The sequence below is a fragment of the Sphingomonas azotifigens NBRC 15497 genome, assembly GCF_002091475.1.
In the GTDB taxonomy this organism is placed as follows: domain Bacteria; phylum Pseudomonadota; class Alphaproteobacteria; order Sphingomonadales; family Sphingomonadaceae; genus Sphingomonas; species Sphingomonas azotifigens.
The window spans coordinates 1-55,933 of record NZ_BCTR01000019.1 but is presented as its reverse complement, the minus strand read 5'-3'; the positions used below and the strand labels follow the sequence as shown (position 1 = coordinate 55,933).

The window sequence follows — 55,933 nt, the reverse complement described above, 5'->3', positions numbered from 1 at the left end:
GATCGAGGCGCGCGTCGATCTCGCCGAAGGCGCGGTCCAGCAGCCGGTGGAGGTGGAGGCGTGAACCTCGCCCAGTTCACCCCCGGCTCGGCGCTGATCACGGTCGTCCTGATCGCGCTCGCCCCGTTCTTCGCGGTGATGGTGACCAGCTTCACCAAGATCGCCGTGGTGCTGAGCCTGGTGCGCAATGCGCTGGGGCTGCAGCAGGTGCCGCCCAACCTCGTGCTCAACGGGCTGGCGCTGATCCTGAGCGTGTTCGTGATGTACCCGACGCTGGAGAAGATGCAGGTCGCCGCCGCCGTCCAGGGCCCGGCCACCCCCACCATGCCCGGTGATCCACCCGCGCAGGCCGAAAACCCGATCGAGAGCACCGGCGACATTTTCGCCACCGCCGATCGCGCCAAGGAGCCGCTGCGCGAATTCCTGGTCAAGCACAGCGACCCGCGCGAGCGCGCCTTCTTCCTGCGCACCCAGCAGCGGATCGGCGATCCGGCGAAGGTGAGCACTCTGCGCGATACCGACTTCGTGATTATCATCCCGGCGTTCGTGGTGAAGGAGCTCAAGCTCGCCTTCCAGATCGGCTTCCTGATCTTCCTGCCCTTCCTCGTCATCGACATGGTGATCGCCAACATCCTGCTGGCGATGGGCATGATGATGCTCTCGCCCGTCACCATCTCGCTGCCGTTCAAGATCCTGCTGTTCGTGCTGGTCGATGGCTGGGTGAAGCTGAGCCACGGGCTGGTGCTTTCCTATGCCTGAGGGGGCGCTTTTCGCTGCGCCAAGGGCGCAGGTCCGGTGCCGGCCCGCTCCCCCACCCGGCCACCCAACGCCAGTATCCTATGGGTGGCCGGGTGGGGGAGCGGGCCGGCGCCGCGCGGAGAAAACGTCATGAGCGACGATCTCGTCGCCGTTACCACGCAGGGGCTGTGGCTGGTGCTGCTGCTCTCGGCGCCGCCGATCATCGCGGCGTCGGTGGTGGGGCTGCTCGTCGCGATCGTACAGGCGGCGACCCAGCTGCAGGAACAGACGCTGCAATACACGCTCAAGTTCTTCGCGATCGTGATCAGCATCTTCGTCACCGCCAGCCTGATGGCGGGTACGCTGTACAGCTATGCCGATTCGATCTTCTCCGGCCTTGCGGCGGTGGGGCGATGATCGAGGCGGTGCCCCCCGGCGTCGGCGTGCCGCTGTTCGCGGCGATGCCCTGGCTCGACCAGCTGCTGGTCGTCGCGGTCGCCTCGGCGCGCTTCGCCTTCGCCTTCGTGTTCGTCCCGGTCTTCTCGCGCGAGGTGATGCCGGGAACGGTGCGGAACAGCATCATCGTCACCTTCGGGCTGGTCGCGCTGCAGATGCAGCCTGACTTCCACCCAAACGACCTCTCCGCGATGGGCTGGCTGAAGATGCTACTCAAGGAAGCCGCCGCCGGCGGGGCGATCGGCTTCTTCTTCGGCACCGTGCTCTGGGCACTGGGCGCCGCCGGCGAGATCATCGACACCAAGGTGGGCGCGACGATCGGCCAGCTCGTCGACCCGTTGAGCGGCAATACCAGCTCGCTCACCGGCATTCTGCTCAGTCGCTTCGCCGAGGTGGTGTTCGTCACCGCCGGTGGCCTCACCCTGCTCGTCGGCACGGTGATGGGCAGCTACCTGATCTGGCCGCTCGGCCCCGGCGGACTGCAGCTCGATGCGCGCGCGCTGATGTTCTTCGAAGGCGAGTTCGGGCGGCTGTTCGCCCTCGCCTTCCTGTTCGCCGCACCCGTGCTGACCGTGCTGTACGTGATCGACCTGGCGATGGGGTTCCTCAACCGCTTCGCCCAGTCGTTCAACGTCTTCTCGATGGCGATGCCGATCAAGGCCGCCGCCGCCACCTTCGTCGTCATCCTCACCATGCCGCTGCTCGCCCAGGCGATCCTCGCCGATCTCGGCACGCGCGAGGAGATTGCGGGCGGCGTCCTCCAGCGAACGGCCAAGCCCCAATGACCAGCGCCACCGTCCTCCGCGCGCCAGCGCCGCCGCCAAGCGATGCCGAGCAGCTCGCCCAGCTGATCGCCGAGCTGCGCGCCGCCGAAGAACGGCGCGGCGCCGCCACCCGCGAGATCCGCATCGGCGAACTCACCGTGCCCGGCTGGCGCGTGCCGCTGCTGCACCTGGCCGGCCTGCAGACGCTCACCCGCAACGAGGCGGCGGTGCTCCGCTTCCTCGGCTGGGGCCGTGCCAATGGCGACATCGGCACCTTGCTCAACATGACCGAGAACACGGTGCGCACGCACATGAACAACGCGATCCGCAAGCTCGATCTCGACGGCGTGCGTGAGCTCAACAGTCTGGCAGGACTGCTCTTCCTGCCGCTCGAATGACCCCGCCCCTCCACGATTCGTTGAGCCCGGCTAAACGAATCGTGGAGCGCGTACGGACCCGATCCGGGGCAGTTTGCCCTCGTACCGGCGGCACGGTGCCGGCGGCTTGGCTCCCCAGGGGAGCGCGATATCTGGATGGAAAGGAACGATCCATGAGTCTCTTGGGTGGTCTTACGCGGTCCCTGGTCAATCCGATCAGCCTGGCGTCGCTCGCAATGGGTCCGGCGGGCTGGGCATCGCTCGCGGTCCGCACGCTGGGTGCGGCGATCGGCCAGCAGGTGCTGCAGCAGCTCGGTGAAAAGCTCGGCCTGCCGCAGGGCATGATCGACATCGCCAAGAGCAGCTTCGGCGCCGCGGTCGGCGGTGCGCCGGGCAGCATCGCCGATGCGGTCAGCACCGTCGGCTACGGCATCCTGTCCCCCTCGGAGCAGGGCGCGATGACCCGCGAGATGAGCCAGCAGGCGGAGAACGTCGCCGAGAACCTCTTCGCCGCGTCGCGCGAGGGCAGCGACCGCGCCAAGACCGAAGGGTCGCGCGAGGGCCGGGCCGGCAGCGGCAACTGGCTGCGCGCCATCGCCGAGGTGATGGCGCAGTCGATGGATGCCAAGATCGACGAGATGCAGTCGCTGGCGCAGACCTACGACTCGCAGTCGAAGAGCAACAAGTCGACCAAGACCATGACCGATCTGCAGGTCGCGACCCAGGAATTCAGCTACCTGATGCAGTCGACGACCAACATGATCAAGACGATCGGCGAAGGCCTCTCGACGATGGCTCGTAAGGGCTAAGAAACGCTGCGGTTCATCGCAAACGGCCGGGCGAAGCATCGACTTCGCCCGGCTCGCTTTTTATTCCGTAGGCGTCGGGAACGATCCACCCGACCTGTACAGGAGGTATCGATGGCGTCGCGCTTGCTCCTCTCCCTCGGCCTGGCATGCGTCGTGGTGCCCGGCATGGCTCAGGCCCAGATGATCAGCCCGATGCTGTACGAAGGACCGCGGATCGCGCTGCAGGACCATGCCGATCGCTTCTCGCACGATACGGCGGCATCGCAGGCGCGCGTCCGCCGCGTGGCAAATCCGGCGATGCTGCACTACACCCCGTCCAAGGCACGGCGCACGGCCAACCTCGCCCGCTTCGTCAGCAAGACCCGGGCGGCCGACCCGCGCGGCGCCGACGACTTGCAGAAGCTCTTCGCCCAGGGTGACTTCATCGAGAAGATCGGTGCGCTCGTCGCGCCGCAAGGGCTCCAGATCGACAATATCGCCGATGCCTATGCGCTGTGGTGGGTCACCGCCTGGCAGGCATCCCGCGGGAACAACGATACCCCCAGCCGCGCCACGCTCGCCGCCGTTCGCCGGCAGGCCGCCGGTGCGATCGCCGCCACTGGGCAGATCGCCGGCGCATCGGACGCCCAGAAGCAGGAACTCGCCGAATCGCTGTGGGTGCAGAGTGCCCTGATCGACGGCGCGGTGGAACAGGCCAAGCAGAAGCCGGAACGCCTCCGCGCGGTCGGCGACGCGGCGCGCAAGGGTGCCGCGCAAATGGGCCTCGATCTCGACCGGTTCGAACTGACGGCGGAAGGATTCGTGCCGGCCCGGGTCGGTCGGAACGAGACGCCGGCAAGGACCCCGGCGTCCGGGCAAGCCGGCAGCTATGGGGCATTGGCGCTGGCCGCGGGCGGTATGGGCGTCGGCGGATTGCTGGTGCTGCGCCAACGCCGCGGCTGAAACGGAGGACAAGGTTGATGAGGCTGCGTCCAACGGCAATCGTTCTTACCCTCGCGGCAGCTGGCGCAGGCACGGCCCAGGCGCAGGTGGTCGACAGCTCCGGATGGGTGATGATCATGTCCACGATCACCCACACCGATCCGCTGAGCATGATGCTCGACGACCGCATGGCGCAGGATGCGGCACGGGCGCGCCGGACCGGAAGGCAGCTCCCCCCGGAAAGTGCATCCCGGCAAGCCGCACCGGCGGACGCCGCGGCGCTGCGCTACATCCCCTCCATAGCGCGCCGCAGCGCCAATCTCGCCACGTTCGTGCAGAAGACCCGCGCGGCGGATCCGGCGGGTTCCGCCGATCTGCAGAAGCTGTTTGCCCAAGGCGATTTCATCGAGCGTATCGGCGCGCTGGTTGCGCCGCACGGGCTCCACATCGACAATGTCGCCGACGCCTATACGCTCTGGTGGCTCACCGCCTGGGCGGCCGTCCACGGCAACAACGACACGCCCGATCCGGCCATCCTGGCGGCGGTCCGCCGGCAGGCGGCGAGCGCCGTTGCTGCCACCGGTGGGATCGCCAGTGCGTCGGACGCGAAGAAGCAGGAACTTGCCGAGGCGCTATGGGTGCAGAGCGCGTTGATCGACGCAACCGTCGAACAGGCCAAGCGCGACCCGGCCCGGCTGCGCGCGGTGGGCAACGCGGTCCGCAAGGGCGCACAGGGCATGGGGCTCGACCTGGACCGGCTCGACCTCACGCCCGGCGGCTTCGTTCTGGCGCGCGGCGGCTAGGGCAACCCGCCGCCTAATCGATCCGATTAGAGACGCTCCCGGCAAGGGCAAGTACACCGGCTTGCGAAGTCCAAGGAGTATGACCGATGACCCAGCTGGCAAGCCTCCTCTCGTCCGGTTCGCGGAACGGCCTCACCCCCGATCCGCTTGCGGGCGCTGGCCTGCCGATCGATGGCGAGCGCGGCACGGGCGCGGTCGGCGGTTCGGCACTCAACCGGCTGCTCTCCTCGCCCGATAGCCTCGCGCATCTCGGGCCAGGCGCGAACGTCCACGAAGTCCGCAAGGGCGAGACGCTGAGCGAGATCGCGGCGGCGAACGGCACCAGCTGGCAGCGCCTCGCCGAGATCAACGGCATCGCCAACCCGGCCTTGATCCAGGTCGGCCAGCAGATCCGCCTGCCGAACGCCGCGCCTGCGACCTACACGGTCAAGCCCGGCGACACGCTGCGCGGGATCGCGGCCGCGCATGGCACGACCGTAGCTGACATCGCCGCGCGCAACGGCATCCTCCATCCCGACCGCATCCACCCCGGGCAGCGGCTGACGCTGGGCGCGGCGCACCCTGCCCAGCGTTCGCAGCGGGGCCAGCTCCAGGCGGCGACGCTTGCAAATCCGAGTAGCACGCAATCCCGCGGCACAGCGCAGCCGGGCGCGGCGTCGATCAAGGCGGCGGACCTGGCCGAGCAGCGCGCCGCCGGCCATGTGTCGATCGGCCGCTGCTATGCCTGGGTGAAGACGGCACTGCAGCAGTCCGGGGCGGTGCGCGACTATCTGCCCGGCGTGGCCGCGAAGGGTGCCGGTCCCGCGCTGGCGCAGCGCGGCTTCGTCAATCTCCTCGACCAGCCGGGCGCGAACATCCGCTCGCCCTATGATGCCCCCAAGGGCGCGGTGCTGGTCTATGGTGCCGCCCCCGGCGCCACCGACCGCAACGCCAAATATGGCCATATCGAAATCCGCACCGATCATGGGTTCGCGAGCGACTATGCCTCGGCCAACGCCCGCACCGGCGGTGCCGCCAATGGCCTGACGGGCCGCGGTCGCACCCTGATCGGCGTGTATGTAAAGCCCGACGCCCAGGCACCGGCGGCCGCACCCGCCGCGCCGCAGGCCGCCGGCGCAGACGCCCCGCAAGGCGCCTATGCACCCGAGGACCTCTCGCTTGGCGCCAATGAACAGTATCGCGGCGCCATTCTCGAAGCTTCGAACCGCACCGGCATGGCGCCGCAGACCGTCGCCGCGATCATCGATGCCGAGGCGGCGAAATCGCAGGGCGTGTGGCAGGCCAATTCCAAGGCCGGAACCTCGTCGGCCACCGGCCTCACCCAGTTCCTCACCGGCACCTGGATCGGCGAGGCCACCCGCCCCGGCAGCCTCCTCAACCAAGAAGCCAAGGCGCTCGGCCTGGTCGGCAGCGACAACCGCGTGGCCGATCGGGCGGGGCTGCTCGCGGCACGCAACGATCCGCGCCTGTCGATCCTCGCCGGCGCCGACTATGCCCGGCACAATGTCGCCGCGCTGCGCGACAGCGGCCATGTCCCCGCCGACGCGTCGCCCGCCGCAATCGCCAAATATGCCTATATCGCCCATCACGAGGGCCTGGGCGGTGCGCGTGGGCTGATCGATGGCGAGATGGGGTATCTGCGCGACGGCACCTTCGAGGCGAACGTGCCGAGCAAGCAGCGCGGCGCCTATCTCGACGCTGCCGGCGGCAATGAGGGCGCGGCCTATCGCGGCTGGATCTCCGACTATATCGACCGCAACATCGATGTGACCCGGTTCATGGGCAACGGGCAGAACGTCGAGGTGCCGGCGGTCCGTTCGCTTTACCGCTGAGGCGCTGCGGGGTAGAGGATCGGCATGCGTTTCTCGAGACACGCCAGCATTCTGGCCCTTGCACTTGCCGCGTGCGGGGGTACCGCGCCGGAAGCGCCCGCGAACGCCTCTCGCGAAGCGGCCGCCACCGTGCCCGCCGCGGGCCAGGAGGACGCCTACGCCGCCTGCCAGGCGCGCGCAAATGGCGACGCATCGGCGCTGACCGCCTGCGCCGACACCGCGATCGCAGCCGCCGGACGGGGCATCGACAGTCCCGAAGCGACTGAAGCCTTCCGCACGGCACTTCAGGAACTGGGCGATACGGCCGCGGAGTCCGGTGGCGCCGCGGCGCGGGTGACTTTCGCCCAGGCGGCCGTGCACGCGGCGCGAGAACGCGCGGCCCTGCTGACCGGCGCAGCGGAATCGCCTACGCCGTCGCCAGCGTCGGCACCGGCAAGCGATGCCTGGGTAAGGAGCCGCACGATCAGCTGCCGCGAGCATCCGGTGCCGCGCTGTTCGGCGCGCTACGACGCGCTGCTCCCGAGCCTGATGCCCGCACCCGCAAAGGACGCCGCAATGGCAACCGCCCCCGCAAAAGGCCTGCCGCTTCCCACTTGTGACGCGATCAAAGCGGACGGAAAGGTCGGCGGCGCCCTCGCCGACGCCTTCTATGCCCGCTATCCCAAGGCACTGGCCGGGGAGGCCAGCGTCGAACAGGTGGCGCTCGACGCCCCGGCACTCGACAATGTCGTCCGCTACCTCGTCTGCGTGGCCGGCGCGACCGACTATGACCCGGTGGTGGCGGAGAACGGTCTCGCGCTGTTTGTCAGCAAGCGCCACGGCGCCGCCGCCCGCCATGCGCTTTCCGCGCTCGCCCAAAGCGCCGACCCCATCGCTGGCGCAGCGCGGCGCTTTGACGCGCAGATCGCGGGGTATCTGCGCGGCCAGCGCTGATCCGGTGCGCGGGCGTTGCCAAGGCTTGGCACGATCTTAGTCGCGCGCCGAGCTTCCTCGGCACGCAGCATCCTCGCGTTCGAAGACGCGTTCGCGGGCGCCTTGGCTGTCGATTGGAAGGCGGTGGAGCCGCTTGCCATCCACCAGGCTGGTTGCGCGGGCGACACGACGGCGCTAAGGGGCGCGCCGCGCAGGCACTTCGCCTGCTGCACCAGGAGTAACTGGATTGCTGGACCGCCTGCCTTGCATGGGCGCGGCCGGTACGATCCGTTCGCTGCCGTAACGCGCCTTCCGAACCGAGGCGATGCTGCGTGGCGATGCGGATCCGCCGCCCCGTAGCCCGAATACCAACGGACAAAGCCGTACCCGCGCGGCTCGCATGGCGAGCTTGCGCGCTGTCGGCGCGAACGGAAGACATCATGAACGAATGGACGATCGTCCGGAGCATGGCGCTCCGGATCGGGGCGGTAGGTGCCGAGCGCTTCGGCCGCGCCCTGCAGAACTGGGCGGAAGAGCATGCTGCGTGGCTAGGCCTTGGCGAAACCCACAGCTGGGATGCCGCACGCGAGGCGCTGGCGCAGCGGGAGGACAGCGCGCCGATGCCGCACGCGCTTGCCGTAACGCAAGTGCTGGCGGAGACGCTGGCGCTCGACGGCTTCGATGCCGCCTTTCTGGCCCTGCTGGTAGCGGTGGACCGGCTGCCGCGGGTCTCGGCGCTCGCCCGGCTGTGGAGCGGACAGGGTCGCGACCTGCCCGCGCTGCTGGGCGAACTGGCCGGTGCCCCGGCGCACGACGCCGATCGGGCCGTGCGGCGCAGCGCCGCGCTGCGGCTGGGGCTCGCCGGCTTCTACGCGACACGCCAGGGCGTGGTCGACGTCGATATCCGCTGGCCGTTCGAGCGACTGCTCGACCGCGCGGCGGCCGAGCGCGAGTCGGTCATCGCCGCGATCATCGGCCGGAACCAGCCGGCGCGGCTGGCACTCGACGATTTCGCGCATGTCGCGGATGCGACCTTCCTCGTAAGGCTGCTGCAGGGGGCCACCCAATCCCGAGCGATCGGAGTCAACATCCTGATCCACGGGCCGCCCGGCACCGGCAAGACCGAGCTGGCACGGACACTCGCCGGCGCCGCCGGCCTCGCGCTGCACGGCGTTGGCGAGGCGGACGACGATGGCTGCGAACCAAACCGACATGATCGGGTGAGCGCCCTTCAGCTCGCCCAGCGGATGATCGGCCGCACCGGCGGCGCGGCACTGCTGTTCGACGAGATGGAGGACCTGATCGGGGACGCCAAGCCGTCCCCCGGCGACTGGTTCCAAGGGCGGCAAGGCAGCAAGGTGTTCGTCAACCGGCTGCTCGAGACCAATGCGGTGCCGGTTTTGTGGACCACCAATGCGATCGGCAACATCGATTCGGCGATCCTGCGGCGCATGAGCTTCGTGCTGAAGCTCGATCTGCCGGGTCCCCGCGCTGCCCGGCGGATCCAGGCGCGGATTGCCGCCGAGGAAGGCGTGGACGCCCATCCGCTGGTCGCGGCGCTGCTCGATCGCGCACCGGAAGCGGCCAGCGTGCTGCGGGTCGCCGCCCGCGCGACACGGCTGGCGGGCGAAGCCGATGGTGGCGCCCGCCCCGCGGCGGCGCTCGTGCGGGCGCTGCGGGGCACCGAACTGCCGCCGGCGATGGGCGACGGGCTCGACCTCGATCTGTTCGAAAGCGATCCGCCGCTGGCGCCGCTGGTCGCGCGGCTGGCGACGGGCCCGGCCGATGTGTCGCTGCTGCTCACCGGCCCGCCGGGCACGGGCAAGACCGCGCTTGCCCATCACCTCGCCCGGGCGATGGACCGGCCGCTGGTGGCGAAGCGCGCGTCCGACCTGCTGTCCCGCTGGGTCGGCGGGACCGAAGCGGCCATCGCCGACGCCTTTGCCGAGGCGCGCGAGCGCGGCCAGGTGCTGCTGTTCGACGAGGCGGATTCGCTGTTGTTCGATCGCGCCACCGCGTCGCAGAACTGGGAGGCCGGCCAAGTGAACGAAATGCTGACCTGGCTCGATCGCCATCCGCTGCCGGTGATCGCCGCGACGAACCACGTCCAACGGCTGGATCCGGCAGCGATGCGGCGCTTCGTGTTCAAGATCGGCCTTGCCCCGCTCGGTCAGGCACGCGCGGCGCTGGCGTTCGAGCGCTTCTTCGGCAAGCCGGCACCGGCAGCCCTGAAGGAACTGCGCACCCTCACCCCGGGTGATTTCGCCACGGTGGCGCGCCAGCTTCGGCAGGCAGGGAACCTCTCGGCGCAGGAGATCGTCGCGCGACTGGCGGCGGAAACGGCGTGGAAGCCCGAGCGGGCCGCCGTCGGCTTCTGATGCCGGCTAGCCCCGGTGCGGGTGCCGCCGCACCGGGTCAGCTGCCATCCACGGACTGCGGTCCCGGGCCTGGCCCCCTCCCCTCGCGCGCGCCCTCTCCTAGCGTCCGCTCTCGGCCGCGATCAGCCGATACCCCACGCCGGGTTCGTTGACGATCAACTGCGGGCGGGCGGGATCCGCCTCCAGCTTCTGCCGGAGGTTGCGCACCACGATGCGGAGATAATCGAGCTGCTGGACATGCGCAGGGCCCCACACGTCGCGCAACAGCTGGCCATGGGCGATCACCCGGTCCGGATGCGCCGCCAGGATCGCCAGCACGCCATATTCCTTGGGCGCAAGATGCACCGGCACGCCGTCGCGACGGACGCGGCGGTGGAGGAGATCGATCTCCACCACACCCGCGACGACCTGCTCACGCTCGGCCGAACCCGCAAGGCGGTGGCGGAGCGCGGTGCGCAGGCGGGCGAGCAGTTCCTCGGTATCGAACGGCTTGATGCAGTAATCGTCGGCGCCGAGATCGAGCGCCGCGACTTTCTCGCTGGTCTCGGTGCGCGCCGAGACGACGATCACCGCCGCCCCGCCCGCCTTGGCCTGCTGGATCAGCTCGATGCCGTCGCGATCGGGGAGGCCGAGGTCGAGCAGCACGGCATCGGGCTTGTCGATGCCGAAGGCGGCGATGGCCTCGCGTGCCGTCGCCGCCTCGATCACCTGGTGCTCTGCGCGGGTGAGGGCCCCGCGCAGCAGCCGCCGGATATGGCTGTCGTCCTCGACGATCAGGACCTTGGTTGCGCTCGCCATGACTTGGCTTAGCGAGCGCCGCCCTGCCGGTCGAGCGCGAGATTGAGCGCGAGCACGTTGACCCGTGGCTCGCCGATCAGCCCGAGCAGCGGCCCCTGCACATTCGCCTCGACCAGCTGCGCGACGCGATCGGCCGCGATGCCCCGCGCCTTGGCGACGCGCGCCACCTGGAAGCGCGCCGCTTCCGGGCTGATCTCGGGGTCGAGGCCCGAACCCGATGCCTGGAGCAGGTCGGCCGGGGCATCGGCACCCAGGCGCTTCTGGTCGGCGGTCACCCGGTCGACCAGCTTCTTCGAGGCCGGCCCCAGGTTGGAGCCGCTCGAGGCCAGCGGGTCATAGCCATTGCCCGCCGCCGAGGGCCGCCCCTGGAAATAGCGAGGCCCGGCAAAGCTCTGGCCCAGCAGCATCGAGCCGCGCAGCTTGCCCGCATCGTCGCGCACCAGCGAGCCATTGGCCTGAGCCGGGAAGAACAGCTGCCCGGCGCCGGTCACCATCAGCGGATAGACGATCCCCAGCAGCGCCGCGAAGATCAGGGTGAACAGGAGCGTGGGACGGAGGCCGGAAACGAGATCGGAACGCATGGCGATATCCTCCTCAGAAACGGGTGGAAACGCCCAGATAGACCTGGGCATCGGGGGTGGCCTGGTTCAGGCCGAAATTGGCGCCGAGATCGAGCTGCAGCGTCGGGCGCAGCAGATAGCTGGCGGCGACATCGGCAGAGGTCTGGGTGACATAGGCCGCAGGGTCGAAATTGCGCGCTGCCCAGAATTCGCCGATCAGCGAGAATTTGGACGTCACCGCCTTCACCACGTTCACCGTGCCGACCAGCTGCGCATGATGGCCATGGCCGTCGCTGTCGGCGAGCACGTCGCCCTCGGGGCCGAAGGTGAGCGTGAAGCCCTTGGGCAGTGCGACGTTGATCGGCACGGCGACGCCGCCCTCGGTCTCGCCATTGCCGATGCCCGTCTTCGCCGTGGGGATCTTCACGAAGGGCAGCAGCGCGATCTGCACATGGCCCGACGGGTCGGTGAGCCGCTGCTTCAGCCGCAGCGTAAGGTCGCCGACGCCGTGGAGCGTCTGCGTGCCTTGCGCGGTGCGGGTGCGGACGGTTTCATAGGGCGCGATGTTCGCCTCGATGTCGGTCGAGCCGGTCAGGCCATATTTGAGCGTCGGATTGGTGTAGAGGATCGTGTCGACGCGGGTGTCGCCGGCATCGGTGCGGGTCCAGTTGCCGAGATCGGTCTCGAGCTGCACCATGCCTTGCGGCACGGTGCAGGCGAAGTTCGACTTGGTCGGGCGGTCGGTGCACAGCGCGGGCGCTGCCGGTGCGGCGGCCGCCGGGGCGGCAGGCACGCTGTCCTGCGCGAAGGCCGGAACGGCAACGACGGTGAGCGACGCGAACGAAAGAAACGTACGGAACATGTTGGTTCAAATCCTCAGGCGAGGTGAAGGCCGGCAACGGCCAGATCGATGAGCTTGATGCCGATGAACGGCGCGACCAGGCCGCCCAGGCCGTAGATGGCAAGGTTGCGGGCGAGCAGCTGGCCGGCGCCCATCGGCTTGTAGGTCACGCCCTTGAGCGCCAGCGGCACCAGGAACGGGATGATGATCGCGTTGAAGATCACCGCCGACAGGATCGCGCTGGTCGGGCTCGACAGGCCCATGACGTTGAGCACGCCGAGGCCGGGATAGAGCGCGACGAACATCGCCGGGATGATCGCGAAATACTTCGCGACGTCGTTGGCGATCGAGAAGGTGGTCAGCGCGCCGCGCGTCATCAGCAGCTGCTTGCCGAGGCCCACGATCTCGATGAGCTTGGTCGGATCGCTGTCGAGATCGACCATGTTGCCCGCCTCGCGCGCCGCCTGGGTGCCGGTGTTCATCGCCACGCCGACGTCCGCTTGGGCCAGCGCCGGCGCGTCGTTGGTACCGTCGCCGCACATCGCGACGAGCTTGCCGCCCTGCTGTTCCTGGCGGATCAGCGCGAGCTTGTCCTCCGGCGTGGCCTCCGCAAGGAAGTCGTCAACGCCCGCCTCGGCCGCAATGGCGGCGGCGGTGAGCGGGTTGTCGCCGGTGATCATCACCGTGCGGATGCCCATCCGGCGCAGCTCGGCGAAGCGTTCGCGCACCCCTGCCTTGACCACGTCCTTCAGCGCCACCGCGCCGAGCAGGCGGCCGTTGCGAACCACCGCCAGCGGGGTCATGCCGCCACGCGCGATGCCGTCGGTAATGCGCTTGAGCTCGGCAGCGCCGGCGGCGTCCGGATCCATCTTGAGGATCGAGTCGACCGCGCCCTTCAGGATCACCGTGTCGCCCTGGCGCACGCCCGAGCTGCGGGTCTGCGCGGTGAAGGGGATCACTTCGGCATCGGCATCGAGCTTGGCGTCGAAGGCGAACTTCTCGCGGCCCAGCGTCACGATCGAGCGGCCCTCGGGCGTCTCGTCGGCGAGGCTGGCGGTGAGCGCCGCTTCGGCCAGCGTGCGTTCTTCGACGCCGGTCAGCGGGTGGAAGGCGCTCGCCTGGCGGTCGCCGATGGTGATGGTGCCGGTCTTGTCGAGCAGCAGCACGTCGACGTCGCCTGCAGCTTCCACCGCGCGGCCGGACTTGGCGAGCACGTTGAAGCGCACCAGCCGGTCCATGCCCGCGATGCCGATCGCGGAAAGCAAAGCCGCGATCGTCGTCGGGATCAGCGTGATCAGCAGCGCGGCCAGCACCGCCACCGGGATCGCCCCGCCGGCATAGGTGGCGAAGGCCGGGATCGTGCCCACCGCGATCAGGAAGATGATCGTCAGGCCGACGAGCAGGATGGTCAGCGCGATCTCGTTCGGCGTCTTCTGGCGCTCGGCGCCTTCGACCAGCGCGATCATGCGGTCGAGGAAGCCCTTGCCGGGATCCTGGGTGACGCGAAGGATGATCTTGTCCGAGATGACGCGGGTGCCGGCGGTCACGGCCGAACGGTCACCGCCCGCCTCGCGGATCACCGGCGCGCTTTCGCCGGTGATCGCGGCCTCGTTGACCGAGGCGACGCCCTCGACGACTTCGCCGTCGGCCGGGATCAGGTCACCGGTCTCGACCAGCACGAGGTCGTCGCGCTGGAGGAGGTGCGCCTCGACCTTGCGCCAGGTTTCGCCGACGCCGGTGAGCTTCTTGGCCTCCAGCTCGGACTTGGTGGCACGCAGCGACGCCGCCTGGGCACGGCCCCGGCCCTCGGCCAAGGCTTCGGCGAAGGTGCCGAACAGCACGGTGAGCCACAGCCAGACGATCAGCTGGACCTGGAACCCGACCGGCAGCGGCTCACCGCCGAGTGCCAGCAGGACGGTGAGCAGGAGCGCCGCCACCGCGGTGGTGAACAGGATGGGGTTGCGGATCAGCTCGCGCGGATCGAGCTTGCGGAACGCGTCCCCGATGGCCGGGCCGATCAGCTCGGCCGCAAAGATGGACTTGGGTGCAGACATTGCTTGTCGTCCTCAGAAGAGCTGGCCGCGGAGCAGGGTGACGTGATCGGCGATCGGCCCCAGCGCCAGGCTCGGCAGGAAGGTGAGCCCGCCCAGGATCAGGATGATGCCGACGAGCAGCCCCACCCACAGCGGCCCCGTGGTCGGGAAGGCGCCGACGCCGCCGGCTGCGTGCTTCTTGGCGGCGAGGCTGCCGGCGATCGCCAGTACCGGCACGATCACGAAGAAGCGGCCGAGCCACATCGCGATGCCGAGCATGGCGTTGTAGAAGGGCGTGTTCGCCGAGAGACCCGCAAAGGCCGAGCCGTTGTTGCCGGTCGCGGAGGTGAAGGCGTACAGGATCTCCGAGAAGCCGTGCGGGCCGTTGTTGGCGATGCCCGCCAGCCCGGCCGGCAGCACCGAGGCCAGCGCCGCGCCGCCCAGGATGCAGAGCGGCAGGATGGCGATGGCGAGCACTGCCAGCTTCACTTCGCGCGCCTCGATCTTCTTGCCGACATATTCGGGGGTGCGGCCCACCATCAGCCCGGCGACGAACACCGACAGGATCGCGAACAGCAGGAAGCCGTAGACGCCCGCGCCGACGCCGCCGACGACAATCTCGCCGAGCTGGATGTTGAACAGCGGGATCAACCCACCGAGCGCCGTGAAGCTGTCATGCATCGCATTGACCGCGCCGCACGAGGCTGCCGTGGTGACCACCGCGAACAGCGAACTGCCGACGATGCCGAAGCGGGTTTCCTTGCCCTCCATATTCGCACCGGCGACATGGATCGCGTGGAGCGCCGGGTTGCCGGCGGACTCCGCCGCATAGGTCACCGCGACGCCGCCGAGGAACAGCACCGCCATCGCGGCGAGGATTGCCCAGCCCTGGCGGGTGTCGCCAACGGCTTTGCCGAAGGTCCAGGTGAGGCCGACACCGACGACGAAGATCGACAGCATCTGCACGAAGTTGGAGAGCGCGGTCGGGTTCTCGAAGGGGTGCGCCGAGTTGGCGTTGAAGAAGCCGCCACCATTGGTGCCGAACATCTTGATCGCTTCCTGGCTGGCAACCGGGCCCAGCACGATCGTCTGGCGCGCACCTTCCAGCGTGGTCGCGTCGACGCTGCTGGCCAGCGTCTGCGGCACGCCGCACGCGATCAGGAACAGCGCATAAACGAGGCAGGCCGGGATCAGCAGGTAGAGCGTCACGCGGGTGAAGTCGGCCCAGAAATTGCCGATCCCGCGCGCTTCCTTCCGCGCGAACCCGCGGAACAGCGCGAAGGCAATCGCGATGCCGGTCGCTGCCGAGGTGAAGTTGTGGAGCGTCAGCCCGAGCGCCTGCGACAGGTTGGAAAGCGTCGATTCGCCCGCATAGCCCTGCCAGTTGGTATTGGTCGCAAAGCTGATCGCGGTGTTGAACGCACCGTCCGCGCCCATGCCGGCCAGCCCGCGCGGGTTCCATGGCAGCACCGCCTGGAGGCGGAGCACCGCATAGGTGAGCAGCGCGAGCGCGAGGTTGAACAGGATCAGGTGCAGCGCATAGGCGCGCCAGCCCTGCTCGGCGTTCGGGTCGATGCCGCCGATGCGGTAGATGCCGCGCTCGACAGGGCCGAGCACGCGATGGAGCGGGGTGCGGCGACCTTCGTAGAGCGCGAAGAGCCACAGGCCCATCGGCTTGGCGGCGGCCGCCAGGATGGCGACGAACAGGGCGATGAAGCCCCAGCCTTGGAGTGTCATGCGGCCCTCCTCAGAAACGCTCGGGCCGCAGCAGGACGGCGACGAGGTAGACGAGCAGCGCGAGTGCGGTCGCGCCGGCGAGCATCAGGTGGAGGCCCATGGGATCAGGCCTTCACGCACAGCTGGACGAAGGCCAGCGTCAGCAGGAAAAGCCCGCCGAGCGCGGCGAGCCAGAGAATGTCGGACATGGGTTGTGGCCCTTGGCTATGGCACCGCCGGGTGGCGGCTTGGGCGCGATCTAGGTCCGCCGGCCGTTAAGCTTCGACGGCGAAAGCCGGGCGCGGGCATTAAGATTCCATATAGTCGGGCGGTGGGGCGTGGCGTTCGGCCGCAGGTTCGGCGTATCGAAGGCGCTTCTCGGCTTTGAACAGGGTAATCGCTGATGGATTGCGGGACGGCGCCTGCCACACACCACCGTCATTCCCGCGAAGGTGGGAATCCATTGCCCTGTGCGCTGGGGGCACGAACCGCGGCACCAGCGCCAATGGATCCCCGCCTTCGCGGGGATGACGGCTTGGAGGTCAGTGCCCGCACTCCAAGCTATTCGGAAAACGCAACCCGCGAGAGGCGCGCCCGTTGAACGACCGCCCCAATCCCGATGCGCTGCTGCGCGAAGCCCGGCGCGAGGCGCGCGGGCGGCTGAAGATCTTCCTCGGCGCCGCCCCCGGCGTCGGCAAGACTTTCGAGATGCTGCGCGAGGGCGCCGAGCGGCTCCGCGACGGGAAGGACGTCGTCATCGGCGTGGTCGAGACGCATGGCCGCGCGGAAACCGAGGCGCTGGTCGCGCCGTTCGAGGTGCTGCCCCGCAAGGCGGTGGAGCATCAGAGCCACCGGCTGGAGGAGATGGACCTCGACGCGATCCTCGCCCGCCGCCCGGCGCTGGTGCTGGTCGACGAACTCGCCCACACCAACGCCCCCGGCTGCCGCCATCCCAAGCGCTGGCAGGATGTGGAGGAGCTGCGCGACGCGGGCATCCACGTCTACACCACGCTCAACGTCCAGCATGTCGAGAGCCTCAACGACGTGGTGGCGAGCGTCACCCGGGTACGGGTGCGCGAAACCGTGCCGGACGCGATCTTCGACGATGCCGAGATCGAGCTGGTCGACCTGCCGCCCGACGAGCTGATCGACCGGCTGAAGGAGGGCAAGGTCTATGTGCCCGCCGAGGCGAGCCGCGCGCTTGCCCATTTCTTCTCCAAGGCCAATCTCTCCGCGCTTCGCGAAATGGCGCTGCGCCGCGCCGCGCTCAGCGTCGACCGGGCAATGCTCGACCATCTCGACGCGATGGCCGTGCCCGGCACCTTTGCAGCCGGTGAACGCGTGCTGGTCGCGGTCAGCGAACTGCCCGGCGGCGACGGGCTGGTGCGCGCCGGCAAGCGGCTTGCCGATGCGCTCAAGGCATCGTGGCAGGTGGTGTTCATCGAAACGCCGCGCGCCGCGCGCTTCCGCGCCGAGCAACGCCGCCGCGTGGCCGAGACGCTACAGCTGGCGAGCAGCCTCGGCGCCACGGTCGCCACGGTTCCCGCCGCCACGGTGATCGACGGCCTGCGCACCCACCTGACCGGCATGCGCGCCACCCAGCTGGTGCTCGGCCGCTCGCGCCGCAGCTGGTGGTTCGAGCTGCGCCACGGCTCGGTGGTCGAATCGATGCTGCGCGCCAGTGAGGGGGTGGCGGTGCACGTCCTGCCGGCGGCGCCCACGCAGGCGAGGGAAGCGCGTCGTCCCCCCCTGCCGGCATTTGGTCGCTGGCAGGAGCATCTGGTCGGCGCGCTCGCCGTGGCGCTCACCGTGCTGCTTGGACGCGCCACGCTGCCGCTGATCGGCGCCGGCGGGACCGACCTGCTGTTCCTGCTGCCGGTGATCGTGATCGCCTTCCGCTTCGGCTTCGGCCCCGGCGTGTCGGCAGCGGCAATGGCAGGCCTCGCCTATAATTTCTTTTTCCTGCCGCCGCTCTACACCTTCACCATCGGCGATCCCCAGAGCGTGCTGACCTTCTGCGTGCTGGAAGCGATCGCGCTGTTCACCGCCAACCTCACCGCACGGCTGCGCGCCCGCGCGACGCTGGGCACCCGGAGCGCGCAGGAAAATGCCGCGGTCGCGGCGTTCGGCCAGGCGCTCGCCCGCGCCTCCGACACCGAAAGCACCAGCCGCGTGGTGTGCGAGGAAATCGCTCAACTGCTCGGCGTCTCGGTCATCCTGCTCGTCCGCCGGGAGGGCGGGCTGGAACGGATCGCCAGCTGCCCCGACGACGCGCCGCCGATGGGCGCGGTCGACCATGCCGCCGCCGAATGGGCGTGGAGCAGCGGTGAGGCCGGCGGAGTCGGCACCGGCACGTTGATCGCCGCCGACTGGCAGTTTCACCCCCTGCGGACCAGCCTGGGCGTGCTCGCGGTGCTGGGCCTCGCGGCGCAGGACGGACGCGAGCCGATCACCCCCGATCGCGCGCTGCTGCTCTCCACTCTGCTTGGCCAGGCAGCGCTGGCGCACGAGCGGCTGCGGCTGGAGCAGGACGTGCGCGAGGTTTCCGTGCTGCGCGAGCGGGACCGGCTGCGCGCGGCGCTGCTCTCCTCGATCGGCCATGACCTCCGCACGCCGCTGACCTCGGTGGCGGCGGCGGTGGATACGCTCGCCCGCATTCATCCCGGCGAGCCCGCAACCGCCATCGCCCGCGCCGAAGTCGTGCGGCTGCGACGCTTCCTCGATAATTTGATCGACATGGTGCGCATCGATGCCGGTGCGGTGACGCTGAGCATCGAGCCGATCGACCTTACCGACGCCGCCGCCTCCGCCGTCCACGACCTGCGCGACGTGCTGGCCGATTGCAACGTGGTGCTTGGCGTGCCGCCGGACCTCCCGCTGGTGCGTGCGGATCCGAGGCTGCTCCATCACATCCTGCTGAACCTGCTGACGAACGCGGCTATCCATGGCGGCGCCGGCAAGATCGAAATCCTCGGCAAGCGGACGGCCGATGGGGTGCGCCTGGCGGTCCGCGATCATGGGCCGGGTCTTCCGGGGCACGGCGGCGCGGCGACGTTCGAGACCTTCGCACGCGGTGCAGGTACCGATCGCCGGCTCGGCAGCGGGTTGGGACTGGCGATCGTCAAGGGCTTCGCGGATGCCATGGGCGCGCCGATCCATGCGGACAATGCCGAAGACGGCGGCGCGGTGCTCGCGATCGATCTGCCGGTCCATACGGCGCGCTGACCCCGCGCTGTCCAGCGCGTCCAGCCGTGCCAAAACGGCCTTGCCCGGTTCCCTCTCGCACCAGATGCTACCCGTTCGCCTGCTCCGCGTACGCCTGTCGGCGGCTAAGGGACCGGAGCGGTCCGTTCATAGGGCGGGATGCGCGCTCAAGCGCGCCGCAGCACCCAGCGATACAGGCTCGGCAGCAAAACCAGCGTGAGCAATGTCGAGGTAACGATGCCGCCGACCACCACCGTGGCGAGCGGGCGCTGCACTTCGGCGCCGGCACCGCTCGCGATCGCCATCGGCAGGAAGCCGATCGAGGCGACCAGCGCGGTCGACAGCACCGGCCGCAGCCGGTCGCGCGCGCCCTGGCGCACCGCATCGTCGATCGGCAGCGCCTCGCCTTCGCGGCCATCGCGCAGGCCATTGATATGGTCGATCAGCACCAGCCCGTTGAGCATCGCAATGCCCGACAGCGCGATGAAGCCGATCGCCGCGGTGATCGAGAAGGGCATGCCGCGCAGCCATAGCGCAAGCACCCCGCCGGTGATCGCGAACGGAATACCGGTATAGACGATCGCCGCCTCGCGCAGGCTGCCGAGCGCGGCATAGACCAGCAGGAAGATCATCAGCAGCGCCACCGGCACCACGATCGCCAGCCGCCGCTGGGCGGCTTCGAGCTGGTGGTACTGCCCGCCGAACTCGATTCGGTGGCCGGGGGGCAGCTTGATCTGCTGCGTCAGCGCCGCCCGTGCCTTGTCGACATAGCCGGCGAGATCGCTGGTCGACAGGTTCACCATCAGCGCGGCGCGCCGATTGCCGTCATCGTGGAGGATCGGCTCGACCATCTTCGTCTCGCGCAGCCGTGCGACGCGCGACAGTGGCACGATGCCATAGGCGCCGACCCGCAGGGGCAGCGCGAGGATCGCCTGCGGGTTGGCGCGCAGTCCCTCGGCCATGCGGATCACGATCGCGTGGCGCGCGGCATTGTGCGGGATGAAGCCCACCTCGGCTCCGGCCACTGCGTCGCTGATCGCCTTGTTCACTTCCTGGGTGCCGATCCCCAGCCGCAGCAACGCCGCGTGGTCGAGTTCGACCACGATCGTCTTGGGGCGACCGGAGGTTTCGAACTCGACGCCTGCGGTGCCGGGCTGCTTCGCCAGGATCGCCTTCGCCTGCGCCGCCGCGCGTTCGAGCACGTCATAATCGTCGCCGTAGATCTTTACTGCGACGTCAGCGCGCACGCCCTCCAGCATCTCATTGAAGCGCATCTCGATCGGCTGGGCGAATTCGAGATTCTGCCCGGCATAGACCTGTTGGGCGACATTCTCGATGCCGGCGACCAGTTCCTCCTTGGTGCGCGGCTTGCCCTCGCCCTTCGGCCAGTCCTTCTCCGGCGCGTAGAAGATGTAGAGGTCGTTCTGTTCGGGCGGCATCGGATCGGTCGCGACTTCGCTGGTGCCGATGCGCGAGAAGCTGTGGGTGACCTGGGGGAAGGCCTTGCGGATCGCCACCTCGGTCGCCTGCTCGATGGCGAGGCTGCGCTCCAGCGACATGCCGACCGGGCGGTAGACCATCGCGGTGATCGCACCTTCGTCGAGTTGCGGAGTGAATTGCGAGCCGAGCGTCCGGAAGGTGAGAACGGTCGCGCCCAGCAGCGCCGCCGCGCCGATCACCAAGAGCAATGGATGCGCGAGGGCTGCGGAGAGCACCGGCGTATAGGCGCGGTTGGCGAGGCCGATCAGCCCCTTCTCCTCCTCCGGCTCGGCATGGGTAACCGGTGCGCGGAGCAGCCAGGCGGAGAGCATCGGCACGATCGTGAAGGTCCAGGCGAGCCCGGCGACGATCGCCAGCATGACCGCCTGGGCCATCGGCTGGAACAGCTTCCCCTCCACCCCGCCCAGGCTCAGCACCGGCACATAGACGAGCGCGATGATGGCGATGCCGAAAAAGGTGGGCCGCGCCACGCTGCGTGCCGCCTCGGCGACGATCGCGCGGCGTTCTTCGATGTCGAGGTCGCCGCCCTTTTCCTGCCGCCGCACCGCCAGCAGCCGCAGCGCATTCTCGACCACGACGATCGCGCCGTCGACGATCAGCCCGAAGTCGAGCGCGCCGAGGCTCATCAGATTGCCCGACACGCCGATCGCATGCATGCCGGCGACGGTGACGAGGAAGGCGAGCGGGATGACGAGTGCGACGATCAGCGCCGCGCGCCAATTGCCCATCACCACCAGCAGCACCAGCGCAACCAGCAGCGCGCCTTCGCCGAGGTTGCGCTCTACCGTCGCGATCGTGCGGTCGACCAGATCGGCGCGGCTATATTGCCGGTCGATCGTCATGCCCTTGGGCAGTGCCTCCCGGATCGCGGGCAGCGCGGCCTCGATCCGCAGCGCAACCTGACGGCTGTTTTGCCCGACCAGCATCATCGCGGTGCCGAGCACCGTCTCGCGCCCGTTCTGCGTCGCGGCCCCCTGGCGCGGACCATGGCTGGTGACGACGGTGGCGAGGTCGCGGACCTGCAACGGCACCACGCCGGCGGCAAACTTGACCGGGATCGCGCCGATCTGCTCGGCGGTCATTACCCGCGCATCGGTGCGAACGGCAAAGCGTTCGGCCCCACGCGCGATAATGCCACCACCTGCATTCTCGACATTGCCCGCCACCGCCTGCGCCAGCTCGGCGGCGGTGATTCCGTGCGCGGTCAGCCTGGCCGGATCCGGCTGGACGACATATTGCTCCTCCAGTCCCCCATTCGAGTTGACGTCGGCGACGCCGGCCACCGCGCGCAGCATTGGCCGCACGGTATATTCCTGCGCCTCGTAGAGCTCCATCAACTGGCGCTCGGCCGACATGCCCGGCGGCGGCTGGCGCCATTCGAGCGTGTAGTAATAGATCTCGCCGAGGCCGGTGGTGATCGGCGCCAGCTGCGGGGTGCTGCCCGCCGGCAGCTGGTCGCGCACCGCATTGAGCCGCTCGGTGACGAGCTGGCGCGCCTTCAGCTGGTCCGTCCCGTCCTTGTAGAGCAGCGTGACCTGGCTCAGCCCGGTCTTGGTGAGCGAGCGGGTCTGGTCGAGCCCCGGCTGGCCGCCCATCGCCCGCTCGATCGGCAGCGTCACCAGCCGCTCGATCTCCTCGGGTGCGAGCGCGGCGACGGGCGTGTTGATCTGCACCTGCACGCCGGTGATGTCCGGGATGGCATCGATCTGCAGGCTGAAATAAGACCAGAGCCCGACAGCTGCGACGACCGCGCTGACCGCCGCGACGGCGAGCCGGTGATGGGTTACCCAGTGGAGCCAGCGCTGCATGGTGTCAGCGCGCCAGCGGATTGCCGCCGTTCAAGGCGCGCAGTTGGAGCAGCGCCTCGATCGCATCACGGCGGGTGTCGAGGATCGCGCTGGTCGCTTCCAGATAGGCCTGCTGCATCTGGGTATAGGTGGTCAGCGGAATCGCCCCCAGCCGGTAGTTGCGATCTGCCTCCGCCGCCGCGGCGGCAAAGTGCTGCGCCGACGCGCCCTCCCATTTCGCCAGCGCCTCGCGCTTGGCCTGATATTGCGCGGCCTGATCGAACACCTCGCGGGCGATGCGGCGCTCGGCGGCGATCAACGCAGCGTTCGCCTGTGCCTGCCGCCCCTGCTCGGCGGCGACATCGCCGGCCTGGCGATTCCACAGGGGAATACTGGTGGTGAGGCGGACGCCGACATTGGTCTCGCGAATGTCCGATCGCGCGCGATCATAATAGGGGCCGACGCTCACCACCGGAATGCGTGCCTTCCGCGCCAGATCGACGCGCAGCCCCTGCTGCTCGAACTGCGCCCGCAGTGCCTGCAACTCGAAATTATTGGCGCTGGCCTTGCTGACGAGCGCCCCATCGGGCGGCAGATCGGGCAGGCTCATGTCCGGCCGGACGATGCGAACGCGCGCGGCAAAGGGCGCGCCGCGCAGCTGGTTGAGCTCGTACAGGATCGCATTCGCCTCGGCATCCGCCGCCGCGGCGCTGCGCTCGGCACTGATCGCGCTGGCCTGAAGCGCGGTCGCCTCCAGCTGCGGCGAGGGGCCGGCGGGATCGCGCGCGACGATCACCTGCGCCAGCGTCCGCATCCGGTTGGCAACCGCGCGCGCCGCCCCCGCCTTCTCGTCCGCCGCGAACAGCCGGTAGCCGAGCGAACGCGCCCGCGCCGCGAGCGTCGCCTCGAACTGCTGCAGGCCAATCCGCGCCAGTGCCACCTGGCGGTCGGCGATCGCCCGCCGGAGCGCAACGCGTCCGCCGAATTCGATCGGCTGGGTAACCGATACGGCATAGGTCATCCCCTCGCCGTTCAGCGCCCCGGTATTGACGTCGGTCGCGCGGCGCTGACCGAATTCCACCGTCGCTTCGGGATCCGCCCAGCGCCCGGCGGCTTCGCGCACCACGCCCGCGGCGTCGATCTGCTGCTGGTAGAATTGCCGTTCGGGATTGTTGGCCACCACGTCGCGCGCGAGCGCATCGAGCGACACGGCCGGACCGCTTTGCGCCAGCGCGGGCGTTGCGAGCCCCATCCCCAAGGCAGCCATCAGCATCCGCATCGTTCGTCTCCGATCCATCCGCGCGCCCCCTACCGGCGCCGCTTCAGGGGCGTCGACTAAAACCGCGTTCAGACTCTGAACCGCAATTCAGTTGACGGCGCGCCGCTCGCGGCGAAACACCGCAACCGTGACGCAGATCCTGCTCCTCGAAGACGATCCCGGCACCGCCGACGAGATCCGGCTGGAGCTGGCCGCCGCCGGCCACGGCGTGCACCACCGCGCCACGCTGGCGGCGGCCGCCGAAGCGGTGCGCGCCGGCGGCATCGACCTGCTGATCGTCGATCGCCAATTGCCGGATGGCGAGGGGCTGGACCTGATCGCCGCCCTGCGCGCCGACGGTTTCCGCACCCCGGCGCTGGTGCTGAGCGCGCTTGGCAGCCTCGACGATCGTGTCCGCGGCCTGCGCGCGGGCGGCGACGACTATCTCCCCAAACCGTTCGCGCTGGTCGAGCTGCTCGCCCGGGTGGAGGCGCTGCTCCGCCGCCCCGACGAACGCCGCGACACCCGGCTGATCGTCGGCCCGCTCGATCTCGATCTGCTTGAGGGCAAGGCCAGCCGCGCCGGCCGCCCGCTCGACCTGCTGCCGCGCGAGCTCAAGCTGCTCGACTATCTGGTGCGCCGTCCCGGCCGCATCGTCACCCGATCGATGCTGCTCCAGGATGTGTGGGGCTATAGCTTCGAGCCCAACAGCAACGTCGTCGACGTGCATATCGGCCGCCTGCGCCGCAAGGTGGATGGCGAGGGCGAACTGCAGCTGATCCGCAACGTGCGGGGACAAGGCTATGTTTTCGATGTTCCGGCCTGACCCGCGCACCCGCGCGACCTGGCGCTGGGGCGGCGCGCTTGCGGCGATCCTGATCCTCCAGTCGCTGGTGCTGGCCGCGATCTTCTGGGTCACCGCCAACGGCAATCACCGTCGCGCCATCGAGCACACGCTGCTCGACGATTGCAGCTTCTTCGCGCTGACGCCGCCAGCCGAGCGGGCCGAGGAACTGCGCGAGCGGCTGGCCCGCGACATCCACCGCGAGCGCTTCCTTGCGCTGTTCGATGCGCACGGACGGCGCATCGCCGGCAATGTCGCGACGATGCCGGTGTTGCCGGCCGGCACCGGCGCCTCGATCGTCGCCCCCGTGGCCCCTACCGAGCTCCCCGGCAAGACCAGCGACGTTGCCCGGCTGACGCTCTGCCCGCTGTCCGACGGCACCAGGCTGCTGAGCGGCATGGACCTGGACGATACCGAGGAAGCGCTGCGGCTGACCTGGCAATCGCTGCTGTTCGGCCTGCTCCCCGGGCTGGTGCTCGCGCTCGGCGTCGGCCTCGTCGCCGGGCGCCGCGCCGCGCGGCAGGTGGATACGATGCGACTGCTTACCGAACGGATCGTCTCGGGCGATCTCGCCCAGCGGCTGCCCGTGCCGGCCCGGCCCGACAGCTTCGGGCTGCTCTGCGCGCACATCAATACGATGCTCGATCGGCTGCAGATGCTGGTGGCCGATGTGCGCGGCATCGGCGACGACATCGCGCATCAGCTGCGTACCCCACTCACCCGCCTGCGCGCCGGACTGGAGCGCGGCCTGCGCGAAGCCCAGGACCGCGCGGGCTTCGAACGGGTGATTGACCGCAGCCTGGCGGAGATCGACGGCCTGCTAGGCATCGTCGCCGCGCTGCTGCGCCTGCGCGAGCTGGAAGACGGCGCCCGCCGCAGCCGCTTCGCGCCCGTCGACCTGACCCGCCTGGTGGAGGATGCCTGCGAGCTGCACCGCCCGGTCGCCGAGGATCGCGGGATTCACCTGCATTGCAATTGCGTGCCGGTGCCGCCGATCGATGGCGATGCCAGCCTGCTGATCGAGGCCGTCGCCAACCTGATCGACAATGCGATGAAGTTCGGCCCGCCCGGCGGCACGGTAACGGTTCGGCTGCTGCTCGATGCCGGCATGCCGGTGATCGCGATCGCAGACCAGGGCGACGGCGTGCCCCCGGCAGAGCGGTCGCTGGTCACCCAGCGTTTCTATCGCGTGCGTATCGAGGGAAGCGGCGCCGGGCTCGGCCTTGCGCTGGTAAAGGCGATCGTCGACCTGCATGGCTTCGCGCTCGGATTTGCGCCGCAGGGGAGCGCCGTGACGATCCGCTGCGGCCGAACCGGCTACTAGCGCCGGGCGCACCGATACCGTCGATCATCCTGCACCATCTGGTGACGGACGGGCGCACTTCGGACGTGGCACTTGGTGAGCGCGTACATCTTTCCAGCACCGCAACCGCGCGCCGCCGCAAGATCCTGGAATAGCGCGGCGTGTTCCGCGGCTATACCGCCGACGTCAACATGTCGGCGCTCGGCTATGGCATCGACGTGCTCGTGTCGATCGAGCTGAGTTCGCAGGCGGAACAGGCGCTGAACGAGTTCGAAGCGGTGGTGGTGCGCTGCCCCTCGATGTCTTTCTGCAGCGCCATGTCGACCCGCTGACCGGGGAGGCCCAGCGCGAGGGCGGCGACATCGTCGTCACCGGCTCGCGCATCGAGCGCGACGGCTATAGCGCTCCCACGCCGGTGAGCGTGATCAGCAGCAAGGAGATCCAGACCGTGGCACCGGCGAACATCGCCGATCTGGCCAACACCCTGCCGGCGGTGCGCGGCAGCTCGACCGCGGCCAATTCCAACGGCTCGCTGAGCAACGGGCTGGCGGGCATCGCCTCGGTCAACCTGCGTTCGCTGGGATCGAGCCGCACGCTGGTGCTGTTCGACGGGCAACGCTCAGTACCCTCGGCGACGAGCGGCGTGGTCGACGTCAACACCTTCCCCCAGGCGCTGATCAAGCGCGTCGAGGTAGTGACCGGCGGCGCCTCCTCGGCCTATGGCTCGGACGCCGGCCCGACCGGTTCGTTCGATCCGGCATCCCCGAGGGATGCCGGATCGACATATCGTCAGGGCCGGACCTGCAGGTCGACATGGATGCGGATGGCGTCGTGCCGCCAATATTCGCGGTCATATTCGACCACCGCGCCATTGGCGGCGAAGCTGGTCCGCACCACCAGCAGGCCGGGCGTACCGGTCTTCACCCCCAGCTTGGACGCGACCTCGGCGGTGAGCGCGCAGGGCCGCATGTCGACGCGGTTGCGCTCGGCCTTCAGCCCATATTGGGTGGTGAGGATCTGGGTCAGCGAGCCGTTGAGATCATGCTCCCCCAGCCCCGGCGCCAGCGCGGGATCGACGATGATGCGCTCGATCAGTACCGCCCGCCCGTCGATCGAGCGACGGCGCGTCAGCAGATGCATCGGCGTGCCCGGCGCGCGGCGGAAGATGTCCGCCACCGCCGAGGGCGCGGCGATGCTCTCCAGCGCCAGCGTCTCCGTCGCCGGCACGCGCTGCTGCTCGACGACATAGGTCATGAAGCCGGCCCAGCGGGTGGGATCATAGGTCACCGGCGGCGGCGAGACGTACCAGCCGCTGCGATCGCGACGATAGATCAGCCCTTCGGCCTCGAGCTGGAACAGCGCTTCGCGGATCGTGCCACGCGCGGTGCCGGTATCGGTCTGCAACTGGCGCTCGGAAGGCAGCCGCGCGCCCGGGGCGAGCTTGCCCAGATCGATTGCATTGGCGATCTGGTCGCGCAGCGCGAGATATTGCGGGCGATCCTCGGCGCCGCGCGCCGGGCTCAGCAGCGAAATTCCAGACGGCATCGAAGGCCCATGCCCTTTGCAACAGCGATGCCGCCGCTTGGCAGCGCGGGCGCTGCGCCGTCAAGCCGCACCACGCGTAAAAAAGGGGGACGACGCCGCGGCGCCGCCCCCCAGGCCCCCCCTCGGGCAGGCGATCAGAAGTTGACGTTGGTGCGCAGGATGAAGGTACGGCCCGGCTCCATATAGTCCTTCTGGTAGCTCGGATTGTCGCCCTTGGTCGTGTAGTAGCGCCAGTCGTTCAGCAGGTTCGCCACGTCGAAATCGACCGCGATCCTGCGGGTGATGTTGTAGCGCGAGTGGAAGTCGACACTGCGATTGTGCTGCACCCACTTGTCGACGGCGTTGTCGCGCAGATCCTCGATATACTTGCCCCGATAATTGTACGACAGCTTCATCTCGATGCCGTACTTCTGGTAGGTGATCGCCGCGTTGTAGAGCAGGTGCGGCGTGTTGACGAACCGCATCTTAGCCCCGTTACGATAAGGCTGGCCGCTGTCCGCCGCGCTGTGCTGCACGGTGAGGTTGCCCTCCAGGCCAAAACCGTCGAACGGCGCAGCAAGGCCCTGCAACTGCTTGATGACGCCCAGTTCGACGCCATAGACCTCGGCGGTCTTGCCGTTCTCCGGCTGGGTGATCTCGATCGTGCCGGTGCGCGTGTCGGCGTTGATCTGGTTGCCGTTGGTGAAGATGAAGTTCGAGATGTGCTTGTAATAGCCGGCGAGCGACAGCTGGCTCGACGCATCCGGATACCATTCGAGCGAGACGTCGGCATTGGTCGATTTCGCCGGCTTCAGGTCCGGGTTGCCGCGGCTGATCGAGAGGATCTGCTTGGTCACCGGATCGCGGCCGATCGACTGGCCGCTCGAGAGATAACCATATTCGGGCGGCGAATAGCCGGTCCACAACGCCGCGCGATAGACATGCTTGGCATCCGGCCGCCAGTTCGCGGTCACGCTCGGCAGGAACACGGTGTAGCTGCGCGTGGTGCTGTCGAAGCCGCTGTTGCTGCCGTCGTCGGACCAGAAACGGTTATAGGTCTCGCGATGCTCCACCCGCGCACCGGTGATCACGGTGAGGTCGCCGGTCTTGAAGTTGGCGAGCGCATAGCCGGAGGTGATCGTCTCGCGGCCGTTGCGATCGTCGCGCAGCAGATCGGTGCCGCTGGCGACATTGCCCGGCTGGGCCTTGATCGCGGCGTCGATCGCCCGCACCACGGCGTCGCGGCCCATCACCGCGCCATAATAATATTCGCCGCCCAGGATGCTGTTGACCGTCTTCTGGATCAGCCCCGAGGCCGCCAGCGACTTGCCGTCGAGCGGGGTGCCGCTGAAATCGCCGTTCCATACCGGCGTCGAGTCATAGCGGCGGCTGGAGCGGAGCCACTTGGCGCCGACCTGCACGTGATCGAGCACGCCGCCGACATCGTAGCGCGCGTCGAGCTTGGCGGCCCAGCGATCGTCGGTCTGCTTCCAGCGATCGAGGCTGGCGCCGTCGAGCGGCAGCAGCGAGGGATCGCGCTCCACATTGGCGGCGAAGGCCGGCAGGCTGGCGTGCGGGAAGCGCGGATCGCGCGAAACCCAGTCGATACCAGTGGCGTTGAACGGATAGCTGCAGACGTCGCAATTGTAGCTGACGCTGTAATGGTCCGGCGATTCCTGGCTGCCGGTGCTGTAGCTGAGATCATAATTCAGCTTCAGCCTGTTGAGGCTGCTGCTGCCGCCGATCTGCACGGTCGCGAGATACTGGGTATTGTCCTGCGTCTCGAACGTCCGCGCGAACTGGAACACCTTGGGGTTCCACACGCCCGATCGGCCGTTGAGCGACCAATATTGCTTCGAGTTGCGGTCCGCATCGGTGATCCGGCCGTCACCGTCGACGTCGACGATCTGGGCCGGCGTATAGCCATAGATGTTGCCCAGCTTGGGATCGGTGCCGATGATCATGTCCTGCGGCTGGCGCAGGCTGGTATCCTCGGGGTTGACCTGGGTCAGCCGCTTGCTCTTGCGGTTGCGATAATCGGTATAGTCGTTCGTGCCGGTCTTCTCGGCATGCGAATATTGGCCCCGCAGATAAAGCTGGGTGTTGTCGCCATGCCAGTCGAGCGAGGCATTGCCACCCCAGCGGATCTGCTGGAACCGGCGATAGTCGAGGTCGATGCCCGGCAGGTGCATGTTGGTCTGCGAGATCGTCTCGGTCGAGTTCTTGCGCCAGACATAGGGCTCCCACTCGCCGTCATTCTCGGTTTCCTGGCTGTTGCCATGGGTGACGCCGTAATTGCCCGAGACGAAGATGCCGAAGCGATCATCGGCGAAGCGGCGACCATAATCGAGCTGACCCTGATAGAGCGCGGCATTCTCACCCGAATTGCGGGCATAGCTGTTGAAGCCGCCGCTCAGCCAGGCGCGCAGCACCTGGTTGTTCTTGAAATCGAACGCGGTGGGCGTGCGGAAATTGATCGAGCCGCCGATCGCGTCGCCGTCCTGATCGGGGGTCAGCGTCTTGGTGACGCGGATCTCGGCGAGGCCGTTGGGCGGCAGCAGGTTGAGCGAAACGTCGCGGCTGCCGCTGTCGGTCTGCGCGACGCGGACGCCGTTGATCGACACGGCGTTATAGGTGCCCGAAAGGCCGCGGATCGTGACATACTGGCCTTCGCCGGTCTCCTGGTTGACGATCACGCTGAGGCCGGGAACGCGGGCGAGCGCGTCGGCCACGGTGGCGTCGGGGATCTTGCCGAGATCGTCGGCGCTGATCACTTCTACGACCGAAGTCGCGGTGCGCTTGGCGGCAATCGCCGCCTGGGTGCTGAGCAACTGGCCGTTGACGACGATCTCGGACTCGCCGTCCTGCTGCTGCGCCCAGGCAGCGGCGGGCGTCAGCGCCGCCATCATGGTGGTGGCGAGCACGAGCCTGCGAATGCGCTGCACGCGAATGGAATGCTGCATGGTTTCCCCCTCGTCGTTGCCGACGATCCCTGACTGCGTCGCCGTTCAAGCCGAGCGGGCGCACGCCTCCACGCCCCCCCGGCACAGCAGCCCGGGCGGCAGCGGATAGGACATGCGCTCTACTGGCACGAACCGGGCTGGCGACATCTCCCGGCGGCAACTGGTCTACACCAGATTCGCATGACGCACAGGTTACAGCGCGAGGGAAAAAGCGACCTTCCGGCACAACTCTTTGATCCAGGACAATGTTTTTCGTTTAGTCGGGCAGGCCCGCAGCGGCCACGGGCGCGGCCAGCGATTCCAGCAGCGGGCGGTACGACTCGAGCGGCGCCACCGGGCAGCCAACGCGCTTGCCCCAGTCGTCGAACTTACGCAGCAGCAGCGCTTCCTTGCAGAATGCCTCGCCTTCGAAGGCCGCGACCTCGTCGGGGTCCATCGCACCGCCCTGCACCTTGAGGCTCAGCAAGGACGCGGCACTCAGGCCCGAGACATAGCGCGAATCGACCGCGCAGAGATAGCGCTTAGCGGCGACGTGCAATCGCACCGGCTCGGTCACTTCGGGCGGAAAAGCCCGGGAAAGCGCGGCTGCGCCGGTATCCTCGTGGCGCGCGTCCGTACCTTCCAACTCAATCGCATTGCCATCCGGATCGAGCATCCGGCCGATATCATGGAGCAGTGCCGCCGCCACCATCGTCTCGGCGCAGCCCTGCTCGCTGGCGAGCTGCGCGCATTGCAACGCATGCTGAAGCTGCGAGACATTCTCGCCATAATGCGCATCGCCATGGCGGGCGAAGGCCTCGAAAATCTGCACGATCACCGGATTCGAACGCGACATGAAGGCTCCTTCTCGGCAGGGCGCGTCCCCGCCTGTCGTCAAACTGTAGCGATATTGGACTATACCAATTCAAGTAGCTTGGTTCGGGGAGGAAGGGAACCATGAATTCGGCCAACCGTCGCGATCTGCTGAAATGGGGTGGTGCCAGCGGACTTGCAGCACTTTGGCCGGGACTGATCGATCGCGCGCTGGCGATCCCCGCCGCGCGCCGCACCGGCACGATCCGCGACGTCCGCCACATCGTCGTGCACATGCAGGAGAACCGGTCGTTCGACCATTATCTCGGCATGCTCAACGGCGTGCGCGGCTTTGGCGACCCGCGGCCGCTGCGCCTTGCCGGTGGCAGCAGCGTATGGGCGCAGCCTTCGGCCGAGCATCCCGACGGCCATGTCCTTCCCTATCACGGCGATTCGCACACCAGCCGCTCGTTCAAGGTCGATGGCGCCGACCAGTCGCACGTCGAGAACATGCACATCTTCAACCGCGGCCGTTATGATCGCTGGGGCCATACCGGCGAACTGCACAACCGCCTGCTCCATTACGGCCCGGGCGACCTGCCCTTCTATTACGCGCTGGCCGACGCCTTCACCGTCTGCGACGCCTATCACTGCTCGACGATGACGCAGACCTATCCCAACCGCCTGCACCTGTTCAGCGGCTGCAACGGCGGCGGCACGGTCGGCGGCGATCCGCAGATGCACAATTACGGCGAGGACGAGACCCCCAGCGCAGACATGGCGCAGGATCAGCAGCTCCGCCCCGACGCCTATCGCTGGACCACCTATGCCGAGCGACTGCAGGCAGCCGGCGTCAGCTGGAAGGTCTATCAGGAATACGACAATTTCGGCGACAACCTGCTCTCGATCTTCCCGCCGTTCCGCCCCTGCGCGAAGGATTCGCCGCTCTACCAGCGCGGTCGCGCCTGGGTGAGCGAGCACAAGAAGGGGCCGGACCGTACCCGCTCCGACGGCGAGCAGTTGGTCGAGGCATTCCGCCGCGATATCGCCGCCGGCACGCTGCCACAGGTTTCATGGATCGTCACCGCGGCCGATCTGTCCGAGCATCCGACCGCCGAGCCTGCGAAGGGCGAGCACGTCACCGCCAAGCTGATCGAGGCGCTGGTCGATCATCCGGAGGTGTTCGCCAGCACCGTCTTCATCCTCAACTATGACGAGGCCGGCGGCTTCTTCGACCATATGCCGCCGCCAGTCCCACCGGTCGGGCGCTATCGCGGCCATTCGACGGTACCGATTGACGGCGAGACCAAGGACTATGCCGGCACCAGCCAGGCCGGTGGCGACGCGCATCCGATCGGCCTCGGCATCCGCACGCCGGCGATCCTGGTGTCGCCGTGGAGCCGCGGCGGCCAGGTCAATTCGCAGCTGTTCGATCACACTTCGGTACTGCAGTTCATGGAGCGCTGCTTCGGCGTCGCCGAGCCGAACATCAGCAGCTGGCGCCGTTCGGTGTGCGGCGACCTGACCAGCGCCTTCGATTTCGCCCAGCCGGATACCGGCGCGCACACGCTGACGCTGCCGGCAACCGACGATTTCCGCGAGCGGGTCGCGCGCTCGCACGCCGGGGTGGCGAATGCCATTCCGGCCGTCCAGCAGCCGACCGCGCAGATGCCAGGCCAGCGCCCGCACTGCCCGCTGCCCTATGCGGTCGATCTGGTCGCCAGCGTCACGCCGGAGGGCAGGTTGCGGCTCGAATTCGTCAACCAGGGCAAGGTCGGCGCGACCTTCACGGTGCACGCGCATCACGACGATGCCGAGCCCTGGCATTTCACCATCGGCGCCGGCGACCGGCACGCGCAGGCGGACTGGCAGGTCGACCGTGCGCATGACCTGATCGTGCGCGGCCCCAACGGCTTCTGGCGGCAGTTCGCGGGCGTGCAGGCACCGCTGCTCGACGTCGCGCTGGTCCAGCTGCCGGCGCGCGGCGCGGCCGAGCTGGTCCTGCGCAACCGGGGGACCCAGCCGGCGCAGCTCAGCATCGCGATGGATCCACGCTATCCGGTCGCCGGCGAACGCCACCGCATGGTGACACTGGTGCCGGGCGAGACACTGCGCGACGCCTGGCCGCTCGCCGCGTCGGACCATTGGTACGATCTCAGCGTGCGCAGCGCGGGTGACGCCGCCTTTCTCCGCCGCTTCGCCGGCAAGATCGAGACCGGGCGGCGCGGCCGCACCGATCCGGGCATCGGCGCGATGCAGGTGACCGCCTGATGTCGGCTACGCCCACGCGCCACGACTGCATCATCGTCGGCGCCGGGATCGTCGGCCTCGCCCATGCGCTCGCCGCCGCCCGGCGCGGTCGCCGAGTGCTGGTGCTCGACCGCGATGCCGCCGCCAACGGCGCATCGATCCGCAATTTCGGCTTCGTCACGGTCACGGGCCAAGAAGCGGGCACGGTGTGGCAGCTCGCGCGGCGCAGCGCGGCGATCTGGGCCGAGGTGGCGCCGCTCGCCGGCATTCCGATCGTCCAGCGCGGCCTGCTGCTCGCCGCCCATCGGCCGGAAGCCGAAGCGGTGCTCGACGCCTTTGCCGAAACCGAGATGGGGCGTGACTGCCATCGCCTTCCCGCTGACGAACTTGCCCGCGACTGGCCCATGCTGGTGCCGCCACGCGCCGCACTGTGGAGCCCGCACGACCTGCGGGTCGAGTCTGCGGAGGCGATCCCCCGCCTCGCCGGCTGGCTGGCAGCAGCGCACGGCGTCACCTTCCAATACGGCACGGCGGTGCACGCGGTCGCGCAGGGCCGCATCGAGACCAACCACGGCACGCTGTTCGCCGACCAGATCATCGTCTGCCCCGGCGACGACTGGTCGACGCTGTTCCCCGACCTCTACGCCGAGGCGGGCATCACTCGCTGCAAGCTGCAGATGCTGCGGCTGGCCGCGCCGGCATGGCGCCTGCCTTCGCCGGTGATGGGCGATCTCAGCATGGTCCGCTATCTGGGCTATGCCGCGCTGCCGCAAGCCGCGGCGTTGCGGGCGCGGCTCGAGGGCGAACCGGCCGCGGCAGCCGCACTCGCCGACGGCATCCACCTGATCGCGGTGCAGAGCGCCGATGGCAGCCTCGTCGTCGGCGACAGCCACCACTATGCGCCGACCCCCGACCCCTTCGCCTCCGATGCCATCGACGCCCGGATCCTCGCCGCCTATGCCGAACTGCTAGGGGCCCCGCCACGGGTGCAGGCGCGCTGGACCGGCACCTATGCCTCGGCGGCCGGCCACAGCATCGTCCGCAGCCCCGCACCCGACGTGCGGCTGGTGGTGGTGACCAGCGGCACTGGCGCATCGACCAGCTTCGCGCTGGCCGAGCACGTACTAACCGAACTGATGGGAGAGACTGCATGACGCACCCGCTCAAGGCCGTGGTGTTCGACTGGGCGGGCACGATGATCGACTTCGGCAGCCGCGCGCCGGTCGTCGCGCTGTGCCGCGCCTTTGCCGCCGAGGGCATCCCGATCGAGGAGGCCGAAGCTCGCGCCGACATGGGGATGGCCAAGCGCGATCACATCCGCGCGCTGCTCGCCCAGCCGCGCGTCGCCCGCGCCTGGGCCGCACGCCATGGCGATGCGCCCGCGGAGGCGGACGGCGATCGCATCTTCGCCGCGATCGAGCCGATGATGCGCGAAGCCGCGCGCGACTGCGCCGAGCTGATCCCGGGCGCGGCACGGGTCGCACAATGGCTGCAGGCGGCCGGTGTCCCGGTCGGCTCCTGCACCGGCTATACCCGAACGATGATGGCCGAGATCCTGCCGCGCGCTGCCGAGCAGGGCTATCGGCCCGACATGCTGGTCTGCGCGGGTGAGACGGCGATGGGCCGCCCGTCGCCGCTGATGCTGTGGAAGAACTTGGTCGAACTGGGCGCATGGCCGGCCGAAGCCTGTGTGAAGGTCGACGATGCCGCGGTCGGCATCGCCGAAGGCCGCGCCGCGGGGGTGTGGACGATCGGGGTTGCCGCCAGCGGCAACAGCGTCGGCCTGTCGGCCGCAGCGTTCGCGGCCCTGCCCGCCGCCGAACGCGACGCCTTGCTGGCGACCGCGCGCGCAGCCCTCACCGCCGCTGGCGCGCATCTCGTGATCGATACCGTAGCCGATCTGCCGGCGGCGCTCCGGCGGTTTCCGATCACCGTTCCACCGGGAGCCTGAACCCGGCCCTCGCCGGCGAAAGCAAGGCGGCTAGGCCCTTTGCCGCGACAGGGGCGCCGGCAATTGCCCAGCGTCGCCCGATCCGGCCACCCCCGCCAGCACTGCTCAAGCGCGGCACGCGCGCGTTCAAGCCATCCTGGCTCTTCGTGGGCGGTCCGCGCTGATGGCGACGATGGCTGTCTGGGCTGCGGCCAGCGATCGCCTGCGGCAGCACCCCATGCAAAAAGGGCGGCACCGTTGCCGGTACCGCCCTTTCTGAACAATAGGTTCGACGCGCTGTTAGGCGACGGCGACCTTCTTGCTGGTGCGACGACGACGCAGAGCAGCGCCGGCCATGCCAGCACCCGCGATCATCATGCCCCAGGTCGCCGGCTCCGGCACCGCGCTCTTCGAGTCGAGCGTGAAGCTGCCCGAGATCGCCGCGCCTGCACCACCCGTCTGGGTGTAGCCGAACGTCACGGTCGACTTGCTCGGGGTGGTGAAGCCCGCGATCGTCGAGGTGAAGAGGCCCGACGCGATGAAGTTCACGGCGTTGGTCGGGGTGGTCACCGAGATGACCTTGCCCGCGAACGAACCGAAGCCGGTGGTGATCGAAACGAGCGAACCGGCCGACGCGGTGACCGGATTCAGCGAGATCAGGCCGCCCTGACCAACGAAACCGCCGCTGGTGCTCGAGACGACACCGCCGAAGGCATCGAAGGTGCTGCCGGCGGCGATCGGCTGCGCCGAGCTGGTGACGTTCAGCAGGGCGCCAGAGAAGCTGCCGATGATGCTGGCTGCCGAAGCAGCCTGAGGAGCTGCAACCGCGGCGGTCGCGGCAGCAAGCAGGGTGAGAACACGAGTGCGCATAAAACCCCCAAACATGGTTGAGATCCGGTTAACCCGGCATCGATCTACTCTACCCAAATGCTCGATGAGTCAATTGCAATTGAAAGCATCAATAAGAGTAAAACTGGGACAACATCCATATCGTTATGCTAGCGGGATTTTTTGCCAGAAAAGTCATTTTTATAGCCATTTTCAATGCCTTACAGCTAATCAGCACCCCTCAGTAAATAACCTTCATATTCTTGCATATATTATGATTGATTTCCCTTTTTACTTGAATGAATACAATTCATCGACCCGTTGATCTACAATACAGCAACATAATCGCTTAGATTACCTCTTCATAATCCCAACGCAATTTACATATTAATAAATATTGATCGCGATTTTATATTACGTTATACTTAATCACCTATTATAATGTCCAGCAATCTTCCGATAAGTATCACTTATACCTAGATGATGTAGAGAAATAATTCGCATATTCATCGATAATTGCGCTTATTATTATCGTACACCATGCCGGGAGCAGGCGGGTCTATCGACTTTTTTCTAAGGAATTTTGACCGTGCTTCTGTTCGCAACTGCACAATGCGCGAACTTCGAAAGAAGTGAGGGAAACAGTAAAGCTACTCCAATTTCGACTCATCATAGCTTCTGGCATCGCGAAAAATGCGCTTGTCGGGCTTCAGCAACGGAAGATGTGTCAAAATTGGAGACAGCAGCGTAAAATAAAGTCTGCCGCCGTGCACGGTGGAGGTTTGGCGGGAACAAACGTTTGAGGGGCCTCGCCAAGCAGCTAAGCCACGGAACCGACTGTCATCCTTGCACGTTTGTGGTTCGCGCCGCGGCGTGTCTCGCGGATTGCGCCATCTTAACACAATCCACTGCCTGACTCGGCCGCCCAGCCGCCAGCTGCTTGGTCGCGGCACGCGATCGCGGAAGGTGGGTTGCTACCGGGCGATTCATGCGCCGGAGCGGATTACCCTGGCAGCACCGCGTGGTGCCCTTGCGTCGTCGCGCCTCGTCCACGCCGAAGCGACGCTAGCCCGCGCACCATGACAGCCGAAAGAAAAAGGGGCCGGAACTTTCGTTCCGGCCCCTCGGGATCATTCGGCGTCGGCCTTTTTCTTGGCCGGTGCCTTTTTCGGCTTCGGCGCAGCTTCGTCGCCCTCGCCTTCGGCTGCCTTGGCTGCCTTCTTCGCGGCCGGCTTCTTCACCGGCTCGGCATCGCCTTCGGCGGCCGGCTCGGCCTCTTCGGCCTTGGCCTTCTTGGCAGCCGGCTTCTTGGCGGGCTTCTCTTCGTCGCCAGCCTCGTCCGAAGCTTCGGCCTGCTTGGCCGCCTTCTTCTTCGGCTTGTGGTCGTCATGATCATGCACGTGCGTGCCCGAGGCGAAACCGTCCTCGCTCTCGATCGCGGCTTCCAGCTCGTCCTTGGTCACTTCGCGATCGGTGATCTCGGCCTTGCCGAACAGGAAGTCGACGACCTTGTCCTCGAACAGCGGCGCGCGCAGCTGGGCAGCCGCCATCGGCTCCTGCTGGACATACTGGATGAAGCGCTGGCGATCCTGCGGGCCGTACTGCTGCGCGGCCTGCGCAATCAGGCGGTTCATTTCCTGCGCGGTGACTTCGACACCGTTGGCGGTGCCGATCTCGCTGAGCAGCAGGCCCAGGCGCACGCGGCGCTCGGCGATCGCACGATATTCGTCGCGCTCGCCTTCCAGCTCGGCAAGCGCCGCCGCCGGATCTTCCTCATGCTCGGTCTCGTGGACAAGCTGGTGCCAGATCTGGTCGAACTCGGCTTCCACCATCGACGGCGGGACCGGGAAGTCATGGCCGGCGGCGAGCTGGTCGAGCAGCTTGCGCTTCATGTGGGTGCGGGTCAGGCCATTGAGCTGCTGCTCGATCTGGCCCTTCAGCAGGCCGGTCAGCTGCTCCAGGTCCTGGAGGCCGAACGCCTTGGCCATGTCGTCGTCGATCTTGGTCTCGCCGGCGGTCTGCACCGCGGTGATCTTGACGTCGAAGGTCGCGGCCTTGCCGGCCAGATCCTTGGCGCCGTAATCTTCCGGGAAGGTGACGTTGAGCTGCTTCTCGTCGCCGACCTTCACGCCTTCGAGCTGCTCCTCGAAGCCCGGGATCAGGCGGCCCGAGCCGAGCTCGACGGCCATGCCCTCGCCGGTGCCGCCCTCGAAGGCGACGCCGTCGACCTTGCCGACGAAGTCCATGACGACCTGGTCACCCGTGGTCGCGGCATGGCCCTCGGCCGCATCGTCCCAGCGCTTCTGCTGGTCGGCGAGCTGCTTCAGCTGCTCCTGCACTTCCGAATCCTGCACCGGCACGGTCAGGCGCTCGAGCTTGAGGCCCTCGATCGACGGGGTCGGAACGTCCGGGAGCACTTCCAGCTCGACCTTCACTTCCGCGTCGCCGCCGGGGGCATAGTCGCCCTCGAGGCTGACCGACGGCTGCATCGCCGGGCGCAGCTTGTGATCGACGATCAGCTGCTGGATGCCGTCCTGGATCGAGCTGTTGAGCGCGTCCTGCGCCAGCGCCTCGCCGTGCATCTTGCGGACCAGGTTGACCGGCACCTTGCCGGGGCGGAAGCCGGGCATGCGAATCTGCGGCGCGACCCGCTTCACTTCGGCATCGACCTTCGAGTCGATTTCCTGGGCGGTGATCTTCAGCGTGAAGGCGCGCTTCAGGCCCTCGTTCAACGTCTCGACAGTCTGCATTCTCACGCTTTCTCAAAGGAATCGGAATTGCGGTGTACCACACATCAGCCGCGAGGACTGGTGCGGGCGAAGGGAGTCGAACCCCCACATCTTTCGATACTGGAACCTAAATCCAGCGCGTCTACCAGTTCCGCCACGCCCGCAGGGGACACCGCCGGTCGGCGGGCTCTATAGCAGTCATGGGGTCCGGGGCAAGCACGAAGCAACGATTGGGCGTCGCAAGGCGTTGGGGCTGCAACGAACAGGAGTTGTCCCATGCCGGTAGAGCCCCCCATCCAGCCGACCACGCCGCCGTCCGAAGCGCCGGCGCCCAACCCCGGCCAGCCCGGCGGTCCGCCGCCGGAGATCGATCCCCCCGGCCCCGATATCGACGTGCCGGCGCCCGAGACCACGCCGAGCATCGATCCGGGCATCACCCCCGGCCAGCCGGTCGCCTGAACCAGGAGAGCTCCCATGCCGAACATCACCAACGATAATGACGATCCCCGCTCCGACATCCAGCAGGCGGTGGAAGCGCGCTCGGACGCCGCCGATGCCGCGGGCAAGAAGGGTGTGCCGCTCACCAAGGCGGTGCCGCTGGGCGCCGGCGGCGAGAACGGCGCCGACGGGGTCGTGAAGAACCAGGACCTCAACCAGCAATAACTCCCTCCCCCAACCCTGCCATGGCAGCGGTGCCGCCGACCCGCGGCGCCGCTTCCGCATGCTGGAGATGCCCCCGCGATGATCGAATGCCACCTGCGCAAACTTCGGCTACGCGACGAGATCAGCGCTGCGGAAGAAGCGGCGCTCCGCGGCACGATCGTCGACATGGTGACGCATCCGGCCGGCCGCACCATCGTGCGCTCCGGGGAGGAGCTGAACTATTCGACGCTGGTGCTGGACGGGTTCATCGCCCGCTACAAGGATCTCAAGAATGGCACCCGGCAGATCACCCATGTGCACGTGCCGGGTGACTTCGCCGACCTCCACGGATTCACGCTGAAGCGGCTCGACCATTCGCTGCTTGCGCTCACGCCCTGCACCATCGCCCGCGCCGCCCACACCCGGCTGCGCGAGATCACCGAGACGCAGCCGCATCTCACGCGGGTGATGTGGTTCTCCACCAATGTCGACGCGGCGATTCACCGCGAGTGGGAAGTCTCGCTGGGCCGCCGCTCGGCGATCCAGCGCGCCGCGCACCTGTTCTGCGAGTTGCACGTCCGGCTGGGCGTGGTCGGCCATGCCGAGGCCGAGCGGTACCGCTTCCCGATCAGCCAGGCCGAGCTTGCCGAATGCCTGGGCCTCACCCCCGTGCATGTGAACCGCGTGCTGCGCGAGTTGCGCGAGCGTGGGTTGGTGGAGTTTCGCAACGGCCTGGTGGCGTTCCAGGACCTGCCCGGCCTCAAGCGACTCGCCGAGTTCGATCCGGGCTATCTCTACCTGGACCCCCACCCGCTCTGAGGCGGATCAGCCGGCGATACGGCGGGCTGATACGATCTTCACCGGCACCTCGGGGACTTCGCCCTTGAAGCTTCCCATGATGGTCTTGGTCGGCGAGGTGGGCGCGTCGAAGATCTTGAGCAGCACGTCCTTGCCCTCGACCACCCGGCCGAACGCCGCGTAGCCGAGATTGTCGCCGGGCTTGCTCGGATCCGCATCGAACGAGGGCTGATCGCCGACCATGATCGTGAACTCGCCCCGCGCGCTGCCCGGGGCGAGCCGCGGCAGCGACAGCGTGCCGGCAAGATGGTGGATGCCGGTCTCGCTGGTCGGCTCGTGCTTGATCGGCGGGTACATCTTCGCGGGCGCGTTCTGGATGCCGAACTGGACGAAGCCGAACTTCTCCGCCGGCTTGACCGTGCGGTAGAACACCACGCCGTCCAGCCGCTTCGCATCGACATAGCGCAGGAAGTTGCGCGCGGAGACCGGCGCCTTGTCGAGATAGACCTCGACCACCATTCGCCCGGCACTGGTCTCGATCGCCACCTTCGGATTGGCCACGGTGGCGGGCGGCGGGGTCTGCGCGGCCGCCGGAAGCGCCATCAACGCCATCGCAAGCCACGCCAACATCCTGATCATGCAACCATCTCCGCTGTTCATGCCACCATGCGAAGCGCCGCCTCGCTTGGCAAGCCGGCATCCCCCCGTCGCAGGCGCTAACCCCGCTCGCTAACCCCCGGCCACGTTGTTCCGAGCCCGCCGGCCGATCATGGAGCAGGCGACGTGGCGCACCAGATGGGGAAGGCGCGCAGAACGCACTCACCGCCTTCGCCAAGGAAATGCTACATGTTGAACAAGCTACTGCCCGTCGCAGCAGCGGCCGCCAGCCTCTGGATCGGGGCGGGAAGCGCGCTCGCGCAGACCGCTCCGTGCGAACTGCACCTCTGGCCAGCCGAGCGCATGAAGTCGGAAACGACCGGTCTCCTGTCCACCTTCGGCGGCGTGGGAGAAGAACTGATCGACCGGGCGGCGCATGCGAGCAAGGACGCCCACAACAGGGCGCACATGCGCAGCACGCTGGAGAGCCAGATCCAGCTGGACACGCTGCAATCGCTCGACCTGCCGACGCTGCTGTCGCTGCCGGCCGGCACGCAGATCATCCGCCACGACCAGCCGCTCGACCGCAAAACGATCACCAAGGTGATGACCCGCCGCAGCAAGTCCAAGGCCGCGTGCTATTCGGAACTGATCGTTGCCGAGATCGCATACCACAAGGGCACGATCGCCGGTCGCTCGCTCACCACGCTGTTCGCGTTCCGAGACTTCGGCAGCCAGGATCAGGTTCAGTTCGCGTACAAGGCGCGCGGAAAGCACCGCCTTGTGCTGTTCCCGCCGAAGAAGGGCGAAGACGCGCGCGCAGCGCTCGACGAGCTCCGGGGCGCGTTCCGGAAGGATCTCGAAAAGTTTTCGGGGAAAGAACAGAAGGCAGTCGCCAAGCACCGCCAACCGAAGCAGAAGTAACACGCGGCTTCACCCCGGCGGCGAAACGCCGCCGGGGCATCCCTTCCCTTCAGCTCAGTGCCTTCTTGAGCAGCTCGTTGACCACCGCCGGGTTGGCCTTGCCCGCCATCGCCTTCATCGTCTGGCCGACGAAGAAGCCGAACAGCGCTTCCTTGCCGCCGCGATACTGCTCCAGCTGGTTCGGGTTCTTGGCGAGAATCTCGGCGATCACCGCCTCGATCGCGCCGGTGTCGCTGGTCTGCTTCATGCCGCGCTCTTCGACGATCTTGCCCGGCGCATCGCCGGTCTCCAGCATGATCTCGAACACCTGCTTGCCCAGCGTGTTCGAAATGGTGCCGTCGGCGACCAGCGCGAGCAGCTCGGCGCCCTGTTCGGGGCTGACCGGGCTCTCGTCGATGCCCTTGCCGAGGCGGTTGAGCGCCCCGTACAGGTCCGAAAGCAGCCAGTTGGCCGCGGCGCGCGCGACTTCCTGCTCGCCCTTCTTCTGGATCCGCGCGCTCTCGGCGAGCAGTGCCTCGAACCAGCGCGCCGTCTCCGCTTCTGCGGTCAGCACCGCCGCGTTATAGGCAGTGAGGCCCAGCGACTCCTCGTAGCGGCGGCGCTTGGCGTCGGGCAGCTCGGGCAGGCTGGCGCGGCATTCCTCGAGGAAGGCGTCGTCCAGCTCCAGCGGCAGAAGGTCGGGATCGGGGAAGTAGCGATAGTCCTGCGCGTCTTCCTTCGAGCGCATCGAGCGAGTCTCGCCCTTGTCCGGGTCGAACAGGCGGGTTTCCTGGACGACGCGGCCGCCGCTCTCCAGCACCTCGACCTGGCGGCGCGCTTCATATTCGATCGCCTGCATCACGAAGCGAACCGAGTTGACGTTCTTGGTCTCGGTGCGCGTGCCCAGCGGATCACCCGGCTTGCGGACCGAGACGTTGACGTCGGCGCGCATCGACCCCTGGTCCATGTTGCCGTCGCAGCTGCCGACATAGCGCAGGATCGAGCGGAGCTTGGAGAGATACGCGCCCGCTTCCGCCGGCGACGTCATGTCCGGCTTGGACACGATCTCCATCAGCGCGACGCCCGCGCGGTTGAGGTCGACATAGGAGCGCGTCGGGTGCTGATCGTGCATCAGCTTGCCGGCATCCTGCTCGACATGGATGCGCTCGACGCCGATCGCCTTCACCTCGGCCTCGGGGTCCTTCTCGTCCAGGCTGATCGTGATCTGTCCCTCGCCCACCAGCGGGTGGAAGAGCTGGCTGATCTGATAGCCCTGGGGGTTGTCGGCGTAGAAATAGTTCTTGCGATCGAAGCGCGACCATTTGTTGATCACCGCGCCGATCGCCATGCCGCTGCGCACCGCCTGGCGGATGCATTCGCCGTTCAGCACCGGCAGCATGCCGGGCATGGCGGCATCGACCAGGCTGACCTGACTGTTCGGCTCGGCTCCGAATGCCGTCGCCGCGCCGGAGAACAGCTTGGCCTGCGACGTGATCTGCGCATGGACTTCGAGGCCGATCACGACCTCCCATTCGCCGGTGTCGCCCTGGATTCGGTAGCTCGATGCAGTCTTGGTCGCCATGTGCTCTTCACAAGGTAATGGGATATATGTGGGCAGCCTATCGCGCGTCGCGGCGCTCAGGTCCAGCGGGCAATTGGCAGCGAGCACGGACCCGCTCGGCCGTCGCTGGATCCAAGGGCTGTCCCGCCCCGGTTCAGCCTGCGCCGAACGGCCTGTTTGGCGAGTTTGTTCGGCATTGCACAACGTAGTGCGATCCACTACGCAGCCGGAGAATATCGCTTTTCTGGCATGCGAAGTATCGGGGGTAGCACCATGTCGCCGCAAGACACCACGGGCGCCGGACGGTTTTCTGGATTAAAAATCGCCGTATTGCTTCCTTGCTATAATGAAGAAGTAGCAATCGGCCGTACCGTCGCGGCTTTCCGCGCCGCGCTGCCGGAAGCCACCGTCTATGTGTACGACAATAACAGCCGCGACCGGACCTGCGAGGTCGCGGCCGAAGCTGGCGCGGTGGTGCGCTCGGAGCGCATGCAGGGCAAGGGCAATGTCGTCCGCCGCATGTTCGCCGATGTCGAGGCGGACGTCTACGTCCTGTCCGACGGCGACCTCACCTATGACGCCGATGCCGCGCCCGAGCTGGTCAACCGCCTGATCGAGGAGCAGCTCGACATGGTCGTCGGCGCGCGCAAGTCGGAGATCGAGCTGGCCTATCGCCGCGGCCACCGCTTCGGCAATGCGATGCTGACCGGCATGCTCGCCCAGCTGTTCGGCCGTAGCTTCACCGACATCCTTTCGGGCTACCGCGTCTTCTCGCGGCGCTTCGTGAAGAGCTTCCCGGTGCTGTCGGCCGGCTTCGAGATCGAAACCGAGATCAGCATCCACGCGCTCGAGCTGCGCATGCCGGTGTCGGAGATCGTCACCAACTATGCCGCGCGGCCCGAGGGATCGACGTCGAAGCTGTCGACCTATCGCGACGGCTGGCGGATTCTGCGCACGATCGTGAACCTGTTCCGCATCGAGCGTCCGGTGCTGTTCTTCGGCCTGTTGGGCGGCGTCGCCATGTTGCTCGCGCTGCTGCTCGCGATCCCGCTGGCGATCACCTATGCCCAGACCGGCCTGGTCCCGCGCCTGCCGACGGCAGTGCTCGTCACCGGCCTCGCGATCGTCGGGCTGCTGAATATCTTCACCGGGCTGATCCTGGACACGGTGGTGCGCGGCCGGCGCGAAGTACGGCGACTGGCCTATCTCGGCGTACCGGCGCCCCGCGCCTGATGGAATGACCTCCACCTGCCGCGGCAGGCGGTTTCGATGCGCCGCGCGGCAGGCGACGGACGTCGCCGCCGCCGCGGTGCCGCCCGAAAGAACGGAATCGACAAGGGGGATGACGTCGTGAAACTGCAAGCGTTGTTGGAACACCGCTACGCCCGCTATCTGCCCGCAGCGATCCTGCTGGTCGGATTTCTTCTCCGGGTGTGGAAGCTCGTCGCACGCGGCACGCAATATGCGCTGGGCGAGGCGGCCAATGTCGCCCTCTCGTTCGCGCGCGACGGCACGATCGGCGACGTGTTCGGGCGCGGCAGCGGCCTCACCACGCATCTAAACCCCATTCTGCCGATGTTTGCCGGCACCGTCTATCGGCTGTTCGGGGTGCGTACCGAGCTGTCCGAGTGGATCCTGGCGCTCGTCGCCATCTCGATTGCCCTCGGCACGGGGGCGCTATTCTATCGCGCCGCCGGCATCGCAGGCATTCCGCGGCCGCCGCGGCTGGTCGCACTGGCAATCTTCGCACTGGTGCCGATCCATCCCGAGCTCGAAACGACGGTGTTCCGGATCTGGGAAGGCGGTCTGGCGACCTTGCTCGGCACGATCGTGCTACTGATCGCGCTGCAGGCCGATACCGGCAGCACGCTGAAATTCCGCACCACTTTCTGGCTGGGCCTGACGGCGGCGCTGCTGTTCTTCATCAACCCCGCGCTGGGCCTTGCCGCCTATGCGATCATCGGGCTGCTGCTGCTGCGCAAGGCGCCGCCGCGGAGCTGGATCGGCCACGGCGCGCTGGTGACGGCGCTGCTGATCGCGGTGCTGACGCCCTGGACGATCCGCAACTATGAGGCCTTTGGCCGCTTCCTGCCGCTGCGCGGCAATTTCGGCCTGGAGCTGGCGATCGGCAACCACCCCGCCGCGCTGGGCAAGCCGGAACGCGAGATCTTCGTCGGGCGCCTGCGCGAAATCCACCCGCTGGAGAGCCAGGCGGCGTTCAACCGCATGCAGGCCATGGGCGGCGAGCTCGTCTATGCCAACGCGATGGGCGACGAGACCAAGGCATGGATTCGCGCGCACCCCGGCGACTTTGCCCGCCTGTGCGCCAAGCACCTGATCCAATATTACTTTCCGCCGAGCTGGCAGTGGGGCATCTATACCGGCCATCTCGAGCGGAGCGTCGTCCTTCGCCAGGCGTTGCTCTGGACGTTCAGCGCCTTTGGGCTGGTCGGCGCGTTCGCCGCGCTGTTCGCCTGGCGGACGCGGCTGATCTACCTCGCAGCGATGGCGCTCGTGCCGGTGCTGCCGTACATCATCACCCAGCCGGTGCCGCGCTACCGCTATATCGTGCTGCTGCCGCTGCTCTATCTCGGCGTCGACACCGCCTATCGGCTGTATCGCAAGCTGCGGCCCGCCCGCACCGCCGAAGCCTGACGCAAAAAGGGGGCGGTGGCCTGCGCCACCGCCCCCCTCGTCTTTACATTCTTGCCGCCAGGCCGGCGCTTACCACCAAGCCTGCGGACGCGCCGTGAAGCCCGCACGCTGCTCGATCGCCAGACCGGCGTTGAGCACGCCCTGCTCGTCGAACGGCTTGCCGATGATCTGCAGCCCCAGCGGCAGGCCCGCTGCGTCCAGCCCGCCCGGCACGCTCATCGCGGGCACGCCGGCAAGGCTCGCCGGCACCGTGAACACGTCGTTGAGGTACATCGCCAGCGGGTCGACCTTCTCGCCCAGCCCGAACGCCGCGCTTGGTGCCGTCGGGGTGAGCAGCAGGTCGCACTGGCTCCAGGCATTGTCGAAGTCGCGCGCGATCAGCGTGCGGACCTTCTGCGCCTGGGTGTAATAGGCATCGTAGAAGCCGGCCGACAGCACATAGGTGCCGATCAGGATACGGCGCTTCACCTCGTCGCCGAAGCCGGCAGCGCGGGTGGTGGCGTACATGTCCTGCAGGTTCTGGCCCTCGGCCAGATCGCGCAGGCCGTAGCGGACGCCGTCATAGCGGGCGAGGTTCGACGAGGCCTCGGCCGGCGCGATGATGTAATAGGCCGGCAGCGCGTACTTGGTGTGCGGCAGGCTGACCTCGACGATCTCGGCGCCCGCGTCCTTCAGCCAGTCGATGCCCTGCTGCCACAGTGCCTCGATCTCGGCCGGCGTGCCGTCCATCCGGTACTCGGCCGGGATGCCGACACGCTTGCCGCGCAGATCGGCGGAAAGGCCCGCTTCCCACTGCGGCACGGGCATGTCGAGCGAGGTCGAGTCCTTGGGATCGAAGCCCGTCATCGCCTCGAGCAGGATCGCGCAGTCGCGCACGTCGCGTGCCATCGGGCCTGCCTGGTCGAGCGAGGAGGCGAACGCCACCACGCCCCAGCGCGAGCAGCGGCCATAGGTCGGCTTGATGCCCGAGATGCCGGTGAACGCTGCCGGCTGGCGGATCGAGCCGCCGGTGTCGGTGCCGGTCGCCGCCGGGCAGAGCCGTGCCGCGATCGCCGCCGAACTGCCGCCCGAGGAGCCGCCCGGCGCCAGCGGCGTGTTGCCGCCATCGTTGCGCCGCCAGGGCGAGATGACATTGCCGAAATAGCTGGTCTCGTTCGACGAGCCCATCGCGAACTGGTCGAGATTGAGCTTGCCGAGCATGCCGGCACCGGCTTCCCACAGCTTGTGCGAGACGGTCGATTCATAGACCGGCTTGAAGCCTTCCAGCATGTGACTGGCGGCGGTGGTCTGCACGCCCTTGGTGGCGAACAGGTCCTTCATGCCGATCGGCACGCCGGCGAGCGGCTTGAGCGTCTCGCCCGCGGCGCGCGCCTTGTCGGCCGCATCGGCGGCAGCGAGCGCATGCTCGGGAGTCTTGACGATGAAGGCGTTGAGCGCGTCGGCCCCGGCGACGGCGGTGTTGAACGCCTCGGCGACCTCACGCGCGGAAAATTCACCGTCGCGCACGCCGTTGCGGATGGCGGCGACGCCCAGATCGGTCAGCGTGCTCATTCCACCACCTTCGGAACCGTGAAGAAGCCATGTTCGCCCTGCGGCGCGTTCGCCAGCACCGCGTCGCGCTGGTTGCCATCCGTGATCACGTCGGGCCGCAGCCGCAGCGTGTTGGGCATCACGGCAGTCATCGGCGCGACATCGTGCGTGTCGACTTCGCCGAGCTGCTCGATCCAGCCCAGGATGTTGTTGAGTTCGGGCGCCAGGCGCTCGGCGTCGGCGTCGCTGATCGCGATGCGCGCCAGGTTCGCCACTTTCTTCACGGTTGCGGTGTCTACGGACATGCGCTTGCGCCTAACAGCCGAACCCCGCCCCTTCAAGCGCCCGCATCGCCGATCGGCACTTGCGGTTGCATCCTTCGCACGCAACACTCACCGGAACGCGATTGCGTCGCCGCCCGTTTATGCTGCATTGCACAATGGAGAGGCCGATTGGCCCGAAAGTTTATCTATGCGGTTGCGATCCTGATCATGCTCGGCGTTGCGTCCATGTTCGCCTATCGGCTCTACGGCATCCAGCTGATGCGCCAGTTCCTGGTGCCGGCCGGAGACGTCGCCGATCTGCAGCCGGTGTCGCCACGCGACTATGCGATGGCGGACATGTGGATCGCGCGGCCCGACAAACCGGGTAACCCGGCGCTGTGGACCCCCGCTGGCCAGAGCGCAGCGGCCAGTCCCGCGGCCGCGCTGTTCTTCATTCACCCGACATCGTTCCTCGATACCAAGCAGTGGAACGCGCCGCTCGACAACCCCGACGCCAATGCTCGCGCCGAGCTGTTCCTGCGCGGCCAGGCGAGCGCGTTCAACGCCAGCGCCGCGATCTGGGCGCCGCGCTATCGCCAAGCGACCTTCGGCGCGTTCCTGACCAGCAAGGCTCAGGCGCAGAAGGCGCTCGATCTCGCCTATCGCGACGTCGCGGCGGCGTTCGAGGAGTTTCTGCACGAAGCGGGCGATCGACCAATCATCCTCGCCGGGCACAGCCAGGGCGCGCTGCACCTCGCCCGCCTGCTCAGCGAGCGAGTCGCGGGCACCCCGATCGCGCGGCGCGTGGTCGCGGCCTATGTCGTGGGCTGGCCGGTCTCGCTGACCGCCGACCTGCCGAAGATGGGTCTTCCCGCCTGTACCGGGCCGAACCAGGCGGGTTGCATCCTTTCGTGGCAGAGCTTCGCCGAACCGGCCGACCCCGCGCTGATCATCGACACCTTCGATGCCACCACCGGCTTCACCGGCAAGCCGCGCGGCGGCACCAAGATGCTCTGCACCAACCCGCTCACCGGCAAGCCGAACGACTCGGCACCTGCCAGCGCCAATCTCGGCTCGCTGATCCCGGACCTGAACCTGCAATCGGCGCATCTCGAGCCCGGCCGCGTGCCGGCGCGCTGCGACGGACGCGGCATCCTCAAGATCGGCACCGCCCCGCCCGACTTCGGCCAATATGTGCTGCCGGGAAACAATTATCACGTGTTCGACTACAGCCTGTTCTGGGCCAATGTCCGCGCGGATGCGGCGCGGCGGCTGGCGGCCTACAAGCCCTGAGGGGCGGCGGCGGGGAGACCTTTGCAGCCCCGCCCCGCCTCCCCTATAGCCGCGGGGTGATCACCACCGCCCCCAGCGATTTCCGCGCCGCCCTGCCGCAAGGCGGCCGCCTGATCGGCCTCGATGTCGGCACCAAGACGATCGGCACCGCGCTCTGCGACGCCGGCTGGAGCTTTGCGAGCCCGGCCCAGCTGATCCGCCGCTCCAAGTTCACCAAGGACAAGGCTGCGCTGGCCGAACTGATCGCCGCGCAGCAGGTAGTGGGCATGGTGATCGGCCTGCCGCTCAACCTCGATGGCACCGACAGCCCCCGCACCCAGTCGACTCGCGCCTTCGCCCGCAATTGCGAGGACATGGGCCTGCCGATCCTGATGTGGGACGAGCGCTGGTCCACCGTCGCGGTGGAACGGACACTGATCGAACAGGACGCCAGCCGCGCCAAGCGCGCCGAGCTGATCGACAAGATGGCTGCCGCCTATATTCTGCAAGGCGCGATCGATGGGCTGGTGAACGTCTGACCGGCTTGCGCGGCGCCGCCGCAGGGCTTAGGCGGCGGCTTTAATGCACACCTCCGATCATCGCCCCGGTGCCCAGATACAGGGCAGCGCCGTTTTCCCGCACCGGCACCTCACCGGCATTTCGGGACTCCAGCCCCACGAGATCATGTTCCTGCTCGACGAGGCGGAACAATGGGTGGAGGCCAATCGCAGCCGCGCCAAGAGCGACAAAAGGCTGGAAGGCCTCACCCAGATCAACGCCTTCTTCGAGAATTCGACGCGTACGCTGCTGTCGTTCGAGATCGCCGGCAAGCGGCTCGGTGCCGACGTCGTCAACATGCATGCCGCGCAGAGCAGCGTGAAAAAGGGCGAGACGCTGATCGACACGGCCGTAACGCTCAACGCGATGCGCGCCGACGTGATCGTGATCCGCCATGCCAGCTCGGGCGCGGTGCGGCTGATCGCCGACAAGGTCGACTGCCCGGTACTCAATGCCGGCGACGGCTGGCACGAGCATCCCACCCAAGCGCTGCTCGACGCGCTCACCATCCGGAGACGTCGCGGCTCGGTGGCCGGTCAACGGGTGGTGATCTGCGGCGACATCCTCCACAGCCGCGTTGCTCGCTCGAACATCCTCGCGCTCACCGCGCTGGCCGCCGAGGTGCGCGTGGTCGCGCCCTCGACGCTGATGCCGCCGGCGATGGACCGGATGTTCGTCACCCCCTTCACTGATTTCGACGCCGCGCTGGAGGGCGCCGATGTGGTGATGATGCTCCGCGTCCAGAACGAGCGCATGGCCGGCGGCTACATTCCTTCGACTCGCGAGTTCCACATGCGCTACGGCCTCACCCCCGAACGCCTCGCCCGGGCCAAGCCCGATGCGCTGGTGATGCACCCTGGCCCGATGAATCGCGGTGTCGAGATCGACTCGATCGTGGCCGACCATCCCGAGCGCAGTGCGATCACCGAGCAGGTGGAGATGGGCGTCGCGGTCCGCATGGCCTGTCTCGACGTGCTCACCCGACGATCGCGCGGTGTGGAGGGCTGGGCATGAGCAGCATCCTCTTCCGCAACGCGCAGCTGGTCTGCCCCGAGGGCGGGATTTCCGAAGGCGACCTGCTCGTCCAGGGCGACACGATCGCGGGAGTCGGCCAGATCGATGCGCCAGCCGATGCCGAGGTGGTCGATGTCTCCGGCAAGGTACTTGCTCCTGCACTGATCGACCTGGGCGTCTTCGCGGTCGACAAGGGCGCCTGCCGCTTCGGCGGCATCGCCCGCGTCGGCCTGATGCCGGACCAGTCGCCGGTGCTCGACGATCCCGGCATCGTCCGCCGCGCCGCGGTTTCGGGCAAGCCGCAGCTCTGGGTGCATCCGCTCGCCGCGGCGACTCGCGGCCTGGAAGGCGTGGATCTGGCCGAGATCGCGATCAACGCCTCTGCCGGCGCCCGCGCCATCGCCACCGGCCGACACTGGATCGCCAATGCCGGCACGATGCGCAAGGCGCTGCTCTACGCGCGCGACCTTAACCTCACCGTCGTCGCTCATGCCGAGGATGGCGGGCTGGCGGACGGCGCCGTCGCGACCGCGGGCGAGACCGCCGCGCGGCTCGGGCTGCCCAGCGCACCCGCAATTGCCGAAGCGCTTGCCATCGCCCGCGACCTGATGCTGGCTGAAGAGACCGGCGCCAAGCTGCACTTCCGTCAGGTCACCACGGCGGCAGGCTTCGACCTGATCCGCGCCGCCAAGCGTCGCGGCGTGCCGGTGACCTGCGGCATCACGCCCGCGCATCTGCTGCTGTCGGACATCGCGGTCAGCGATTTCCGTACCTTCGCCCGCCTGTCGCCGCCCTTGCGCGACGAGAGCGACCGGCAGGCGGCGCTGGCGGCGGTGGTCGACGGCACGATCGACGTGATCGCCTCCGGCCATGATCCACGCGGGCCCGAAGCCAAGCGCCTGCCCTTCGCTGATGCCGAGCCGGGTATGGCCGGTGCGGAGACGCTGCTCGCGCTGTCGCTCACGCTGGTGCGCGACGGCAGGCTGAGCCTCGACAAGCTGTTCGCGCTGCTCGCCGCCCATCCGGCGAAGATCCTTGGCCTGGAGAGCGGGCTGCTCAAGCCGGGCCTGCCGGCGGACCTGATCGTGCTCGATCCGGAAACCCCCTGGGTGATCGACGCGCGCAAGATGAACGCGCGCGCCGGCAACACGCCGTTCGACCGCCTGCCCACGCAGGGGCGGGTGCTGCAGCTCTACAAGGGCGGCACGCTGGTCTGAGGGGTCAGCGCGCGGCGAGACCGATGCGAGATGCGGGCTTGTACCAGCTCGCCACCGCATCGCCCGCCGCCATGCGGACGAAGCACGTACCGCCGCCCGAGCGGACGGCACGGCACAGCGCGTCGGCATCGGCGCGCGCGAAGCCGCCCACGGAGAGGCGATAAAGGCTCGCCTTGCCGGCAGGGACAGTAGCGCCCTGCGGCTTGAGACGGCCAAGCGCGGCCACGCGGCCATTGAGCTTCTGCCACGCGTCGCGCGCCACGCCGGCATTGGCGAAGGCACCGAGCTGCACGACAAAGGGGCCGGCCGTAGTGCGAACGGGCGCGGCCTTGGGCACGACGGGCTTGATCGGCTTTGCCACTGCGGCGCGGACCGGGGCAGGTTTGAAGACCGGCGCGGGCATCGGATCGTTCACGGGAACCGGGCTGGGTTCCGGTTCCGGAGTCGCGGCAGGCGCAGGTGCCGGAACCAGCGCCGCGACATCGGGCTGCCGGGTGAGCGCCAGTGCGACCGGCTGACCGGCATCCTGCACCGCCCGCACGCCGAGCAGCGCGGCGACCTGGTCATAGGCATTGGCCGGCCGGGCAAAGCTCGCCCATTGCATCAGCCGGGCGTTGAGCTGATCGGGTGCGACATCCATCGCCGCCACCGCCTTGGCTTCACCCCAGCGTCCTGCCAGGGCCAGCGCCAGCGCGAGGTTCTGCCGGGTACGCGCGCTCGCATCCGACCCGCGCACCGCCGGCGCGAGGATCTCGATCGCGCCGCCGGGGTCGCCCGCCAGCGCGGTCGCCAAGCCGCGATCGGTCGCTGGGATCTGTGCGGCATGGGTCTCGAGCAGCGCGCGCGCGCCGCCCCAATCGCCGGTACCAATGCTGGCGAGCGCAAGGTTCAGCGCGACTCGCCCATTGTCCGGATCGAGCGAAAGCGCATCGCGCAGCGCCTGCCGCGCGGCGGTAAACCGGCCGGCGAGCAGATAGGCCTGCCCGAGCAGCGCGCGATAGTCGCCGCGCTGGGGATCGTTGGCCACCGCCTGCTCGGCATGGGCGACCGCCGCCTCGGCCTTGCGCGCACCCAGCGCCTTCTGCGCCGCACGTGCCTCATGGGCCGCCTTCTTGGCATTGGGGGCGACCGTCGCGAAGGCGGAACCGCGCACGACGACGCTGGTCGCAGCGGTGCCGCCCAACGCCAGCAGCGCGGCGCCGATCGAAAACAAATGGCGGCGCTTCATCTTCATCCCCGTCCTTCGGTTGCAGCGATTCGGCGCGCCAGCGGCTCCAGCTCCGCCATCTCGCCCAGCATCGAATCGATCGCCTCGGTTACCAGTTGTTGCGCCGAGCGGCCGGCGATTGCTGCCGCCAGCCGCAGCCGGAGCCGCCGATCGGCATCGAGCCGAAGCGTGAACGCCGCCCTGCCCTTGGTCGCGCGGGCGGTGCGGGCGAGCTGCTCGGCCAGCGTCTCCGGCAGCGGCTGGAGCGGGGCCGTGTCGTTCTCCTCGGCGAGCATCAGGACCGGCTTGCGCGCCAGCCCCTTGCGGGCGAGCAACCCTGCGCTCAGCGCGGCGATCGGCTTGGGCAGCTCGTCCATCGGGGTCAACGCACCACCCGGCGACCGAAGCCGCCCGCAGGCCGCGTCGCAGCGAACGGCGTCGCAGCGGCCGGGGCGGCGAACACGGTGCGGCGGAAATTCTTCTCGAGCCGGTCCGAGACATAGCTCCACAGGCTCTCGACCTCGGCGGCCGACTTGCTGCCGGCATCGACTTCCATCACCGTCCGGCCATCGATCATCGATCCGGCAAAGTCGGTGCGATGATGCAGCATCACCGGCGCCACCGTGCCGTGCTGCGACAGCGCCAGCGCTGCCTCCGCGGTGATCCGCGCGTTCGGCGTGGCGGCGTTGACCACGAACAGCAGCGGCTTGTGCGCACGCTCGCACAGCTCCACCGTGGCGCCGACCGCCCGCAGGTCATGCGGGCTCGGTCGCGTCGGGATGACGATCAGTTCGGCAACCTGGATGACGGTGAGGATTGCCGGGGTGATCGCGGGCGGGGTATCGATCACCACCAGCTTGAAACCCTGCTGGCGCAGCACCTCGATATCAGCGGCGAGGCGCGCGACGGTCGTCTGGGCGAGCGCCGGCAGTTCGGCGTCGCGCTCGTTCCACCAGTCGGTCAACGAGCCCTGCGGATCGAGGTCGATCATCGCGACCGGCCCGGCACCGCTTCGCTGCGCCTGCACGGCCAAGTGGCCGGACAAGGTCGTCTTGCCCGATCCACCCTTTTGCGAAGCCAGCGCCAGGACGCGCATCCATCCTCTCGAAGTCACCAAAACCCGCATCTTCCTTGCATGTTCGCGGATAAGATCGGGTTAACGGGCGAGTCGGGAGCCGCTAAGGCGCAGGACAGCGTGCAACGATCGTTCCAGGGGGATTTTCTCATCATGCGCATGACGGCCCTGTTTCTCCTCGCCAGCATCGCCGCGCCGGCTTCGGCACTGGCGCAGACCGCCGCGGTGAAGGCGGGAGTCGAGGCTTATGAGCGGGGGGATTATGCCGGCGCGATGCGGCACTGGCGGCCCGCCGCGGAAAAAGGCGATGCCGATGCGCAGTATAATCTCGGTCAGGTGTACAAGCTTGGCCGCGGGGTACCGGTCGATCTCGCGGAGGCGGAGAAATGGTATCGCCTCGCAGCGCTGCAGGGGCACGACCTGGCCGAGGCCAATTACGGGATGGTCCTGTTCGAAAACGGCAAGCGCGAGGCGGCAGTGCCCTGGCTCGAGCGCGCCGTCACTCGCGGCGAGCCCCGCGCGCAATATCTGCTCGGCGTGATGCTGTTCAACGGCGACGGGGTCGCCAAGAACTGGGTGCGCGCCTATGCGCTGATGCTGCGCGCCGCCGGCGGCGGGCTGGAGCCGGCGACCCGTACGCTGGCGCAGATGGACCAGTATATACCGCTTGCCGATCGCCAGGCCGGCGAGTTGCTCGCCCGCACCGACGATCACCAGGCGCAGGTCACCACGCTGCCGACGCGGAAGAGCTCCCCGCCCCGCGGCAGCCCCGCGATCAGCGCCGATACGAGCGTTGCCACCGCCCCGGCCGCGCCGCCGCCAAAGCCCGCCCGCGCCGCCACAACCACGCCAGCTACGGCCCCGGTCCGCGCCGCCGGCACCTGGCGGGTGCAGCTGGGCGCCTTCGCCACCCCCGGCAATGCCGAGCGGCTTTGGGCACAGCTGCACAGCCGCTTTCCGGGTCGCCAACCCTATTATCTCAAGTCCGGCCAGCTCACGCGCTTACTGGTCGGTCCCTTCCCCTCACAGGCCGAAGCCACGAAAGCCTGTGGCGCGATCAAGCCCTGCATGGCAATGCAGCACTGAAGGGGAATTCCATGCAACGATCGATCTTATGTGCAGGCTTGGCGCTGGCGTTCGCACTGCCGGCGCATGCGCAGTCCGACCAGGGCGAAGCGCCGCGCCGCTACCGCATCGCCATCGGCGCGCAGGCGCTGCCGAGCTATCCCGGCGCGGACCACGATACCGTGCGCCCGCTGTTCGACTTCGCCACCGCCCGCGGCGACGCGCAATTCGAATTCGAGGCGGCGGACGAAAACCCCAATATCGCGCTCTACGACAAGCATGGCCTCGAAGCCGGCATCGTCGTGGGCTTCCAGGGCGCTCGCACTGCGCAGCGCGTCGGCGCCAATGTCTCCAAGGTCGGCTTCACGGTCGAACCGGGGGTGTTCGCCGGCTATTACCTCACCCCGCAGATTCGCGCCTATGGCGAGCTGCGCAAGGGTGCGGGCGGCCATGAAGGCGTGGTGAGCCGGCTGGCGCTCGATTACGTCCAACGCGACGGTGATCGCTGGCTGGTCTCGATCGGCCCGCGCATGGACCTGTCCGACGCGAAGTATCGCCGCGCCTATTTCGGCGTCTCGCAGCGCGACGCGACCGCGGCGGGGATTCCGGTCTACCGGGTCGGCGACAATGCCGTGCACAGCGTCGGCCTCGCCGCGACCGGCATCCGCCAGCTGACGACGCGCTGGGGCTTGTACGGCTATCTCGCCTATGACCGGCTGACCGGCG

51 protein-coding genes, 1 tRNA gene and 1 pseudogene (1 of these 53 cut by a window edge) are annotated in these 55,933 nt (G+C 68.1%); 32 read left to right on the top strand and 21 right to left on the bottom strand.

Features of this window, described 5'->3' with window-relative positions; translation table 11 throughout:
- From SAZ01S_RS08680 to SAZ01S_RS08630, 11 genes are all read left to right on the top strand, one after another.
- Positions 1-64 carry the end of a FliM/FliN family flagellar motor switch protein gene (locus SAZ01S_RS08680; protein ID WP_084581877.1) on the top strand. 854 nt of this gene lie to the left of the window's left edge, so the window shows 64 of its 918 coding nt (coding positions 855-918); its start codon lies off the left edge, out of view; its stop codon occupies positions 62-64.
- On the top strand, positions 61-759 hold the full coding sequence (gene sctR, locus SAZ01S_RS08675; protein WP_084581876.1) for a type III secretion system export apparatus subunit SctR: 699 nt from the start codon (positions 61-63) through the stop codon (positions 757-759). The genes SAZ01S_RS08680 and sctR overlap by 4 nt, the downstream gene beginning before the upstream one ends.
- 129 nt (positions 760-888) lie before the next feature.
- Entirely contained in the window at positions 889-1,155 is a 267-nt protein-coding gene (gene sctS, locus SAZ01S_RS08670) for a type III secretion system export apparatus subunit SctS (protein WP_019368943.1), read from the top strand.
- A complete protein-coding gene (gene sctT / locus SAZ01S_RS08665) occupies positions 1,152-1,979 on the top strand; it encodes a type III secretion system export apparatus subunit SctT (protein WP_084581875.1) in 828 nt (275 codons plus the stop codon). Before sctS ends, sctT begins: the two co-directional genes overlap by 4 nt.
- Positions 1,976-2,356 carry a helix-turn-helix transcriptional regulator gene (locus tag SAZ01S_RS08660; RefSeq protein WP_084581874.1) on the top strand — a complete coding sequence of 127 codons (381 nt, stop codon included), beginning with the start codon at positions 1,976-1,978 and terminating at the stop codon, positions 2,354-2,356. The genes sctT and SAZ01S_RS08660 overlap by 4 nt, the downstream gene beginning before the upstream one ends.
- 152 nt (positions 2,357-2,508) lie before the next feature.
- Positions 2,509-3,144: a hypothetical protein gene (locus SAZ01S_RS08655; RefSeq protein WP_139810005.1), complete on the top strand. Its 636-nt coding sequence runs from the start codon at positions 2,509-2,511 to the stop codon at positions 3,142-3,144.
- Positions 3,145-3,255: 111 nt separating this feature from the next.
- Entirely contained in the window at positions 3,256-4,086 is an 831-nt protein-coding gene (locus SAZ01S_RS08650) for a DUF6683 family protein (protein ID WP_245824724.1), read from the top strand.
- Between the two features lie 17 nt (positions 4,087-4,103).
- Positions 4,104-4,868 (top strand): DUF6683 family protein, encoded by a 765-nt coding sequence (locus SAZ01S_RS08645; protein WP_084581872.1) that lies wholly within the window; start codon positions 4,104-4,106, stop codon positions 4,866-4,868.
- Between the two features lie 86 nt (positions 4,869-4,954).
- The gene (locus tag SAZ01S_RS08640) at positions 4,955-6,700 is read left to right on the top strand and encodes a LysM peptidoglycan-binding domain-containing protein (RefSeq protein ID WP_084581871.1); all 1,746 of its coding nucleotides are present in this window, start codon (positions 4,955-4,957) and stop codon (positions 6,698-6,700) included.
- A 24-nt stretch (positions 6,701-6,724) separates the two neighbouring features.
- Entirely contained in the window at positions 6,725-7,633 is a 909-nt protein-coding gene (locus SAZ01S_RS08635; protein WP_084581870.1) for a hypothetical protein, read from the top strand.
- A gap of 419 nt (positions 7,634-8,052) precedes the next feature.
- Positions 8,053-9,990, top strand: a complete 1,938-nt coding sequence (locus SAZ01S_RS08630; protein ID WP_084581869.1) for an AAA family ATPase — start codon at positions 8,053-8,055, stop codon at positions 9,988-9,990.
- A 99-nt stretch (positions 9,991-10,089) separates the two neighbouring features.
- Here SAZ01S_RS08630 and SAZ01S_RS08625 read toward each other — a convergent pair whose 3' ends face one another.
- The 6 genes from SAZ01S_RS08625 to kdpF are packed head-to-tail and all read right to left on the bottom strand — an operon-like array spanning position 10,090 to position 16,059.
- Positions 10,090-10,788 (bottom strand): response regulator, encoded by a 699-nt coding sequence (locus SAZ01S_RS08625; RefSeq protein ID WP_084581868.1) that lies wholly within the window; start codon positions 10,786-10,788, stop codon positions 10,090-10,092.
- 8 nt (positions 10,789-10,796) lie between these two features.
- Positions 10,797-11,369 carry a potassium-transporting ATPase subunit KdpC gene (kdpC, locus tag SAZ01S_RS08620; RefSeq protein WP_084581867.1) on the bottom strand — a complete coding sequence of 191 codons (573 nt, stop codon included), beginning with the start codon at positions 11,367-11,369 and terminating at the stop codon, positions 10,797-10,799.
- 13 nt (positions 11,370-11,382) lie between these two features.
- A complete protein-coding gene (locus SAZ01S_RS08615; protein WP_084581866.1) occupies positions 11,383-12,210 on the bottom strand; it encodes a transporter in 828 nt (275 codons plus the stop codon).
- A gap of 14 nt (positions 12,211-12,224) precedes the next feature.
- Positions 12,225-14,243, bottom strand: a complete 2,019-nt coding sequence (gene kdpB, locus SAZ01S_RS08610) for a potassium-transporting ATPase subunit KdpB (RefSeq protein WP_084581865.1) — start codon at positions 14,241-14,243, stop codon at positions 12,225-12,227.
- 12 nt (positions 14,244-14,255) lie between these two features.
- Entirely contained in the window at positions 14,256-15,959 is a 1,704-nt protein-coding gene (gene kdpA, locus SAZ01S_RS08605) for a potassium-transporting ATPase subunit KdpA (RefSeq protein ID WP_084581864.1), read from the bottom strand.
- 10 nt (positions 15,960-15,969) lie between these two features.
- Positions 15,970-16,059 (bottom strand): K(+)-transporting ATPase subunit F, encoded by a 90-nt coding sequence (kdpF, locus tag SAZ01S_RS08600; RefSeq protein ID WP_019368916.1) that lies wholly within the window; start codon positions 16,057-16,059, stop codon positions 15,970-15,972.
- Positions 16,060-16,535: 476 nt separating this feature from the next.
- On the opposite strand from kdpF, the gene SAZ01S_RS08595 reads away from it, so the two are divergent.
- Positions 16,536-19,163 (top strand): DUF4118 domain-containing protein, encoded by a 2,628-nt coding sequence (locus tag SAZ01S_RS08595; RefSeq protein ID WP_084581863.1) that lies wholly within the window; start codon positions 16,536-16,538, stop codon positions 19,161-19,163.
- 146 nt (positions 19,164-19,309) lie between these two features.
- Here the strand turns inward: SAZ01S_RS08595 and SAZ01S_RS08590 are convergent, their stop codons facing one another.
- Together SAZ01S_RS08590 and SAZ01S_RS08585 are read right to left on the bottom strand one after the other, a co-directional pair.
- Complete coding sequence (locus tag SAZ01S_RS08590; RefSeq protein ID WP_084581862.1) at positions 19,310-22,450, bottom strand: efflux RND transporter permease subunit; 3,141 nt, start codon at positions 22,448-22,450, stop codon at positions 19,310-19,312.
- A 4-nt stretch (positions 22,451-22,454) separates the two neighbouring features.
- The gene (locus tag SAZ01S_RS08585) at positions 22,455-23,708 is read right to left on the bottom strand and encodes a TolC family protein (protein WP_084581861.1); all 1,254 of its coding nucleotides are present in this window, start codon (positions 23,706-23,708) and stop codon (positions 22,455-22,457) included.
- 127 nt (positions 23,709-23,835) lie between these two features.
- Between SAZ01S_RS08585 and SAZ01S_RS08580 the strand changes: the two genes are divergently transcribed.
- From SAZ01S_RS08580 to SAZ01S_RS08565, 5 genes and pseudogenes are all read left to right on the top strand, one after another.
- Positions 23,836-24,513 carry a response regulator transcription factor gene (locus SAZ01S_RS08580; RefSeq protein ID WP_084581908.1) on the top strand — a complete coding sequence of 226 codons (678 nt, stop codon included), beginning with the start codon at positions 23,836-23,838 and terminating at the stop codon, positions 24,511-24,513.
- Positions 24,500-25,855, top strand: coding sequence for a sensor histidine kinase (locus tag SAZ01S_RS08575; RefSeq protein ID WP_139810004.1), 1,356 nt, complete (start codon positions 24,500-24,502; stop codon positions 25,853-25,855). The genes SAZ01S_RS08580 and SAZ01S_RS08575 overlap by 14 nt, the downstream gene beginning before the upstream one ends.
- Positions 25,801-25,989, top strand: coding sequence for an Lrp/AsnC family transcriptional regulator (locus tag SAZ01S_RS24570; protein ID WP_281252155.1), 189 nt, complete (start codon positions 25,801-25,803; stop codon positions 25,987-25,989). Before SAZ01S_RS08575 ends, SAZ01S_RS24570 begins: the two co-directional genes overlap by 55 nt.
- A gap of 6 nt (positions 25,990-25,995) precedes the next feature.
- Positions 25,996-26,166, top strand: coding sequence for an Lrp/AsnC family transcriptional regulator (locus SAZ01S_RS24405; RefSeq protein WP_245824722.1), 171 nt, complete (start codon positions 25,996-25,998; stop codon positions 26,164-26,166).
- Positions 26,142-26,567, top strand: a pseudogene (locus SAZ01S_RS08565) (TonB-dependent receptor plug domain-containing protein); the annotation flags it as partial. The gene SAZ01S_RS24405 and the pseudogene SAZ01S_RS08565, both read left to right, overlap by 25 nt.
- A gap of 56 nt (positions 26,568-26,623) precedes the next feature.
- Here the strand turns inward: SAZ01S_RS08565 and SAZ01S_RS08560 are convergent.
- The 3 genes from SAZ01S_RS08560 to SAZ01S_RS08550 all read right to left on the bottom strand — a co-directional run bounded on the left by SAZ01S_RS08560 (position 26,624) and on the right by SAZ01S_RS08550 (position 31,156).
- Positions 26,624-27,379: a UTRA domain-containing protein gene (locus SAZ01S_RS08560; protein ID WP_084581859.1), complete on the bottom strand. Its 756-nt coding sequence runs from the start codon at positions 27,377-27,379 to the stop codon at positions 26,624-26,626.
- Positions 27,380-27,513: 134 nt separating this feature from the next.
- A complete protein-coding gene (locus SAZ01S_RS08555) occupies positions 27,514-30,321 on the bottom strand; it encodes a TonB-dependent receptor (RefSeq protein WP_084581858.1) in 2,808 nt (935 codons plus the stop codon).
- 256 nt (positions 30,322-30,577) lie between these two features.
- Positions 30,578-31,156: an HD domain-containing protein gene (locus tag SAZ01S_RS08550; RefSeq protein ID WP_084581857.1), complete on the bottom strand. Its 579-nt coding sequence runs from the start codon at positions 31,154-31,156 to the stop codon at positions 30,578-30,580.
- A 101-nt stretch (positions 31,157-31,257) separates the two neighbouring features.
- Here SAZ01S_RS08550 and SAZ01S_RS08545 point away from each other — a divergent pair, with 101 nt between their 5' ends.
- Genes SAZ01S_RS08545 through phnX form a run of 3 tightly spaced genes read left to right on the top strand, consistent with a single transcriptional unit; the run spans position 31,258 to position 35,314 of the window.
- Positions 31,258-33,384 carry a phosphocholine-specific phospholipase C gene (locus SAZ01S_RS08545; RefSeq protein ID WP_084581856.1) on the top strand — a complete coding sequence of 709 codons (2,127 nt, stop codon included), beginning with the start codon at positions 31,258-31,260 and terminating at the stop codon, positions 33,382-33,384.
- Positions 33,384-34,517 (top strand): TIGR03364 family FAD-dependent oxidoreductase, encoded by a 1,134-nt coding sequence (locus tag SAZ01S_RS08540; protein ID WP_084581855.1) that lies wholly within the window; start codon positions 33,384-33,386, stop codon positions 34,515-34,517. Before SAZ01S_RS08545 ends, SAZ01S_RS08540 begins: the two co-directional genes overlap by 1 nt.
- The gene (gene phnX, locus SAZ01S_RS08535; RefSeq protein WP_084581854.1) at positions 34,514-35,314 is read left to right on the top strand and encodes a phosphonoacetaldehyde hydrolase; all 801 of its coding nucleotides are present in this window, start codon (positions 34,514-34,516) and stop codon (positions 35,312-35,314) included. Before SAZ01S_RS08540 ends, phnX begins: the two co-directional genes overlap by 4 nt.
- Positions 35,315-35,593: 279 nt before the next feature.
- Here phnX and SAZ01S_RS08530 read toward each other — a convergent pair whose 3' ends face one another.
- The 3 genes from SAZ01S_RS08530 to SAZ01S_RS08520 form a co-directional block, all read right to left on the bottom strand.
- On the bottom strand, positions 35,594-36,163 hold the full coding sequence (locus tag SAZ01S_RS08530) for a PEPxxWA-CTERM sorting domain-containing protein (protein WP_167693111.1): 570 nt from the start codon (positions 36,161-36,163) through the stop codon (positions 35,594-35,596).
- Between the two features lie 1,088 nt (positions 36,164-37,251).
- Positions 37,252-38,871 (bottom strand): trigger factor, encoded by a 1,620-nt coding sequence (tig, locus tag SAZ01S_RS08525; protein ID WP_084581852.1) that lies wholly within the window; start codon positions 38,869-38,871, stop codon positions 37,252-37,254.
- 58 nt (positions 38,872-38,929) lie between these two features.
- Positions 38,930-39,014: transfer RNA gene (locus SAZ01S_RS08520), tRNA-Leu, on the bottom strand.
- Positions 39,015-39,126: 112 nt separating this feature from the next.
- On the opposite strand from SAZ01S_RS08520, the gene SAZ01S_RS08515 reads away from it, so the two are divergent.
- The 3 genes from SAZ01S_RS08515 to SAZ01S_RS08505 all read left to right on the top strand — a co-directional run bounded on the left by SAZ01S_RS08515 (position 39,127) and on the right by SAZ01S_RS08505 (position 40,311).
- Positions 39,127-39,309 carry a hypothetical protein gene (locus SAZ01S_RS08515; protein WP_084581851.1) on the top strand — a complete coding sequence of 61 codons (183 nt, stop codon included), beginning with the start codon at positions 39,127-39,129 and terminating at the stop codon, positions 39,307-39,309.
- A gap of 15 nt (positions 39,310-39,324) precedes the next feature.
- Positions 39,325-39,513, top strand: coding sequence for a hypothetical protein (locus tag SAZ01S_RS08510; protein ID WP_084581850.1), 189 nt, complete (start codon positions 39,325-39,327; stop codon positions 39,511-39,513).
- Positions 39,514-39,591: 78 nt separating this feature from the next.
- Entirely contained in the window at positions 39,592-40,311 is a 720-nt protein-coding gene (locus SAZ01S_RS08505; protein WP_084581849.1) for a Crp/Fnr family transcriptional regulator, read from the top strand.
- A 6-nt stretch (positions 40,312-40,317) separates the two neighbouring features.
- Here SAZ01S_RS08505 and SAZ01S_RS08500 read toward each other — a convergent pair whose 3' ends face one another.
- Positions 40,318-40,929 (bottom strand): peptidylprolyl isomerase, encoded by a 612-nt coding sequence (locus tag SAZ01S_RS08500; RefSeq protein WP_084581848.1) that lies wholly within the window; start codon positions 40,927-40,929, stop codon positions 40,318-40,320.
- 144 nt (positions 40,930-41,073) lie between these two features.
- On the opposite strand from SAZ01S_RS08500, the gene SAZ01S_RS08495 reads away from it, so the two are divergent.
- Positions 41,074-41,811 carry a hypothetical protein gene (locus tag SAZ01S_RS08495; protein WP_218018045.1) on the top strand — a complete coding sequence of 246 codons (738 nt, stop codon included), beginning with the start codon at positions 41,074-41,076 and terminating at the stop codon, positions 41,809-41,811.
- Between the two features lie 49 nt (positions 41,812-41,860).
- Here the strand turns inward: SAZ01S_RS08495 and gatB are convergent, their stop codons facing one another.
- Positions 41,861-43,372, bottom strand: a complete 1,512-nt coding sequence (gatB, locus tag SAZ01S_RS08490) for an Asp-tRNA(Asn)/Glu-tRNA(Gln) amidotransferase subunit GatB (protein ID WP_084581846.1) — start codon at positions 43,370-43,372, stop codon at positions 41,861-41,863.
- 252 nt (positions 43,373-43,624) lie between these two features.
- Between gatB and SAZ01S_RS08485 the strand changes: the two genes are divergently transcribed.
- Together SAZ01S_RS08485 and SAZ01S_RS08480 are read left to right on the top strand one after the other, a co-directional pair.
- Entirely contained in the window at positions 43,625-44,584 is a 960-nt protein-coding gene (locus tag SAZ01S_RS08485) for a glycosyltransferase family 2 protein (RefSeq protein ID WP_084581845.1), read from the top strand.
- 117 nt (positions 44,585-44,701) lie between these two features.
- Entirely contained in the window at positions 44,702-46,006 is a 1,305-nt protein-coding gene (locus SAZ01S_RS08480; RefSeq protein ID WP_139810002.1) for a hypothetical protein, read from the top strand.
- A gap of 69 nt (positions 46,007-46,075) precedes the next feature.
- Here the strand turns inward: SAZ01S_RS08480 and gatA are convergent, their stop codons facing one another.
- Entirely contained in the window at positions 46,076-47,557 is a 1,482-nt protein-coding gene (gene gatA / locus SAZ01S_RS08475) for an Asp-tRNA(Asn)/Glu-tRNA(Gln) amidotransferase subunit GatA (RefSeq protein ID WP_084581843.1), read from the bottom strand.
- A complete protein-coding gene (gatC, locus tag SAZ01S_RS08470; protein ID WP_084581842.1) occupies positions 47,554-47,841 on the bottom strand; it encodes an Asp-tRNA(Asn)/Glu-tRNA(Gln) amidotransferase subunit GatC in 288 nt (95 codons plus the stop codon). Before gatC ends, gatA begins: the two co-directional genes overlap by 4 nt.
- Positions 47,842-47,988: 147 nt before the next feature.
- On the opposite strand from gatC, the gene SAZ01S_RS08465 reads away from it, so the two are divergent.
- The 4 genes from SAZ01S_RS08465 to SAZ01S_RS08450 are packed head-to-tail and all read left to right on the top strand — an operon-like array spanning position 47,989 to position 51,860.
- On the top strand, positions 47,989-49,092 hold the full coding sequence (locus SAZ01S_RS08465) for a DUF3089 domain-containing protein (protein WP_084581841.1): 1,104 nt from the start codon (positions 47,989-47,991) through the stop codon (positions 49,090-49,092).
- Positions 49,093-49,148: 56 nt separating this feature from the next.
- Positions 49,149-49,610, top strand: coding sequence for a Holliday junction resolvase RuvX (gene ruvX / locus SAZ01S_RS08460; protein ID WP_084581840.1), 462 nt, complete (start codon positions 49,149-49,151; stop codon positions 49,608-49,610).
- 43 nt (positions 49,611-49,653) lie between these two features.
- Positions 49,654-50,643: an aspartate carbamoyltransferase catalytic subunit gene (locus SAZ01S_RS08455; protein WP_084581839.1), complete on the top strand. Its 990-nt coding sequence runs from the start codon at positions 49,654-49,656 to the stop codon at positions 50,641-50,643.
- Positions 50,640-51,860: a dihydroorotase gene (locus SAZ01S_RS08450; protein WP_084581838.1), complete on the top strand. Its 1,221-nt coding sequence runs from the start codon at positions 50,640-50,642 to the stop codon at positions 51,858-51,860. Before SAZ01S_RS08455 ends, SAZ01S_RS08450 begins: the two co-directional genes overlap by 4 nt.
- A 4-nt stretch (positions 51,861-51,864) precedes the next feature.
- Here SAZ01S_RS08450 and SAZ01S_RS08445 read toward each other — a convergent pair whose 3' ends face one another.
- From SAZ01S_RS08445 to SAZ01S_RS08435, 3 genes are read right to left on the bottom strand one after another with little or no spacing between them, the layout of a single operon-like run.
- Positions 51,865-53,088 (bottom strand): SPOR domain-containing protein, encoded by a 1,224-nt coding sequence (locus SAZ01S_RS08445; RefSeq protein ID WP_245824721.1) that lies wholly within the window; start codon positions 53,086-53,088, stop codon positions 51,865-51,867.
- A gap of 2 nt (positions 53,089-53,090) precedes the next feature.
- Positions 53,091-53,444 carry a hypothetical protein gene (locus tag SAZ01S_RS08440; protein WP_084581836.1) on the bottom strand — a complete coding sequence of 118 codons (354 nt, stop codon included), beginning with the start codon at positions 53,442-53,444 and terminating at the stop codon, positions 53,091-53,093.
- Between the two features lie 5 nt (positions 53,445-53,449).
- Entirely contained in the window at positions 53,450-54,163 is a 714-nt protein-coding gene (locus tag SAZ01S_RS08435; RefSeq protein WP_084581835.1) for an AAA family ATPase, read from the bottom strand.
- Positions 54,164-54,295: 132 nt separating this feature from the next.
- On the opposite strand from SAZ01S_RS08435, the gene SAZ01S_RS08430 reads away from it, so the two are divergent.
- Positions 54,296-55,228, top strand: a complete 933-nt coding sequence (locus tag SAZ01S_RS08430; RefSeq protein ID WP_084581834.1) for an SPOR domain-containing protein — start codon at positions 54,296-54,298, stop codon at positions 55,226-55,228.
- A gap of 11 nt (positions 55,229-55,239) precedes the next feature.
- The coding region (locus SAZ01S_RS08425) for a MipA/OmpV family protein (protein ID WP_139810001.1) at positions 55,240-55,933 on the top strand (694 nt) is incomplete at its 3' end.

Bases quoted from the DNA above. Each gene is read 5' to 3' on its own strand.
- SAZ01S_RS08575 (WP_139810004.1), top strand. From the start codon at position 24,500: ATGTTCCGGCCTGACCCGCGCACCCGCGCGACCTGGCGCTGGGGCGGC.
- SAZ01S_RS08615 (WP_084581866.1), bottom strand. From the start codon at position 12,210: ATGTTCCGTACGTTTCTTTCGTTCGCGTCGCTCACCGTCGTTGCCGTT.
- SAZ01S_RS08660 (WP_084581874.1), top strand. From the start codon at position 1,976: ATGACCAGCGCCACCGTCCTCCGCGCGCCAGCGCCGCCGCCAAGCGAT.
- SAZ01S_RS08530 (WP_167693111.1), bottom strand. From the start codon at position 36,163: ATGCGCACTCGTGTTCTCACCCTGCTTGCTGCCGCGACCGCCGCGGTT.
- kdpF (WP_019368916.1), bottom strand. From the start codon at position 16,059: ATGGGCCTCCACCTGATGCTCGCCGGCGCGACCGCACTCGCGCTGCTC.
- SAZ01S_RS08630 (WP_084581869.1), top strand. From the start codon at position 8,053: ATGAACGAATGGACGATCGTCCGGAGCATGGCGCTCCGGATCGGGGCG.
- SAZ01S_RS08545 (WP_084581856.1), top strand. From the start codon at position 31,258: ATGAATTCGGCCAACCGTCGCGATCTGCTGAAATGGGGTGGTGCCAGC.
- SAZ01S_RS08635 (WP_084581870.1), top strand. From the start codon at position 6,725: ATGCGTTTCTCGAGACACGCCAGCATTCTGGCCCTTGCACTTGCCGCG.
- SAZ01S_RS08640 (WP_084581871.1), top strand. From the start codon at position 4,955: ATGACCCAGCTGGCAAGCCTCCTCTCGTCCGGTTCGCGGAACGGCCTC.
- SAZ01S_RS08560 (WP_084581859.1), bottom strand. From the start codon at position 27,379: ATGCCGTCTGGAATTTCGCTGCTGAGCCCGGCGCGCGGCGCCGAGGAT.
- gatA (WP_084581843.1), bottom strand. From the start codon at position 47,557: ATGAGCACGCTGACCGATCTGGGCGTCGCCGCCATCCGCAACGGCGTG.
- SAZ01S_RS08540 (WP_084581855.1), top strand. From the start codon at position 33,384: ATGTCGGCTACGCCCACGCGCCACGACTGCATCATCGTCGGCGCCGGG.
- SAZ01S_RS08650 (WP_245824724.1), top strand. From the start codon at position 3,256: ATGGCGTCGCGCTTGCTCCTCTCCCTCGGCCTGGCATGCGTCGTGGTG.
- SAZ01S_RS08585 (WP_084581861.1), bottom strand. From the start codon at position 23,708: ATGCGGATGCTGATGGCTGCCTTGGGGATGGGGCTCGCAACGCCCGCG.
- SAZ01S_RS08555 (WP_084581858.1), bottom strand. From the start codon at position 30,321: ATGCAGCATTCCATTCGCGTGCAGCGCATTCGCAGGCTCGTGCTCGCC.
- SAZ01S_RS08485 (WP_084581845.1), top strand. From the start codon at position 43,625: ATGTCGCCGCAAGACACCACGGGCGCCGGACGGTTTTCTGGATTAAAA.
- SAZ01S_RS08455 (WP_084581839.1), top strand. From the start codon at position 49,654: ATGCACACCTCCGATCATCGCCCCGGTGCCCAGATACAGGGCAGCGCC.
- SAZ01S_RS08515 (WP_084581851.1), top strand. From the start codon at position 39,127: ATGCCGGTAGAGCCCCCCATCCAGCCGACCACGCCGCCGTCCGAAGCG.
- kdpC (WP_084581867.1), bottom strand. From the start codon at position 11,369: ATGCGTTCCGATCTCGTTTCCGGCCTCCGTCCCACGCTCCTGTTCACC.
- kdpA (WP_084581864.1), bottom strand. From the start codon at position 15,959: ATGACACTCCAAGGCTGGGGCTTCATCGCCCTGTTCGTCGCCATCCTG.
- SAZ01S_RS08655 (WP_139810005.1), top strand. From the start codon at position 2,509: ATGAGTCTCTTGGGTGGTCTTACGCGGTCCCTGGTCAATCCGATCAGC.
- SAZ01S_RS08510 (WP_084581850.1), top strand. From the start codon at position 39,325: ATGCCGAACATCACCAACGATAATGACGATCCCCGCTCCGACATCCAG.
- kdpB (WP_084581865.1), bottom strand. From the start codon at position 14,243: ATGTCTGCACCCAAGTCCATCTTTGCGGCCGAGCTGATCGGCCCGGCC.
- SAZ01S_RS08445 (WP_245824721.1), bottom strand. From the start codon at position 53,088: ATGAAGCGCCGCCATTTGTTTTCGATCGGCGCCGCGCTGCTGGCGTTG.
- SAZ01S_RS08590 (WP_084581862.1), bottom strand. From the start codon at position 22,450: ATGCAGCGCTGGCTCCACTGGGTAACCCATCACCGGCTCGCCGTCGCG.
- SAZ01S_RS08645 (WP_084581872.1), top strand. From the start codon at position 4,104: ATGAGGCTGCGTCCAACGGCAATCGTTCTTACCCTCGCGGCAGCTGGC.
- tig (WP_084581852.1), bottom strand. From the start codon at position 38,871: ATGCAGACTGTCGAGACGTTGAACGAGGGCCTGAAGCGCGCCTTCACG.
- phnX (WP_084581854.1), top strand. From the start codon at position 34,514: ATGACGCACCCGCTCAAGGCCGTGGTGTTCGACTGGGCGGGCACGATG.
- SAZ01S_RS08550 (WP_084581857.1), bottom strand. From the start codon at position 31,156: ATGTCGCGTTCGAATCCGGTGATCGTGCAGATTTTCGAGGCCTTCGCC.
- sctT (WP_084581875.1), top strand. From the start codon at position 1,152: ATGATCGAGGCGGTGCCCCCCGGCGTCGGCGTGCCGCTGTTCGCGGCG.
- SAZ01S_RS08500 (WP_084581848.1), bottom strand. From the start codon at position 40,929: ATGATCAGGATGTTGGCGTGGCTTGCGATGGCGTTGATGGCGCTTCCG.
- SAZ01S_RS08505 (WP_084581849.1), top strand. From the start codon at position 39,592: ATGATCGAATGCCACCTGCGCAAACTTCGGCTACGCGACGAGATCAGC.
- SAZ01S_RS08435 (WP_084581835.1), bottom strand. From the start codon at position 54,163: ATGCGCGTCCTGGCGCTGGCTTCGCAAAAGGGTGGATCGGGCAAGACG.
- gatC (WP_084581842.1), bottom strand. From the start codon at position 47,841: ATGTCCGTAGACACCGCAACCGTGAAGAAAGTGGCGAACCTGGCGCGC.
- gatB (WP_084581846.1), bottom strand. From the start codon at position 43,372: ATGGCGACCAAGACTGCATCGAGCTACCGAATCCAGGGCGACACCGGC.
- SAZ01S_RS08450 (WP_084581838.1), top strand. From the start codon at position 50,640: ATGAGCAGCATCCTCTTCCGCAACGCGCAGCTGGTCTGCCCCGAGGGC.
- SAZ01S_RS08440 (WP_084581836.1), bottom strand. From the start codon at position 53,444: ATGGACGAGCTGCCCAAGCCGATCGCCGCGCTGAGCGCAGGGTTGCTC.
- sctS (WP_019368943.1), top strand. From the start codon at position 889: ATGAGCGACGATCTCGTCGCCGTTACCACGCAGGGGCTGTGGCTGGTG.
- SAZ01S_RS08625 (WP_084581868.1), bottom strand. From the start codon at position 10,788: ATGGCGAGCGCAACCAAGGTCCTGATCGTCGAGGACGACAGCCATATC.
- SAZ01S_RS08430 (WP_084581834.1), top strand. From the start codon at position 54,296: ATGCGCATGACGGCCCTGTTTCTCCTCGCCAGCATCGCCGCGCCGGCT.